The sequence below is a fragment of the Streptomyces jeddahensis genome, from assembly GCF_001642995.1.
GTDB classification, from domain to species: domain Bacteria; phylum Actinomycetota; class Actinomycetes; order Streptomycetales; family Streptomycetaceae; genus Streptomyces; species Streptomyces jeddahensis.
The window spans coordinates 1-56,303 of sequence record NZ_LOHS01000112.1; the positions used below are offsets into that span (position 1 = coordinate 1).

At 70.7% G+C, this 56,303-nt stretch carries 50 protein-coding genes, 1 other RNA gene and 3 pseudogenes (1 of these 54 running past the window's edge); 22 read left to right on the plus strand and 32 right to left on the minus strand.

Features of this window, described 5'->3' with window-relative positions; genetic code table 11:
* Positions 1-98: 98 nt before the first annotated feature.
* Together eda and yaaA are read right to left on the minus strand one after the other, a co-directional pair.
* Positions 99-743, minus strand: a complete 645-nt coding sequence (eda, locus tag STSP_RS26340) for a bifunctional 4-hydroxy-2-oxoglutarate aldolase/2-dehydro-3-deoxy-phosphogluconate aldolase (protein WP_067283035.1) — start codon at positions 741-743, stop codon at positions 99-101.
* A 99-nt stretch (positions 744-842) separates the two neighbouring features.
* Complete coding sequence (gene yaaA, locus STSP_RS26345; RefSeq protein ID WP_067283038.1) at positions 843-1,652, minus strand: peroxide stress protein YaaA; 810 nt, start codon at positions 1,650-1,652, stop codon at positions 843-845.
* A 300-nt stretch (positions 1,653-1,952) separates the two neighbouring features.
* Here yaaA and STSP_RS26350 point away from each other — a divergent pair, with 300 nt between their 5' ends.
* The gene (locus STSP_RS26350) at positions 1,953-3,413 is read left to right on the plus strand and encodes an RNB domain-containing ribonuclease (RefSeq protein ID WP_067283040.1); all 1,461 of its coding nucleotides are present in this window, start codon (positions 1,953-1,955) and stop codon (positions 3,411-3,413) included.
* An 11-nt stretch (positions 3,414-3,424) separates the two neighbouring features.
* Here STSP_RS26350 and STSP_RS26355 read toward each other — a convergent pair whose 3' ends face one another.
* Both STSP_RS26355 and STSP_RS26360 read right to left on the minus strand, forming a co-directional pair.
* Positions 3,425-4,084, minus strand: a complete 660-nt coding sequence (locus STSP_RS26355; protein ID WP_232789801.1) for a hypothetical protein — start codon at positions 4,082-4,084, stop codon at positions 3,425-3,427.
* A gap of 26 nt (positions 4,085-4,110) precedes the next feature.
* Positions 4,111-4,959 carry a MerR family transcriptional regulator gene (locus STSP_RS26360; protein ID WP_067283043.1) on the minus strand — a complete coding sequence of 283 codons (849 nt, stop codon included), beginning with the start codon at positions 4,957-4,959 and terminating at the stop codon, positions 4,111-4,113.
* Positions 4,960-5,131: 172 nt separating this feature from the next.
* Between STSP_RS26360 and STSP_RS26365 the strand changes: the two genes are divergently transcribed.
* The 3 genes from STSP_RS26365 to STSP_RS26375 all read left to right on the plus strand — a co-directional run bounded on the left by STSP_RS26365 (position 5,132) and on the right by STSP_RS26375 (position 8,070).
* Positions 5,132-5,710 (plus strand): Uma2 family endonuclease, encoded by a 579-nt coding sequence (locus STSP_RS26365; RefSeq protein ID WP_067283046.1) that lies wholly within the window; start codon positions 5,132-5,134, stop codon positions 5,708-5,710.
* Between the two features lie 107 nt (positions 5,711-5,817).
* Positions 5,818-6,240: RNase P RNA component class A (gene rnpB / locus STSP_RS26370), an RNA gene on the plus strand.
* A gap of 624 nt (positions 6,241-6,864) precedes the next feature.
* Positions 6,865-8,070 (plus strand): cytochrome P450, encoded by a 1,206-nt coding sequence (locus STSP_RS26375; RefSeq protein ID WP_157902903.1) that lies wholly within the window; start codon positions 6,865-6,867, stop codon positions 8,068-8,070.
* A gap of 30 nt (positions 8,071-8,100) precedes the next feature.
* On the opposite strand, the pseudogene dxr reads toward STSP_RS26375, so the two are convergent.
* The 6 genes and pseudogenes from dxr to STSP_RS26405 all read right to left on the minus strand — a co-directional run bounded on the left by dxr (position 8,101) and on the right by STSP_RS26405 (position 13,048).
* A pseudogene (gene dxr, locus STSP_RS26380) lies at positions 8,101-9,358 on the minus strand (1-deoxy-D-xylulose-5-phosphate reductoisomerase).
* Positions 9,355-9,675, minus strand: a complete 321-nt coding sequence (fdxA, locus tag STSP_RS26385; protein ID WP_067283047.1) for a ferredoxin — start codon at positions 9,673-9,675, stop codon at positions 9,355-9,357. The pseudogene dxr and the gene fdxA overlap by 4 nt, the downstream one beginning before the upstream one ends.
* Positions 9,672-10,295, minus strand: a pseudogene (locus STSP_RS26390) (2-oxoacid:ferredoxin oxidoreductase subunit beta); the annotation flags it as partial. The gene fdxA and the pseudogene STSP_RS26390, both read right to left, overlap by 4 nt.
* A 75-nt stretch (positions 10,296-10,370) precedes the next feature.
* Entirely contained in the window at positions 10,371-10,982 is a 612-nt protein-coding gene (gene cysC, locus STSP_RS26395) for an adenylyl-sulfate kinase (protein WP_067283049.1), read from the minus strand.
* Between the two features lie 27 nt (positions 10,983-11,009).
* A complete protein-coding gene (locus STSP_RS26400) occupies positions 11,010-12,035 on the minus strand; it encodes a sulfotransferase (RefSeq protein ID WP_067283052.1) in 1,026 nt (341 codons plus the stop codon).
* A complete protein-coding gene (locus tag STSP_RS26405; protein ID WP_067283055.1) occupies positions 12,032-13,048 on the minus strand; it encodes a UbiA family prenyltransferase in 1,017 nt (338 codons plus the stop codon). The genes STSP_RS26400 and STSP_RS26405 overlap by 4 nt, the downstream gene beginning before the upstream one ends.
* A 292-nt stretch (positions 13,049-13,340) precedes the next feature.
* Between STSP_RS26405 and STSP_RS26410 the strand changes: the two genes are divergently transcribed.
* The 5 genes from STSP_RS26410 (at position 13,341) to STSP_RS26430 (ending at position 19,787) form a co-directional block, all read left to right on the plus strand.
* Positions 13,341-14,387, plus strand: a complete 1,047-nt coding sequence (locus STSP_RS26410) for a polyprenyl synthetase family protein (RefSeq protein ID WP_078067525.1) — start codon at positions 13,341-13,343, stop codon at positions 14,385-14,387.
* A gap of 84 nt (positions 14,388-14,471) precedes the next feature.
* The gene (locus STSP_RS26415) at positions 14,472-15,791 is read left to right on the plus strand and encodes an FAD-dependent oxidoreductase (protein WP_067283059.1); all 1,320 of its coding nucleotides are present in this window, start codon (positions 14,472-14,474) and stop codon (positions 15,789-15,791) included.
* Positions 15,788-17,662 (plus strand): 1-deoxy-D-xylulose-5-phosphate synthase, encoded by a 1,875-nt coding sequence (locus STSP_RS26420; protein WP_067283063.1) that lies wholly within the window; start codon positions 15,788-15,790, stop codon positions 17,660-17,662. The genes STSP_RS26415 and STSP_RS26420 overlap by 4 nt, the downstream gene beginning before the upstream one ends.
* Positions 17,659-18,795, plus strand: a complete 1,137-nt coding sequence (gene ispG, locus STSP_RS26425; protein WP_067283066.1) for a flavodoxin-dependent (E)-4-hydroxy-3-methylbut-2-enyl-diphosphate synthase — start codon at positions 17,659-17,661, stop codon at positions 18,793-18,795. Before STSP_RS26420 ends, ispG begins: the two co-directional genes overlap by 4 nt.
* Positions 18,792-19,787: a 4-hydroxy-3-methylbut-2-enyl diphosphate reductase gene (locus STSP_RS26430; protein WP_067283068.1), complete on the plus strand. Its 996-nt coding sequence runs from the start codon at positions 18,792-18,794 to the stop codon at positions 19,785-19,787. Before ispG ends, STSP_RS26430 begins: the two co-directional genes overlap by 4 nt.
* Positions 19,788-20,090: 303 nt before the next feature.
* Here STSP_RS26430 and STSP_RS26435 read toward each other — a convergent pair whose 3' ends face one another.
* The 11 genes and pseudogenes from STSP_RS26435 to STSP_RS26485 form a co-directional block, all read right to left on the minus strand.
* Positions 20,091-20,717, minus strand: coding sequence for a helix-turn-helix transcriptional regulator (locus STSP_RS26435; protein WP_067283071.1), 627 nt, complete (start codon positions 20,715-20,717; stop codon positions 20,091-20,093).
* A gap of 323 nt (positions 20,718-21,040) precedes the next feature.
* Complete coding sequence (locus STSP_RS26440; RefSeq protein ID WP_067283074.1) at positions 21,041-21,847, minus strand: SDR family oxidoreductase; 807 nt, start codon at positions 21,845-21,847, stop codon at positions 21,041-21,043.
* Positions 21,848-21,918: 71 nt separating this feature from the next.
* Positions 21,919-22,113 (minus strand): ferredoxin, encoded by a 195-nt coding sequence (locus STSP_RS26445; protein ID WP_067283075.1) that lies wholly within the window; start codon positions 22,111-22,113, stop codon positions 21,919-21,921.
* Positions 22,114-22,143: 30 nt separating this feature from the next.
* A complete protein-coding gene (locus STSP_RS26450; protein WP_232789802.1) occupies positions 22,144-23,442 on the minus strand; it encodes a cytochrome P450 in 1,299 nt (432 codons plus the stop codon).
* A 40-nt stretch (positions 23,443-23,482) separates the two neighbouring features.
* Positions 23,483-24,709, minus strand: coding sequence for a cytochrome P450 (locus tag STSP_RS26455; protein WP_078067528.1), 1,227 nt, complete (start codon positions 24,707-24,709; stop codon positions 23,483-23,485).
* Positions 24,706-26,385, minus strand: coding sequence for a prenyltransferase/squalene oxidase repeat-containing protein (locus STSP_RS26460; protein WP_157902904.1), 1,680 nt, complete (start codon positions 26,383-26,385; stop codon positions 24,706-24,708). Before STSP_RS26460 ends, STSP_RS26455 begins: the two co-directional genes overlap by 4 nt.
* A 154-nt stretch (positions 26,386-26,539) precedes the next feature.
* Positions 26,540-27,085 (minus strand): hypothetical protein, encoded by a 546-nt coding sequence (locus STSP_RS26465; RefSeq protein WP_157902905.1) that lies wholly within the window; start codon positions 27,083-27,085, stop codon positions 26,540-26,542.
* Positions 27,086-27,268: 183 nt separating this feature from the next.
* Positions 27,269-27,955, minus strand: coding sequence for a response regulator (locus STSP_RS26470; RefSeq protein WP_067283083.1), 687 nt, complete (start codon positions 27,953-27,955; stop codon positions 27,269-27,271).
* Positions 27,952-29,130, minus strand: coding sequence for a sensor histidine kinase (locus tag STSP_RS26475; protein ID WP_067283085.1), 1,179 nt, complete (start codon positions 29,128-29,130; stop codon positions 27,952-27,954). Before STSP_RS26475 ends, STSP_RS26470 begins: the two co-directional genes overlap by 4 nt.
* Positions 29,127-30,110: a 4-(cytidine 5'-diphospho)-2-C-methyl-D-erythritol kinase gene (locus STSP_RS26480; protein ID WP_067283087.1), complete on the minus strand. Its 984-nt coding sequence runs from the start codon at positions 30,108-30,110 to the stop codon at positions 29,127-29,129. The genes STSP_RS26475 and STSP_RS26480 overlap by 4 nt, the downstream gene beginning before the upstream one ends.
* Before the next feature lie 155 nt (positions 30,111-30,265).
* Positions 30,266-30,726: pseudogene (locus tag STSP_RS26485) on the minus strand (LuxR C-terminal-related transcriptional regulator); the annotation flags it as partial.
* A gap of 285 nt (positions 30,727-31,011) precedes the next feature.
* Here STSP_RS26485 and STSP_RS37530 point away from each other — a divergent pair.
* Positions 31,012-31,164 carry a hypothetical protein gene (locus tag STSP_RS37530; protein WP_232789803.1) on the plus strand — a complete coding sequence of 51 codons (153 nt, stop codon included), beginning with the start codon at positions 31,012-31,014 and terminating at the stop codon, positions 31,162-31,164.
* A gap of 237 nt (positions 31,165-31,401) precedes the next feature.
* Here the strand turns inward: STSP_RS37530 and STSP_RS26490 are convergent, their stop codons facing one another.
* Entirely contained in the window at positions 31,402-34,458 is a 3,057-nt protein-coding gene (locus tag STSP_RS26490) for a glycoside hydrolase family 2 TIM barrel-domain containing protein (RefSeq protein WP_067283090.1), read from the minus strand.
* A 122-nt stretch (positions 34,459-34,580) separates the two neighbouring features.
* Between STSP_RS26490 and STSP_RS40815 the strand changes: the two genes are divergently transcribed.
* A complete protein-coding gene (locus STSP_RS40815; RefSeq protein ID WP_269801054.1) occupies positions 34,581-34,712 on the plus strand; it encodes a hypothetical protein in 132 nt (43 codons plus the stop codon).
* Between the two features lie 152 nt (positions 34,713-34,864).
* Here the strand turns inward: STSP_RS40815 and STSP_RS26500 are convergent, their stop codons facing one another.
* Positions 34,865-35,362 carry a GNAT family N-acetyltransferase gene (locus STSP_RS26500; protein ID WP_232789804.1) on the minus strand — a complete coding sequence of 166 codons (498 nt, stop codon included), beginning with the start codon at positions 35,360-35,362 and terminating at the stop codon, positions 34,865-34,867.
* Between the two features lie 232 nt (positions 35,363-35,594).
* Between STSP_RS26500 and STSP_RS26505 the strand changes: the two genes are divergently transcribed.
* The 4 genes from STSP_RS26505 to STSP_RS26520 all read left to right on the plus strand — a co-directional run bounded on the left by STSP_RS26505 (position 35,595) and on the right by STSP_RS26520 (position 40,719).
* Positions 35,595-36,569, plus strand: a complete 975-nt coding sequence (locus tag STSP_RS26505; protein WP_067283135.1) for an ATP-binding protein — start codon at positions 35,595-35,597, stop codon at positions 36,567-36,569.
* Between the two features lie 254 nt (positions 36,570-36,823).
* The gene (locus STSP_RS26510) at positions 36,824-37,423 is read left to right on the plus strand and encodes a DoxX family protein (protein WP_078067530.1); all 600 of its coding nucleotides are present in this window, start codon (positions 36,824-36,826) and stop codon (positions 37,421-37,423) included.
* Positions 37,424-37,561: 138 nt separating this feature from the next.
* Entirely contained in the window at positions 37,562-38,641 is a 1,080-nt protein-coding gene (locus STSP_RS26515) for an aldo/keto reductase (protein WP_078067531.1), read from the plus strand.
* 431 nt (positions 38,642-39,072) lie between these two features.
* Entirely contained in the window at positions 39,073-40,719 is a 1,647-nt protein-coding gene (locus STSP_RS26520) for an alkaline phosphatase D family protein (protein WP_067283095.1), read from the plus strand.
* Positions 40,720-40,749: 30 nt separating this feature from the next.
* Here STSP_RS26520 and STSP_RS26525 read toward each other — a convergent pair whose 3' ends face one another.
* Positions 40,750-41,772 (minus strand): Gfo/Idh/MocA family protein, encoded by a 1,023-nt coding sequence (locus tag STSP_RS26525; RefSeq protein ID WP_067283097.1) that lies wholly within the window; start codon positions 41,770-41,772, stop codon positions 40,750-40,752.
* A 104-nt stretch (positions 41,773-41,876) separates the two neighbouring features.
* Here STSP_RS26525 and STSP_RS26530 point away from each other — a divergent pair, with 104 nt between their 5' ends.
* Genes STSP_RS26530 through STSP_RS26540 form a run of 3 tightly spaced genes read left to right on the plus strand, consistent with a single transcriptional unit; the run spans position 41,877 to position 45,448 of the window.
* Positions 41,877-43,286 (plus strand): multidrug effflux MFS transporter, encoded by a 1,410-nt coding sequence (locus tag STSP_RS26530; RefSeq protein WP_078067533.1) that lies wholly within the window; start codon positions 41,877-41,879, stop codon positions 43,284-43,286.
* A 56-nt stretch (positions 43,287-43,342) separates the two neighbouring features.
* Positions 43,343-44,431: a serine hydrolase domain-containing protein gene (locus STSP_RS26535; protein WP_067283101.1), complete on the plus strand. Its 1,089-nt coding sequence runs from the start codon at positions 43,343-43,345 to the stop codon at positions 44,429-44,431.
* Positions 44,432-44,440: 9 nt separating this feature from the next.
* Positions 44,441-45,448 carry a small ribosomal subunit Rsm22 family protein gene (locus STSP_RS26540; protein WP_067283102.1) on the plus strand — a complete coding sequence of 336 codons (1,008 nt, stop codon included), beginning with the start codon at positions 44,441-44,443 and terminating at the stop codon, positions 45,446-45,448.
* 234 nt (positions 45,449-45,682) lie between these two features.
* Here STSP_RS26540 and STSP_RS26545 read toward each other — a convergent pair whose 3' ends face one another.
* Positions 45,683-46,522 (minus strand): glycerophosphodiester phosphodiesterase, encoded by an 840-nt coding sequence (locus tag STSP_RS26545; RefSeq protein ID WP_067283104.1) that lies wholly within the window; start codon positions 46,520-46,522, stop codon positions 45,683-45,685.
* A gap of 149 nt (positions 46,523-46,671) precedes the next feature.
* Here STSP_RS26545 and STSP_RS26550 point away from each other — a divergent pair, with 149 nt between their 5' ends.
* Positions 46,672-47,436: a bifunctional DNA primase/polymerase gene (locus STSP_RS26550; protein WP_067283139.1), complete on the plus strand. Its 765-nt coding sequence runs from the start codon at positions 46,672-46,674 to the stop codon at positions 47,434-47,436.
* Positions 47,437-47,768: 332 nt separating this feature from the next.
* Here STSP_RS26550 and STSP_RS26555 read toward each other — a convergent pair whose 3' ends face one another.
* Genes STSP_RS26555 through efeO form a run of 4 tightly spaced genes read right to left on the minus strand, consistent with a single transcriptional unit; the run spans position 47,769 to position 52,124 of the window.
* Positions 47,769-48,686, minus strand: coding sequence for a hypothetical protein (locus STSP_RS26555; protein WP_332835393.1), 918 nt, complete (start codon positions 48,684-48,686; stop codon positions 47,769-47,771).
* Positions 48,637-49,599: an iron uptake transporter permease EfeU gene (gene efeU, locus STSP_RS26560; RefSeq protein WP_078067534.1), complete on the minus strand. Its 963-nt coding sequence runs from the start codon at positions 49,597-49,599 to the stop codon at positions 48,637-48,639. Before efeU ends, STSP_RS26555 begins: the two co-directional genes overlap by 50 nt.
* A gap of 2 nt (positions 49,600-49,601) precedes the next feature.
* On the minus strand, positions 49,602-50,924 hold the full coding sequence (gene efeB, locus STSP_RS26565) for an iron uptake transporter deferrochelatase/peroxidase subunit (protein WP_078067535.1): 1,323 nt from the start codon (positions 50,922-50,924) through the stop codon (positions 49,602-49,604).
* A gap of 42 nt (positions 50,925-50,966) precedes the next feature.
* Complete coding sequence (gene efeO / locus STSP_RS26570; RefSeq protein WP_067283107.1) at positions 50,967-52,124, minus strand: iron uptake system protein EfeO; 1,158 nt, start codon at positions 52,122-52,124, stop codon at positions 50,967-50,969.
* A gap of 277 nt (positions 52,125-52,401) precedes the next feature.
* Here efeO and STSP_RS26575 point away from each other — a divergent pair, with 277 nt between their 5' ends.
* Entirely contained in the window at positions 52,402-53,049 is a 648-nt protein-coding gene (locus STSP_RS26575) for a PhzF family phenazine biosynthesis protein (RefSeq protein WP_067283109.1), read from the plus strand.
* A gap of 149 nt (positions 53,050-53,198) precedes the next feature.
* Here STSP_RS26575 and STSP_RS26580 read toward each other — a convergent pair whose 3' ends face one another.
* Positions 53,199-53,849: a biliverdin-producing heme oxygenase gene (locus STSP_RS26580; protein WP_067283110.1), complete on the minus strand. Its 651-nt coding sequence runs from the start codon at positions 53,847-53,849 to the stop codon at positions 53,199-53,201.
* Between the two features lie 218 nt (positions 53,850-54,067).
* Positions 54,068-54,925: a type I methionyl aminopeptidase gene (map, locus tag STSP_RS26585; RefSeq protein WP_067283112.1), complete on the minus strand. Its 858-nt coding sequence runs from the start codon at positions 54,923-54,925 to the stop codon at positions 54,068-54,070.
* 95 nt (positions 54,926-55,020) lie between these two features.
* Between map and STSP_RS26590 the strand changes: the two genes are divergently transcribed.
* Positions 55,021-55,251 (plus strand): hypothetical protein, encoded by a 231-nt coding sequence (locus STSP_RS26590; protein WP_067283114.1) that lies wholly within the window; start codon positions 55,021-55,023, stop codon positions 55,249-55,251.
* 134 nt (positions 55,252-55,385) lie between these two features.
* On the opposite strand, the gene STSP_RS26595 is transcribed toward STSP_RS26590, so the two are convergent.
* The gene (locus tag STSP_RS26595) at positions 55,386-55,988 is read right to left on the minus strand and encodes a hypothetical protein (RefSeq protein ID WP_067283115.1); all 603 of its coding nucleotides are present in this window, start codon (positions 55,986-55,988) and stop codon (positions 55,386-55,388) included.
* Between the two features lie 156 nt (positions 55,989-56,144).
* On the opposite strand from STSP_RS26595, the gene STSP_RS26600 reads away from it, so the two are divergent.
* Positions 56,145-56,303, plus strand: the 5' end (the start) of a protein-coding gene (locus STSP_RS26600) for a sialidase family protein (protein WP_107441405.1). It continues 927 nt past the right edge of the window; the window shows 159 of its 1,086 coding nt (coding positions 1-159); its start codon is at positions 56,145-56,147; its stop codon lies off the right edge, out of view.

The following is a 56,303-nucleotide window of genomic DNA, read 5'->3' on the forward strand; positions in this document are numbered from 1 at the left end:
GGGCGAAGCCCCCAGCCGGGGTCCAGGGGCGGAGCCCATGGTTACGGGAAGGGGCGGGGTGGGGGCTGATACGCCTGCACCACGCCGCCCCCGGAGGGCTACCGCAGCGCCGCCGCCTCCCGCGCCAGCGCCTCCACCCGCCCCCAGTCCCGCGCCTCCACCGCGTCCCCCGGCACGATCCAGCTGCCCCCCACGCACGCGACGTTCTTCAGGGCCAGATACGCCGCGGCGTTCCCGAGCCCGACGCCGCCCGTCGGACAGAACCGGGCCTGGGGAAGCGGCCCGGCGAGGGACTTCAGATACGCGGTGCCGCCGGCCGCCTCCGCGGGGAAGAACTTCATCTCGTGCACGCCGCGCTCCAGCAGGGCCACGACCTCCGACGTCGTCGAGACGCCCGGCAGGAACGGCACTCCGGACGCCTTCATCGCCTCCAGCAACCCGTCCGTCCAGCCCGGGCTGACCAGGAAGCGGGCGCCGGCGGCCAGCGAGTCGGCGATGTTCGCGGGGGAGATCACGGTGCCCGCGCCGACCACCGCGCCCGGCACCCCGTCCGCGATCGCCCGGATCGCGCCCAGCGCGGCGGGCGTGCGCAGGGTGACCTCGATGGCCGGCAGCCCGCCCGCGACCAGTGCCCGCGCCAGCGGCACGGCATCGGCGACGTCCTCCACGACGACGACGGGGAGAACGGGGGCGAGGTCCAGTACGGAGGAGGGCGGCGGGGACGAGGGCAGCGGCGTAGTCATGCGCTCATCCTGCCGCGTACTGTGCAGCATGCGCAAAGAGCGTTGCACGTGATGCAATAGGCGGGCAGCGGGCCGCGCGTGGGCGGGCGCCCGTGGCCCTCAGTGGATCTCCGTCACCACCACATCCAGCGCCCACGCCCGCCCGGCCTTCGCAGGCGGCGCCGCCTCCACCACATAGCCGAGGTCCCGCAGCGCCTCGACCAGCGCGGCCGGGTTCTCCGGCTCGGCGCCGGCCGACAGCAGCGCGCGTACGATCCGGCCCTTCGTCGCCTTGTTGAAGTGGCTCACGACGGACCGCTTCTCCACCCCGTCGACCACCTGCGCATGCAGCACCCGCACGGTGGCCGTGCGCTCGGCGACCTCGCCCTTCGGCTTCCATGCGGCCGCGTACGCCGACGACCGCAGGTCCAGCACGAGCCCGTCCCCGGCGGCCTCGGGCATGACCGAGGCCAGCGGCGTCCGCCAGTACGCTCCCAGTGCGCCGAGCGCTGGCAGCTTCACGCCCATCGAGCAGCGGTAGGACGGGATACGGTCGCCCACCTGGACCGCGCCCCAGAGCCCCGAGAACACCAGCAGTGAGCGCTTCGCCCGCCGTTTCGCGGCCGGGTCGAGGGAGGCGAGGTCCAGGGCGTCGTAGAGGACACCCGTGTAGATCTCCCCGGCGGGCCGCGTGCCCGCCGTCCGCAGCTCCGCGTTCTTGGCGATCTCGCCGCGCAGCCCCTCGCTCAGCCCGAGCACCTCGCGGGCCTTCTCGTTCTCGCCGGGGTCTCCCGCACACAGCTCGACGAGCTCGTCCAGCACCGCCTGCCGCGCCTCGGTCAGCCCCGGCAGCGACAGCGAGTCCAGCCTCAGCGGTGCGCCGCGCCTGGACGGGGCCTTGCCTTCGGACGGCGGCAGCAGCACGAGCACGGCGGATCTCCTCCAGGGCATGAGGGACGGAAGGGGGCGGGCGGGGTTCGGCCCTCGCGTCAGGGTACGGGGTGCCGCGTGGCCCGCCCGCCGCGAGGCAGGCCCGCCCCTACAACTGGGGCTCCGCCCCAGACCCCGGGATCGCCCTTCGGGCTCGTCCTCAAGCGCCGGACGGGCTGAAATACATCCCGCCCCTGGGGCTCGTCCTCAAGCGCCGGACGGGCTGAATACCACCGCAGATGCCACCGCAGCCGCCGGTCACCGCATGCCGTCGGCCCGCCCCCGGCCTACGCTCGGTCCATGCCCCGCCGTCATCTGAAGGTGACCGCCGCGGTCGACGCCCCGCTGCGGGCGGCGCTGCGCGGGCTGCGTGCGGAGCTGGCGGTGCCCGAGACGTTCCCGGCCGCCGTCCTCGACGAGGCCCAGCAGGTCGCGCAGGCGCCACGGCTGCCCGATCGCGACGCGACGGATCTGCCGCTCTTCAGCATCGACCCGGCCGCGTCCCAGGACCTCGACCAGGCCATGCACCTGGCCCGGCGCCCCAGAGGCGGCTTCCGGGTCCATTACGCGATCGCCGACGTCGCCGCCTTCGTCACCCCGGGACTGGCGCTCGACACCGAGGCCCACCGCCGGATCACCACGCTCTACTTCCCGGACAGAAAGGTCCCGCTGCACCCCGCCCTGCTCAGCGAGGGCGCCGCCAGCCTGCTTCCCGGCCAGGCGCGCCCGGCCGTCCTGTGGACCCTCGACCTCGACGCCGACGGCCGCACCGTCTCCACCGACGTACGCCGCGCCCTCGTCCGCAACCGCACCAGGTTCGACTACGCGAGCGCCCAGCGGCACATCGACGCGGGCACCGCAGAGGAACCGCTCGCCCTCCTCCAGACCGTCGGCACACTGCGCGAACAACGGGAGGCCGAACGCGGCGGCATCTCCCTCAACGTCCCGGAGCAGCAGATCATCGAGGTCCCGACGCCCGGGCGAGCCACCGGAACGTACGAACTCGCCTACCGCGTCCCCCTCCCCACCGACCGCTGGAACGCCCAGATCTCCCTGCTCACCGGCATGGCGGCCGCCGAGCTGATGATCGCCCACGGCACCGGCGTCCTGCGCACCCTCCCGGCCGCCCCCGACGGCGCCGTCGGCCGCCTCCGCCGTACCGCGAAGGCCCTCGGCATCGACTGGCCCCACCACGTCCCGTACGCGGAACTGGTCCGCTCGCTCGACCCGCACCAGCCCCGTCACGCGGCGTTCCTGCAGGAGTGCACGACCCTCCTGCGCGGCGCCGGATACACGGTCTTCAGCGGCGGCAAGGTCCCCGAGCTCACGCTCCACTCCGCTGTCGCCGCGCCCTACACCCACTGCACCGCGCCCCTGCGCCGCCTCGTCGACCGCTACACGTCCGAGATCTGCCTGGCCGCCGTCGCGGGCCGGGAGCCGCCCGAGTGGGTGCTCGCGGACCTCGACGCCCTGCCCGCGAAGATGGCGGACGGGGCGCGGCGCGCGGGCACGGTCGAGCGCGAGTGCCTCGACATCGTCGAGGCCGCGCTGCTCATGGACCGGATCGGCGAGGTCTTCGACGCCTGTGTGGTGGACGTGATGGAGCACGAACCGACCGTGGGAACCGTTCAGTTGGCCGACCCGGCGGTCGTCGCCCGCATCGAGGGCGGCACGGAGCCGCTCCCGCTGGGGGAGCGGCTACGGGTACGGCTCACGCGGGCGGATCCGGGGAGAGCGAAGGCGCTGTTCACCCCTGCGTGACGCCGCACGGTTCACTCCCGCATGACGCTGCCCCGCCTGCCGCTGCGCGCCATGATGTCCCGTATCTCCCTTACCAGCCGGTCGGGTTCGTCCGCGTGGAAGTGGATGGTACGCACGGTCCTGCTCCGGCCGAGCAGCGTCGTGTGGCGTACGGGCGCCGCCAGTTCCAGCGTGACGGAGGTCTGCGACCCCATGTCCAGACGCAGCTCTCCTTCGCCGGGCTTGTCCGCCGTGGCACGCAGCTCACGGCGGACCGCGGCGATGTCCGCCAGCGGTATGCGCAGGTCGACGAGCGCGCCCCGGCGCAACCGCAGCTCCGTGGGGCCCAGCACGTGCGGCCGGGTCACCCAGGCGGCGTACATCCCGATGACCAGCACCACGGTGTAGACGTCGAGGAACAGCACCGCCCGCTCGACGGCCGGCCAGTCCCGCAGCAGCACGGCCATGGCGAAGGTCTCGATGACGCACACGAAGGCGAACCCGTACATGACGGCTCCGTGCCCGCGCGCATATCCGTAACCCCGCTCGCCCGCCGCGACGCCGTGCGACCGTCGCGCGATCCACAGCCCCAGGCTCATCAGCACGCGCAGCTCGTGCCCGATCAGCCGCCGCACGGGAACGGGTACGACGGTGAGTGCCCGCCGGACGGCTGCTGCCCCGCGGCCTGCCATCCCGGGCCTCACCGAGATCCCGGGCTTCACTGGGCACCCCGCTGGGCGAGCATCCGCATCGCGCGGCGGACGGCCTCGGCCTGGGCGGGCGCGAAGTCCGCGAAGAAGGCGCTGAGGAAGGTGTCGTGGGGTGACGCCTCCGATGTGCCGCGGCCGCCGCCGGATGAACCCACCGAGGCGTCCGCGACCGCGGCCAGTTGCGCCGTCCCCACCTCCGCCACGAAGGCGTCCGGGATGAGGTCGGCCAGCGCCTGCGCCGCGTCGTCCACCCGCGGATCGGAGGGCTCGGCCTCGGCGAGCGCGTCGAGCAGCGCATACAGCTCGTACGCACGCTCCATCGCCCCGGGCTTCAGGGCCGCGTCCCGGAGCGTGGCGAGCAGCCGCTCACCGTCCTCGGGAGCGGCGGTGGTCTCGATCAGGGCGAGGATCTCGCGGTCCTTTGCCGCCATGGCCGGCTCCGGGCCCGGGAGCTGCGCGGACGCGTGCGCCATGTCCCCGAAGAGCGCGGCAAGGCCGGGCGATACGGGGCCTTCGGCGGGCAGCCGCCCGCGCTCGGCCTCGCTCAGCAGGGCCCGCAGCCTGGCGCGCCGATCCTTGATCGCGGCCTCCTGCCGCGCCAGGTCGTCGTCGAGCTCCGCCAGCACCTCGGCGAGATCGCGCCCGGCGTCGTCCGCGAGCACGTCCCGCACCTCGGCGAGCCCGAGCCCCAGCTCCGTCAGCCGCCGGATCCGGGCGAGTACGACGGCGTGCCGCAGCCCGTAGTCGCGGTAGCCGTTGGCCCGCCGCTCGGGCTCGGGCAGCAGCCCGAGCTGGTGATAGTGCCTGATGGTCCGCGTCGTCACCCCGACGACGGCGGCGATCTCTCCGATCCGCATGGGCCCAGTAGAAACGTTGACGTTGCGGCAGGGTCAAGCGAGCGGCTCGCGTCCGTGCGTCCCTGACGGCGGCCGTGATCGTGTGCCACGATCGAGGTAACGGTTCCCGATCTCACGGACAGGTGATCAGCCGATGTCCCAGTCTGGCGAGCGACAGAAGGAGGGGCGTGACATGACTGCCATGGCCCATGAGCCGCTCACGCAGGAAGAGGTCCTGCTGGAAGGCTTTCTCGCCCTGGACACGCCGGAGGGCTTCCGGGCCGAGCTGATCGAGGGGGAGATCGTTGTGACACCGCCGCCGGACGGGGATCACGAGGACTACATTGAGCTGATCGTGAACCAGGTGTACAGGCGGTCACGGACCGACATGCAGTTCTCCGGGAACAAGGGGCTGAAGCTGCAGAGCGGGGGCGGCTGCCCGAAGGACCACGTGATTCCGGACGGCACATTCGCTCCCAGGAAGCTGCGGCTCTACCGGGGCGCCGACTCCTGGATGCCCTGCGACGGCGTCGCCATGGTCCTGGAGGTGACGTCCACCAAGCCCAAGGCCGACCGCGAGGCCAAACGCCGCTGCTACGCCCGCGGCGGCATCCCGCTCTACTTGCTCGTCGATCGCGAGGCCTCGTCGGTCACGCTGTTCAGCGACCCGGAGAAGGACGACTACCGCGAGCACTGCACCCGCCCCCTCGGCAAACCGCTCGCCCTCCCGGAGCCGTTCGCCTTCGAACTGGACACGACGGACTTCCTCTGACGCTGTCGGCGGGGGCAGAGAAGCGGAGGTGGGCTCGGTGCTCGTGACAGCGGCCGCCGCCCGGACTGAGGGGGAGCGAACGCCCGGTACCATGGTCGAACGGCAGACGAGCCGGGCGGACGGCCGCGTGAAGATCCCCTGCGGGATCTTCCCGAGGAACGTCCGGGCTCCACAGGGCAGGGTGGTGGCTAACGGCCACCCGGGGTGACCCGCGGGACAGTGCCACAGAAAACAGACCGCCGGGGCTGTGCTCTTTTACAGAGGGCGGTCCTCGGTAAGGGTGAAACGGTGGTGTAAGAGACCACCAGCGCCTGGGGTGACCCAGGCGGCTCGGTAAACCCCACCTGGAGCAAGGTCAAGAGGGGCCGCCGTAAAGGCGGCCCTGCGCGGATGTTCGAGGGCGGCCCGCCCGAGTCCGCGGGTAGACCGCACGAGGCCGGCGGCAACGCCGGTCCTAGATGGATGGCCGTCGCCTCCGGGCCCGCGAGGACCCGGGGGAACAGAACCCGGCGTACAGCCCGACTCGTCTGCCCCCACCTGCGGTTTCGCCTCGGAGAGGGCCCCTGACCTGCGTCGGAGGCCCTTTCCGGTCTTTCGGGGGCTTGTCGCGTTAGGCGGCGGAAAGTCCCTCGGAAGTCCCTCGGACAGAGCTGAAAGTCCCTGAAAAGTCCCTGGGGCGGAGGGGCGGGTGAGGCCCCTGAGCAGGGCGTTCGCGCCAGCCACCGGAGCATAGCGCTGGAGTCGCGCACCACGGGATGGTCTTGGACCAGCGGGATTACGCGGGATTACAGGGAATGGACAACCCTCGCCCGCCACTCATCCTGGCCTGCTCGCTGATCGCGCGGGCACGCCCCACGGCACTGCACCGCCCCCAAGGAGCGGCGCAGGCGACCGCCGGTGCCGCGCTCCCGGACTGCCGGGCGGGAAGGCGTTCGCCCCAGTCCACAACCTCCCCGGACAGAACACCTAGGACACTCCCTGGGCGCTCAAACCGCGGGTGGAGAGGAGGAGGTGCGGAGGGTTGCGGCGTCAACCCTGGGCTCGATGACGGCGTGTGCGGCCGGACCTAGGCTGCATCCGTCGTCCAGCCGATGATCAGAGGTGCACGGGTGTCGGTGCCGGTCTGATGTCGGGTCCGTAGAGGGGAACCTGTCTTGGAACCAGCCGCTGCACCTGTCGTCGACCTTCCCGCCATACCGTTGCCGCAGCCGGACATCCTGCAAGCTCCTCCGCTGGCCGGGGAGTTGCGCGAGAAGTGCCCGTTCGCCAAGGTACGCACGCCCGCCGGCGACGAGGCCTGGCTGGTCACCGGGTACGAGGCCATCAAACAGGTCTACTCCGACGACCGCTTCGGTGTCTCGCACCGCGATCCCGAGCACGCTCCCCGGCTCGGCGCCTCCACCCTCATCGGCGGACCGGGCGGAAACTTCGACACGGAGCCCGAGGACCGCATGCGGCTTCGTGCGCGGCTCTCGCCCTTCTTCTCACCCAAGAGAATGGAGGCCTTCCGGCCCCGTATGGACGCTCTCGTGGAGGAGGTCCTGGACGACATCGTCGCGCAGGGCCCGCCCGCCGACCTGCACAGCGAGCTCGCCGTCCGGCTGCCCGTCAATGTCATCTGCGAGCTGCTGGGTGTGCCGCGCGAGGGTCGTCTCCCGTTCCGTGAATGGACGCAGGGCATCGCCGGTGTACGGGACGAGGCGCTGTCCCGCGACTGCATGGCCAAGCTGATGAGCTACACCGGGGACCTGGTCCGGGAGAAGCGCCGCAACCCCGGCGATGACGTCCTCTCCAGCCTCTGCGCCGCCGACGGCGGTGGCCTGGACGACCGCCATGTCTCCTTCCTGGCCGCGATGCTGCTCTTCGCCGGCCACGAGACCACCGTCGCCCGCCTCGACCTCGGGGTCCTGCTGATGCTTGCCCACCCCGAGCAGCGGGAGATCCTCGAAAGGAACCCGGACCGCATCGGCAGTGCTGTCGAGGAGATCCTGCGGTTGGTGGTGCACGGCGGCGCCAAGGAGACCTTCCGGTACGCCCGGGAGGACGCCGAGTTCGACGGCGTCAAGATCAAGGCCGGTGAACTCCTCGTGCTCTACAGCGCGGCCGGGAACCGCGACACGTGCGCATTCGCCGATCCCGAATCCTTCGATGTACTGCGCTCGCCGAAGCCGAACCTCACCCTCGGCTTCGGGCGCCACTACTGCCTGGGCGCGCCCCTGGTCCGCATGGAGCTCGCCGCCGTCTTCTCCCGCATCTTCGACAAGCTCCCAGGGCTGCGACTGACCAAGCCCATCGGAGTGTTGGGGGTCAACAGCGGCTCGCTGCACGGCGGGATCACGGAGCTGCCCGTCACCTGGTGAGGCCGATTGCTCGCTACGAGGCCGCCGCCGTCAGGAGATGACGGCGGCGGCCTTCTGTGTGGCGGCGGCCAGTTCCCGGGCGCGGGTGCGGGCCCAGGTTTCCGCTTGCAGGACGTCCGGGAAGGTCAGCTGGGTTCCCGAGGTGGGCCGGCCGTTTTCGGCCACGACCTCGGCGACGGTGTCGACGATGGCGTTGAAGGGGAGGGTGCCGGCGAGGAAGGCGTCGACGCATTCCTCGTTGGCGGCGTTGAACACGGCGGGGGCGGTGGAGCCGAGGGTGCCGACGTGGCGGGCGAGTTGCACAGCCGGGAAGGCCTCGTTGTCCAGCGGGAGGAACTCCCAGCTGGAGGCCTTGGTCCAGTCGAAGGCGGGGGCGGCGTCCGGGACCCGCTCGGGCCAGCCCAGGCCGATGGCGACGGGGCCGCGCATGTCGGGCGGGGTGGCCTGGGCGAGGGTGGAGCCGTCGGTGAACTCGACCATGGAGTGGACGTAGGACTGGGGGTGGACCACGACCTCGATCCGGTGGATGTCGTAGAGCAGGTGGGCCTCGATCACTTCCAGGCCCTTGTTCACCAGGGTGGCCGAATTGATGGTGATCACCGGGCCCATCGCCCAGGTGGGATGGTTCAGCGCGTCGGCGGGGGGTGACCTGCTTCAGGTCGGCCCGTGTGCGGCCGCGGAAGGGGCCGCCGGAGGCGATGACGACGAGTTTGCGGACATCGGCTCGGCTGCCAGCGGCCAGGGCCTGGAAGAGGGCGGCGTGCTCGGAGTCGACGGGGATGATCTGCCCGGGGTTGGCGAGGGCCTTGACCAGGGGGCCGCCGACGATCAGTGATTCCTTGTTGGCCAGGGCGAGGGTGCGGCCGGCCTTGAGGGCGGCGAGCGTGGGGGCCAGGCCGATGGAGCCGGTGATGCCGTTCAGCACGGTGTGGCAGGGGGCGGCGGCGAGCTGGGTGGCGGCGTCCGGGCCGGACAGGATCTCGGGGATCGGCCGGCTGCCGTAGTGGGCGGCGAGCGCCTCGCGCAGTGCGGGGACAGCGTCGGCGCGGGCGATGGCGACGGTGTCAACGCGCAGCCGCCTGGCCTGCTCGGCGAGCAGGGCGACCCGGGTGCCGGCGGCGAGGCCTGTGACCCGGAACCGATCGGGGTTGCGCTGGATGAGGTCGATGGCCTGGGTGCCGATCGAACCGGTGCAGCCGAGGATCACGATATCCCGGCGGCCTTGGGCCGCGTCGAAGACCAGATGCGGATCGGCGAGAGGGGCCGCGACCCCGGCGGCGCCCCTCACGGTGTCCCGGCGGGCAGCGCCGCGACGATCGGGTGGTCGCGCTCGATCAGGCCGAACTTGGAGGCACCACCGGGCGAGCCCAGCTCGTCGAAGAACTCGACGTTCGCCTTGTAGTAGTCCTTCCACTCCTCGGGGACGTCGTCCTCGTAGAAGACGGCCTCGACCGGGCAGACCGGCTCACAGGCTCCGCAGTCGACGCATTCGTCCGGGTGGATGTACAAGGACCGGGAGCCCTCGTAGATGCAGTCGACCGGGCACTCCTCGATGCACGCCTTGTCCTTGACGTCGATGCAGGGCTGGGCGATCACATAGGTCACTGCGGTCTCCTTGAGTGAGGTACGCGATGTGAGGGGGCGGTCCAGGTGTCGTTGCCGGTGAGGAGGGTGGTGAGGTCGCCCTTGCCGTTGTTTTCGATGGCGGTGTCGAGTTGGTCGGCCATGAGGGTGTCGTAGACGGGCCGGTCGATGTTGCGGAAGACACCGATGGGGGTGTGGTGCAGGGTGTCCGGGTCGGCGAGCCGGGACAGAGCGAACGCGGTGGTGGGCGATGCCGTGTGCGCGTTGTGGACGAGGACCTGACCCTCGTTCTCCGGCGTGACACGGACGACCTTCAGGTCACCAGTGGTCGCGTCCCTTACGACACCCTTGGCGGCTTCGGTGCCGAAGCGGATCGGCTGGCCGTGTTCGAGGCGGATGACTGCCTCGGCGGCCTGCTGCTTGTCCTTGAGGAGTTCGAAGGCGCCGTCGTTGAAGATGTTGCAGTTCTGGTAGATCTCGATCAGGGCCGTGCCGGAGTGGCCGGCGGCCGCGCGTAGCACCTCGGTGAGGTGCTTGCGGTCGGAGTCGATGGTGCGGGCGACGAAGGAGGCCTCCGCGCCGAGCGCCAGCGACACCGGGTTGAACGGCGCGTCCAGCGAACCCATCGGCGTGGACTTGGTGAAAGATGTGCACCGCCTCGGACTCCAGCACGTCCAGATGCGTGAGCGCCGCCACCGGGACCGGCAGAGTCGTCGTCATGCCGACCACGCCCCACTGTCCGCGTCCCAGCCCAACAGCCCCCGCGCCACAAGCAGTCGGTGTACGGCCGCCGCGCTCTCCTGCACCGTGCGACCCTGCGTCTCCAGCCGCAGATCCGGCTTGTCCGGTGCCTCGTACGGGTCGTCGACGCCGGTCAGCCCCGATATCTCGCCGGCCGCCTGCTTGGCGTACAGCCCCTTCACATCGCGTACGGAGCAGACCTCCACCGGCGTGGCGACATGCACCTCCACATAAGGGACGGCGCCCAGCTCGTGCCGCAGCCGCACCAGATCGCGGCTGTCCGCGTATGGCGCGATCACCGGGACCAGCGTGATGACGCCGTTGCGGGCCAGGACCTCCGCCACCATGCCGATCCGCTGCACATTGGTGTGCCGGTCCTCCCGGCTGAAACCGAGTCCGGCCGAGAGGAATCGGCGGATCTCGTCGCCGTCGAGCACCTCCACCCGATGGCCGTCAGCCCGCAGCCGGCCCGCCAGCTCAAGCGCGATGGTGGTCTTGCCGGAGCTGGGCAGCCCCGTCAGCCAGACGGTGGCGCCCGCGGCCGCCGGCGGTCTGTCCCACCCGGCGGCGAACGCAATGCTCTTCACGCAACCCCCACTCGGATAAGGCGCCGGTCAACCGGCCAGCCGGGACATGGCGTCCTGGCAGGCGGCCTCGAGTCGCTGACGCTGCTCGTCCGGGAGCGAACGCCACCCCGAGGGCCGGTCGGAGACCAGCCCGGCGGCCTTCCGCAGCCAGGACTCGGAGGCGTCCACCGGGCCGATGAAAGCGGCCAATTCGGTGAGAGTGCCCGCGGTGTCCTCGACCAGCCGGTCATAGCTGAACTGCAGCAGCCGCCCGGGCTCCACCTCGCGCAGTCCTTCGAGCCCGGTGGTGATCTGGTCCGACCAGGCGTGCCCGAAGTCCTCCACCGGCAGCTCGACCGACTCGAAGGCGGACAGCTCGAAGGTGTCCGGCATCAGCGGCACCAGGTCCGCGGGGATCGACACCCCCGGCGGTACGTCCTCGACGTAGGGGTTGACGCCCAGCTCCTGCTGGAGCCGCATCGACACCGCGCCGAGCCGGAACGCGCCGCTACGGCTCATCGAGTACGCGCACTCGCGGCCGTCGCGGTAGAGATGCACGAACCGCGCGTCGGGGAACAGCCTGACGAGCTCCGGCACATGGCGCAGGGAGAATCCGGACCGCTCCGCCCACACCTTCGCGCCGAAGCGGTCCCGCAGCCAGCCGAAGAGCCGCCGGTGCTGCTCGGCGACCTCGGCCGTACCGAGGCTCCGTACGAACTCCTCGACCTCCGCATACAGGGCCTCTGGCCGGTCGGTGAGATGCGGCAGCGAGGTCACCAGGATCGGCGGAATGCCGGTCGAGGCATTGAACGGGCGGCTGGGCGAGGCCTCGTACAGGAACTCCTCGACCGGCGCGCCCACCCGATATGCGGAGGTGACGAACGGGTGCGGAGTGCTGAGCAGACTCCAGTACTCGGCGGCCGTCAGCTCACCGGCGGGGAAGGGACCGGTGAGGAGCAGCCCGAAGAACTCCGACAGGCTGAGTACCTCCGGGTTGAGCCGGAGCATTTCGGACAGCAGGGTCGATCCGCAGCGTCCGGTCGACACCACGAAGACGGGGGGCAACTGGCTCATGAGTACTCCCTGAGATTCATCGGTACGACGCTGGGACCGGCGTCGGCGGCTTGTCCGTGGAGGCCGAACTCATGGCGGGAACGCAAGATCCGCTGGGCGGTCCAGGTGATCAGCAGGGCAGGCAGCACGGTGGCCGCGGCCGGCGGAACACCGGCACCCCAGGCGATCAGGGCGCCCGCCAGCACCACCCGTTCCAGGCAGATCACCTCGTGCATGTGCAGGGCGTACCGGCGGGAGGGAACCCCGGCCCGGAGCAGCAGCACCACCACCGTCCAGAAGGCGCCGACCGCCGCGATCAGCAGCATTACCCAGCCGACGTTCACCGGCCGGTGCAGGAACAGGGGGGCGGTCGCGGCCAGTACGGTCCACACCGCCGCCAGTCCGGTGATCACCCGCACCGTGGTACGGACACCCTTGCGCACCGGCAGCGTCAGATAGCCGCCCTCTTTGTCGCCGTCCATGTCCCGCAGGGTGCCGACCAGGTTGGATGCGCTGTCGTGGAAGCAGAACACGGCGGACACAGCGATCAGCTCAGGACCGATGTGTCCGCCTCCAAGCAGGACCCCGAACAGGAAGGCGAAGGAGGTGAGCGAGCCGCGCACCAGATTGCCGCTGAGGCCGCGGGCCTTGAAGAACGCGTTGTACGACACCCCCACCACGGTCGCCAGGCCCACCAGGGCCACCGCATGCCAGTTGAGCAGCAGCGTCCACGCGGCGCCTGCGGCGATCAGGCCGATCATCGCGGCGAGTGCGGTGGAGGCGCGCAGCCGGCCCGAGGGGATCGGCCGCTGCGGCTTGGCGATCGCGTCCAGCTCACGGTCGAAGTAGTCGCCGCCGTACAGGCCGGCCAGCCAGCCGAGGGTCGGGATCGCCCAGGCCGCGAAGAGCCGGGCGCCACTGGTGGAGTCGGCGGCCAGGGCGGCACCGGCCAGGCCGACCAGGCCGACATAGCAGCTGGTGTACGGCCGCCAGGTTTCCACATGAGCGGAAAGGCTGCGCTTCAAACCGGTCATGAACCTCGGGTCCTTTGGAATTCCGGAATATCCGCTTGGGTGTCACGCTGACCGCCATCCTGGGGTTTCCGGCGGGATCCGGAAAGGCATATGGGGGAGTGGATTCGGGTAGCCCGAGCGGGTGCGCCGAACGGGGAGTGCCCGATCGGTGCACGCTCTGAAGAGGGAAGATGACAGTCCGTCGGACTGCCCGATCGGCTACCCCAAACGGAATTGACACCCACTCAAGCCCTCCCCCAGCATTTCTGGCGTGATGTCTAGCCGGTTTCCGTGCCGATCTGGATGGTGAGCCATGAGCGCAGGAATTCAGACCGATGTAATAGATTTCCCCGCGGATTCCGCCTTCTCCGCGGAGCGGGCCGACGAGGAACCCGGTATGCGGGAGCTGTACGAGCGGCTCAGCACCCGGTGGGACGCCGAGGACAGCCTGCTCGGCGACATGTGCCGGCACGCCCAGGTCCCCATGGGCAAGCTGTTCCGCCCCGTACTGCTCCTGGAGTCGGCGCTGGCCGTCGGAGGTGACATCGCCCATGTGCTGCCCGCGGCGGTCGGCACCGAGAGCGGCCATGTCGCCAGCCTTGTGCACGACGACATCATCGACAACGATCTGATGCGCCGCGGCAGACCGGCCGTGCACGCCAAGTTCGGCGCGGACAACGCCATCGTGGCCGGCGACGCCATGCTGTTCGACCTGTTCCGCTGCCTCGCCGAGTGCCGGCAGGCGGGCGCGCAGGACAGCCGGATCGTCAGCGCCCTCGAGGTGGTCGCCAAGGCAGGCCTCGAACTGTGCCGCGGCCAGAGCCTGGAGTACGAGATCACTCAGGGCTCGAGCCGCGATGTGGACCGCTACATCCTGATGATCAAGCTGAAGACCGGGGCGCTGTTCCGCGGCGCCTGCCAGGCCGGCGCGCTGCTCGGCGGCGGTGGCCGGCAGGAGATCGAGGCGCTCGGGACGTACGGCGACGAGCTCGGCATCGCCTTCCAGATGTGCGACGACCTCTTCGCGTACACCGGTGACGACGACACGGCGATCGGCAAGTCGCTGCTCAGTGACATCCGCAACAAGCGGATGACGCTGCCGGTGCTGCTCGCCTACCAGCAGGCCGACCGGGACGGCGAGAGGCTGCTCGACGCGGCCTTCGACCCCGAGCTCGACCCGGCCGAGGCCCTCGCCATGGTGGGCACGGTCATCCGCCGGACCGGCGCAGTGGAGGCCTCCCGGGCCATGGCCCTGCGCCACGCGAGCGCCGCCGAGCGGGCCCTGGACGCACTGGTTCCGACGCCCAGCAGACACCGGATGGCGCACCACGCCCGGATGGCGGTGAGCCGCGTCAGCTAGCCCTCACTGCCCGGCCCGTCAGCAGCCATTGGTCAGCCGTCCGTCACCAGCCGCAAGCGTCAGTCAGAGAGGGGAGTACGTCCGGTGGCACAGCACTCCGAACCTGCCGAGGACACCGCCTACGATGTGGTGATCTGCGGTGCCGGCGTGGGCGGTCTGACCCTGGCCGCGGTGCTCGGCCGACAGGGCCGTCGGGTCCTGCTGGTCGAGAAGCAGCGCCGGTTCCGCATGATGCACAAGGGCGAGCTCATCCAGCCCAGCTCCCTCGCCATCCTCGACGAACTGGGGCTGCTGCCGCATCTGTACGCGGCCGGCGCGCTCAAGGTCAACGCCCTGGCCTGCCGCACCGCGGACGGCGCCGACCTGGTCACCCTCGACTACGGGCTGATCACCGGTGCGTACCGGCACGGCCTGGTGCAGAGCTACAAGGACATGCTCGACACCCTCGCGGACCGGCTCGGCCCGACCGTCACCTTCTGGCGGGGCACCCGCGTCGAGGATCTGATCCGGGACGACACCGGACGGATCACCGGGGTGTCGCTGAACCGCGAGGGCACCCCCTGCCGGGTGGCGGCCGCGCTGACCGTCGCCTGCGACGGCCATGCCTCCAGGCTCCGGGATGCGGCCGGCATCCAGGTGGCCATGCACCGCTACGACCACCAACTGGTCGGTTTCGAGATAGAGAAGGCCCCGCCGCTCGGCCCCGACATGAACGCCCACCTCACCCGCCACGGACTACGGGCGCTCTTCGAACTCCCCAGTGACCGGGCCCGGTTGTACGTGCAGATCCCGGTCGGCTCCTTCCGCGAGGTGGGCCGGGCGGGAGTGGCCGGGTGGACCGAAGGCATCCTCCGTACGATGCCGGCCTTCGACGCGATCGCCGAACCGCTGAAGGACTGCCTGGACACCGTCCAGGTGCTGTCCGCCTGGCGGTTCGTCGCCCCCTGTTGGTCACGGCCGGGCTTCGCACTGCTCGGGGACGCGGCGCACTGCGTCCACCCCATGGTCGGGCAGGGCATGAACTCCGCGATCGGAGATGCCTGGTCGCTGGGGAGCGAGCTGGCCGAGGAGCCGGCCGGGGGGCACCCCCTCGGGCCCGCCGAGGTCGATGACGCCCTGCGGCGCTACGAGGCCGTGCGGCGCCCCCGGCTCGAGTTCGTCTCCCGGCTCAGTCACAACCTGGCCACCCTGCTCACCACCACCTCGCGGACGGGGCGTCTGTTGCGGCCCTCGCTGCTGCGCCGCAACCAGTCCAATGTCCGGCTGCGTCGGCACATCACCCAGAACGTCGCGGGACTGACGGCGCAGCCGTTCCGCGCCCGGGACTGGATCAGTGCGTCCGGTCTGCTGCCCCGTCCCTCCGGCAGGCCGCTTCCTGCTCGAGCCGAGGAGATCCACCCATGACCCCACCCACCGCAGTCAGCGCAGTGAACCTCCTGAGAACCGCCTCCGAATCCCGCGCCCTGCGCGCCATGACAGCACCGCAACTCGCCGCACTCGCCCAGGAGATGCGGGACCTGATGCTGGACGTGGTGGCGCGCACCGGTGGCCATCTGGGCTCCAACCTCGGGGTGGTGGAGCTCACCATCGCACTGCACCGCGTCTACACCTCACCGTACGACCGGCTGCTGTTCGACACCGGCCACCAGGTCTACCCGCACAAACTGCTCACCGGCCGCTGGAACCGATTCGCGGAGCTCCGCAAGAGCGGTGGCCTCTCCGGCTATGCCAGCCAGGCCGAGTCCGAGCACGACGTGATCGAGAACTCGCACGCCTCCACCGTGCTGTCGTACGCCGACGGGCTGGCCAAGGCCTACCGGCTGACCGGGCAGGACGACCGCCAGGTGGTCGCGGTCATCGGGGACGGCGCGCTCACCGGCGGCATGGCCTGGGAGGCGCTCAACAACATCGCGGCCGCCAAGGACCGCCGGGTGACCGTAGTGCTCAACGACAACGGCCGCTCCTACTCTCCGACCATCGGCGGCATCGCCGAGCACCTGGCGGCCAGCCGCGAGGGCACCGGCGAGCAGCCGCCCGGTGAGCTCTTCCGCTCGCTCGGCCTCGGCTATCTCGGACCGGTCGACGGACACGACATCACCGCGCTCGAAGCCGCCCTTACCGAGGCCAGGACGCTCGGCCCCACCGTGGTGCACGTGGTGACCCGCAAGGGCTTCGGCTATCCGCCGGCCGAGGCGGACGACGACGAGAAGTTCCACGCCCCGGGCCTCTTCGACCCGGCCACCGGCCGCAAGCTGCCTTCCACCGGCACCTCCTGGACCGGGGTGTTCGGCAAGGAGATGGTGCGCATCGGCGCCGAGCGGCCAGACGTGGTGGCCCTGACCGCGGCCATGATGGGCCCCACCGGCCTCGCCGGATTCTGCGACGCGTACCCCGAGCGCACCTTCGACGTCGGCATCGCAGAGCAGCACGCGATGGGCTCGGCCGCGGGACTCGCGCTCGGCGGGCTGCGACCGGTCCTCGCGGTGTACGCAACCTTCCTCAATCGGGCCTTCGACCAACTGCTGATGGACGCCGCGCTGCATCGGCTCGGCCTCACCGTCGTACTCGACCGGGCCGGTGTCACCGGCGACGACGGGCCGAGCCACAACGGCATGTGGGACCTGTCGATCCTGCAGGTGGTGCCGGGTTTGCGGATCGCCGCACCGCGCGACGCGGCCCGGCTGCGCTCGCTGCTCAGGGCCGGTATCGACATCCCGGACGGTCCGACCGTGGTGCGCTTTCCCAAGGGCGCCGTGCCCGAGGACCTCCCGGCGATCGGCCGGATCGGCGAGCTGGACGTACTCAGCGCCACCGGCGCGCAGGACGTCCTCGTCGTCGCCGTGGGCCCGCTGGCCCGGGCCGGCATCGAGACCGCCGCGCTGCTCAGGGCGCAGGGCTTGGGCGCCACCGTGGTGGATCCGCGCTGGGTCAAGCCGCTGGACCCGGCGCTGGCCGCGCTCGCAAGGCGGCACCGGCTGGTGCTGGTCGCCGAGGATAGCTGCCGCAGTGGCGGCGTCGGAGACGCGGTGGCCCGCCTGCTGCGGGACGCCGATGTGGACACTCCGGTCCGCACCTTCGGGATCCCCGCTGCCTTCCTGGAGCACGCGGGCCGCGCCCAGATCCTCGATGAGATCGGGCTGACGTCACGTCATATGGCTCGCTCTGCCACGGAGTTCCTGGCCAGGCGCAGCCCGATGCGCTGGCCGCTGCCCGTCTCGCTGGGTGGCCCGCATCCGTTGAGCTCCACGACGGCCACCAGGGAGACCGCCTCATGACCGACCTCGCCACGCCCGCCTTTCCGCCGCCCGCACTGGCGGCCCGTCGGTCCACCCGCCAGTTGAAGGTGGGGCCCGTCGGGGTGGGGAGCGCCCATCCGGTCTCCGTGCAGTCCATGACCACCACACTCACCGCCGATGTCAACGCGACTTTGCAGCAGATCGCCCAACTCACCGCGGCGGGCTGCGACATCGTGCGCGTGGCCTGCCCGAGCGCGGACGACGCGGAGGCGTTGCCCGCCATCGCCGGCAAGTCGCAGATCCCGGTGATCGCCGACATCCACTTCCAGCCGAAGTACGTCTTCGCGGCGATCGACGCGGGCTGCGCAGCGGTCCGTGTGAACCCGGGCAACATCCGCAAGTTCGACGACCAGGTCAAGGAGATCGCCAAGGCGGCCCGCGACCGGGGTACCCCGATCCGGATCGGGGTCAACGCCGGCTCCCTGGATGCGAGGCTGCTCAAGAAGTACGGCAAGGCCACCCCGGAGGCGCTGGCCGAATCCGCGCTGTGGGAGGCCGGGCTCTTCGCCGAGCACGGCTTCCACGATCTGAAGATCTCCGTCAAGCACAACGACCCGGTCGTGATGATCAGGGCGTACGAGATCCTCGCCGAGCAGTGCGACTACCCGCTGCACCTCGGGGTCACCGAGGCCGGACCCGCCTTCCAGGGCACGGTCAAGTCCGCCGTCGCGTTCGGCGCACTGCTGCGCCAGGGGATCGGCGACACCATCCGGGTCTCGCTCTCCGCCCCTCCGGTGGAGGAGGTCAAGGTCGGGGTGCAGATCCTGCAGTCGCTCGGGCTGCGGCCGCGCAAGCTGGAGATCGTCTCCTGTCCGTCCTGCGGCCGCGCCCAGGTCGACGTCTACAAGCTGGCGGAGCAGGTCACCGCGGCGCTGGAAGGCATGGAGATCCCGCTGCGGGTCGCGGTCATGGGCTGCGTGGTGAACGGGCCGGGCGAGGCGCGGGAGGCGGACCTCGGGGTGGCCTCGGGCAATGGGAAGGGCCAGATCTTCGTCCGCGGCGAGGTCGTCAAGACGGTGCCGGAGCGGCTGATCGTGGAGACCCTCATTGAGGAGGCACTGCGGCTGGCCGAAGAGTCCGGCGCCGGCGCGGGCACGGAGGAGCAGTCGTGACCGGCCAGCAGAGCGGACAGCAGAGTGGTCCGCGCAGCGGGCGGCGCCTCCTGCTGGCGAAGCCGCGCGGCTACTGCGCGGGTGTGGACCGCGCGGTGCGCACGGTCGAGCTGGCCCTGGAGCAGCACGGCGCCCCTGTCTACGTACGCAAGCAGATCGTGCACAACATCCATGTGGTCAGGACCCTGGAGCGGCGCGGGGCCGTGTTCGTGGAGGAGACCGGGGAGGTGCCCGAGGGCGCCGTGGTGGTGTTCTCCGCGCACGGTGTCGCGCCCTCGGTGCACGAGGGCGCCGCGGCCCGCGGGCTGCACGCCATCGACGCGACCTGCCCGCTGGTGACCAAGGTGCACAACGAGGCCCGGCGGTTCGCCGCTGAGGACTACGACATTCTGCTGATCGGGCACTACGGGCACGAGGAGGTCATCGGGACCGCGGGCGAGGCACCCGAGCACATCCAACTCGTCGACGGTCCCGAAGACATCGGACGAATCTCGGTGCGGGACCCGGAGCGGGTCGCCTGGCTGTCCCAGACCACTCTCTCGGTCTCCGAGACCCAGGAGACGGTGGCGGCGCTGCGCGACAGGTTCCCGGCGCTGGCCGGGCCGCCCTCGGACGACATCTACTACGCGACCCAGAACCGGCAGACCTCGGTACGGCAGATCGCCGCCGAGGCGGAACTGGTCATCGTGGTGGGTTCGGCCAACTCCTCCAATTCCAAGCGGCTGGTAGAGGTGGCGCTGGAAGCCGGCGCCCGGGCGGCCCACCTGGTGGACTACGCGGCAGAGCTGGACCCCGACTGGCTGGAGAACGTGCACACCGTCGGGGTTACCAGTGGTGCCTCGGTGCCCGAGGTGCTCGTACAGGATCTGCTGGAGACACTGGCCGACCATGGTTTCGACGACCTGCTGGAAATCGAGTCCGTACCGGAGCGGATGCAATTCGCATTGCCCAGAGAAGTGCGGGCGGAACGGATGAGGATGACACCCGAGTAACCCGAAAGGTAAGTCCGAGCCGATCAATGCGATGGGAGCGGCGCAATGGAATGGGTTACGCAAATCTCCCTGGCGTTGTTGCGGATTTCGGCACATCTGCCGTCCGGTATGAGGCTTCAATTGAAGCAGACGGGGCTTGTTCGGGGCGTCAACCCGAGGGTTGACGCCCCGAAGTGCGGGGGCTGCCGAGTCGGCGACTCTGTCAACCCGGGGTTCGATGTGCGGTGGCCGGAAATGAAGTGGCTGAAATTAGTGGGCCGAAAGGCGGCGAGCCGGAGGGCCGGGCGGCGGACGGGGAAGCGGCTACATTGCGGGGGTCAGCCGTGACTCCGCCAGCAGGCCCCGCTGGAGGGCGAGGCACACGGCCTGGGTGCGGTTCGAGCAGTTGAGCTTGGCCAGCACGTTGGCCACATGGCGCTTGACTCCGTGCTCGGAGATGCCGATCCGTGGCGCGATCTGTTTGTTGCTGTACCCCTGGGAGAGCAGGGTCAGCACGTCCAGCTCGCGCTGGGTGAGCAACTGCCGGCTCTGGTGCGGGCCGTTGCGCAAGGCCCTGGGGCGCTGCAGCAGTTGGCCTGCGACGCGGACCGGGAGCATGACCTCCTCTCGGCGCTCCAGCCGTTTCAGGGCGCCACTCATGTGCTCTGTGGTGATGTCATCGAGCAGGACCAGACCGTGCGCGAAGCGCTGCGAGTACTCGACGAAGGACGGGTCGTCGAGGCTGTGCAGGATCAGTAGTGTGCGCATGTGGTCCTGGGCGGCCCGGACTTCGAGGGATCTGATCTCGTCGATTCCGATATTGGAGGACATGGCCAGGATGCCGGCGCGACCGGGTCGCTGGCGTCGCTCCTCGAGGGCGGTGTCGAGACTTGGAGTGGTTTCGCAGCCGGTGACACTTGTCACCGTTTCGATGGAGCGGAACACAGCCATGAGTCCGAGCCGTATGACTTCATTCGGCTCTATGAGTAGTACTGAGTTGCCGCCGGGACAGTAATCCCCGATGGAAGACTGCTCGACTTCGGCAATATTGGGCATACCTGACATACTCCCCATTGTTCGTCAGTGATGCGGGCTCCCATCGCATGGCCGATTATGGCACTTCGTGCACCGATGCTGCCAGGAAAAGTGTTTTTCTTTGCCTGTCGGACATTGTCCTCTCGTTGCCACTTGATTTGCCCCGGGTGCGCAAGAGCCCCCCGATTCCCGAATTTAGGGAATCATAGGGGGCTCTTTGTCGTTGCTTGGGCTTACTCTTATCCGGCGTGGTCGGCGGCGGCCGTACGGGCCCGAGGGCCCTCGGCGCGGCGAGCCACCGCTCCCATCCGGCTGGTCACCCGCAGCGGCAGAAGCCGCAGCCCCACGCCGAGCACACTCCAGGGCCAGGCCGGCACACAGGCCCTGGCCGGCTCGCGCTCGATGGCGGCGGCCAGCCGGCGGCAGCCGGTCTCTGTGTCGACCACCAACCTCCGCTGGCCTTCATGGGTGTTGGACTCAGATCGGATGTATCCGGGCAGCATGGTGCTGACCTTCACCTGGGTTCCCATCACATCCGCGCGGATGCCCTCGGCCAGCGTCAGCACCCCGGCCTTGCCTGCCGCGTACGCGGTGAGCGCGCCGGGGAAGCCCTTCAGCGCACTCATGGAGGAGATCACCACCAGATGGCCCGAATGCTGCTCCCGGAACACCTCCATGGCCGCCTCGCACTGGGCGAGGGCGGCGGTGAAATTGGTGTTCACCGCGCGAAGGTTTCGCTCGAAGCCACCCGTGCCCACCGGACTTCCCTCGCCCGTACCGGCGTTGACGACCACCCGGTCCAGCGAGCCGAGCTCCGCGCGGAAAGAGTGGAACACCTCGAACACCGCTGCGTGGTCGGTCACATCGAGCTCGCGCACGGCCACGGTGATCGAGGGATGCGCCGCGAGCAGCTCGTCTCGCAGCTCCTTCAGCCGGTCGCCGCGCCGCGCACACAGCGCGAGATGGCGGCCGCGCCGGGCGAACTCCCAGGCCATACCGCGACCGAGACCGCCACTCGCGCCCGTGATCAGGATGTTCTTCCGCATGCCCCACTCCCTCTTCCGACTTCCGGCTCCTCGGCGTGACAAGGCCGCGCGACAGGGCCGCGCGACAAGGCCTACTCGACCAGCCGGATCGCCGACGTCGGGCAGCCCGAGACGGCGCTCCGGACGACCGCTTGCCGCTCGGCGGACGGCTGGGTGCGGAGCACTTGGACCACGCCGTCCTCCTCGCTCTGGTCGAAGGTCTCGGGATCGGTCAGCACACACATGCCGCTGCCGCAGCACAGCTCGCGGTCAACCTCGATACGCATGACGCTCCTTCGCTGGGCCGGGCCCGATGGTCACCACTCCACCGGGACTTCCTCGAATCCGACGACGATCAGCCCCTGCTTGACCCGGAGCTCCCGGCGGTCGATCGCCAGCCGCAGCGTGGGCAGCCGACGAGCCAAGGTGCCGAGCACCACTTGCAGTTCGGCCCTGGCCAGCGGTTGCCCGAGGCAGAAATGGGGGCCGGCGCCGAACGAAAGGTGCTGGTTGTTGGTGCGCCGCAGATCCATCCGCTCCGGCTCGGGGAAGCGCCGCGGATCGCGGTTGGCGATCGCGGGGCTGACGATGACCGTGGAGCCCGCTCCGATCTCCGCGCCACCCACCGCGATGTCCTCGCTCACATAGCGCGGCACCCCGATGCTGGGATTGGTGTCAAAGCGCAGCACCTCGTCGACGGCGCTCGGCACGATCGACGGATCGGCCACCACCGTCTCGAAGCGGCTGCGGTCGGCGAGCAGCATCGCCGTCATCTTCCCGATCATGTTGGCGGTGGTCTCGTGTCCTGCCACCAGGATCGCCATGGCCGTGACGATCAGCTCCACCATGTCGAGCCGGCCGTCCTCGCTGTCCGTGATGTTGATCAGCTCGCTGAGCAGATCGTCCCCGGGCTCGGCCCGTTTCGCCTCGATCAGCTTGGCCAGATAGATACCGAAGTCCTGCCGGGCCGCGTCCACTTCGGCCTTGCTGTGCCGGGTGAGCGTCAGGATCGCGTCCGACCAGGTAGCGAACCGGTGCAGATCCTCGGTCGGCACTCCCAGCAGATCGCCGATCACCCGGACCGGCAGGATCGCGCCGATGTCCCGGGCGATGTCCGCCCGGGGGCCGGCCGCGACCATCTTGTCGACCAGTTCGTCCGCGAGCGCCTGGATCCGCGGCCGCATGCTCTCCACCCGCTTGATGGTGAAGGCCTTCGCCATCAAGCGGCGCCAGCGCAGATGCCCTTCGCCCTCGAAGATCTTCAGCCCGCTGGTCGCCTGCCGGCTGAACACCCCGCCGTCCTCGCTCGCCCCGATCCGGGACTCGGCGTTGACCGGTATCTGCCGGGTGAAGCGCGGATCCGCGAGCAGCGCCCTGGCCTCCTCGTAGCGGGTGACCAGATGCGCCTCGTCGCCGCTGGGCAGCCGCACGGCGACCACCGGGCACTGCTCCCGCACCTGCTCCCACTCCACCGGCGGATCCAGCGGTACGGCGCCGCTGAACGGGTAGTTGAGCAGGTCCCGCCCTGCCGCGGCAGGTTGGGTCCCGTGCATCACCGGGCACGTCTGCGCCGGGCCCGGCGCCGCTTCGGTCAGCGGCGGTTCGGTCGTGGTCATGCGAGGGCTCCCTTGTCGGTGATCATGGATGGGGTCGGCCTCACCAGGTGACCGGAAGGTCGATCAGGCCGCGCATGAACGCACCCTCGCGCCACCGCAGTTCCTCGTCGGGGACGGCGAGTTGCAGCCTCGGGAAGCGCCGCAGCAGGGTGCCAAGGGCCACCTGGAGCTCCATCCGGGCCAGCTGCGCCCCGATGCAGTAGTGCGGCCCGTGTCCGAAGGCCAGGTGCGGGACGGCGGCCCGCTGGAAGTCGATCTCGTCGGCGCGGTCGAACACCGCGGCGTCCCGGTTGCCCGAGGTCTTGGCGAGGAGCACCGAGTCGCCCTTGCGGATCAGCACATTCGCCAGCGGCACGTCCTCGGCCGTCCACAGCGGCAGTCCGGCGAAGCCCAGCGGCAGATAGCGCAGCAGCTCCTCGATCGCCTCGGGCAGCCGCTCCGGGTGCGCCAGCAGCTCCTGCCACAGGTCGGGCCGGGTGAGCAGAGTGTAGGTGAAGTTGGTGATCTGGTTCTGGGTGGACTCGTGGCCGGCCACGAACAGCAGCATCACTATGGAGTGCAGCTCGTCCATGCTGAGCCGGTCGCCCTCCTCCTGCACCTGGATCAGCTGGGTGATGAGGTCGTCGTCGGGGGTGCGCCTGCGCTCCTCGAGTACCTCGGCCATATAAGCCTTGAACTCCGCGGTGGCGTGCGCGACCTCCTCGGGCGTGTGGTCGCTGATCGAGAGCATCGCGCGCACCCAGGAGTGCACCTTGCGCTGGTCCGGTGTGGGCACGCCGAGCAGCTGGGCGATGATGGTGATCGGCATCGGCAGACACAGCGCGGCGACCAGGTCCGCGGGGCCGCCGCTTGCCTCCATCGCATCCAGCAGCTCATCGGCGGTGGCCTGCACCCGGGGCCGCAGCTCCTCGATCCGGCGCACCGTGAAGGCCTTGGTGACCAGCCGTCGGATCTGGGTGTGCTCCGGTGGGTCGGTCATCGGCAGGATCGCCGAGCGGGCCTTGCCGATGTCCTTGGTGGCGGCTGTGACCGCACGCCCTTCCATCGGAGCCCGCCGGAATCGGGAATCGGTCAGTACGGACTTGATGTCCTCGTACCGCGTTACCAGCCAGGCGTCGCCGCCGTGCGGCATCCGGACCTTGCTCACCGGCTCGTCCACCCGCAACTTGGCGTAGCGCGGGTCGTGTTCGAGGCGTACATCCTGGGCGAAGGGGCAGACCGGCGGCTCCACCGTGTCGGAGCCGACCACTTCCGTTTCGTTGATCATGTCAATGCCTTCCAGTACCGGCCCAGTGCCTGCAGGGCGTACCCGCTGGCGAGGAGATCGTCGGAGTACCACAGATCGAGGAAGTACACGCCGAGCAGCGTCGGCTCCCACAGCGCTTCGGAGGTCTGCTCGTGCAGCAGCCGGCGCACCCCGCCCTGGACGGCCTCCTCCCGCGGGTCGGCGCCCGCGCCGAGCAGACCCATCACGGCCCAGGCGGTCTCCTCCACCGAGGAGGGCGCGCCCTCGCCGTCACCCCAACCACCGTCCGGCTGCTGGGTGCGCAACAGCCAGGTGCGGGCCCGGCGCGCCGTGTCACTGCCACCCAGCCCCAAACCGCCCAGCGCGTCCAGGACTTGACCGGTGCCGGCGGTGCTGCCGCGATACCAGAGGCAGGGCAGCGAGCCGTCCGGACGCTGGGTCTTGGCGAACCAGCGCACCGCCTTCGCCAGCGGAGGGGCGTCCGCGCCGAGCCCGCCGGCCAGCCGCAGCGCCGCCACCGCGTGGGAGGTGATCACCGCGCAGGGGGCGTCGAGGGCGACATGGTTGTCGCGGCAGAAGCAGCTCCAGGAGCCGTCCCTGTTCTGCATGGCCAGCAGCCAGTCGAGGCCCGCCCTGACCCGTGGATCGGTGGGCCCGCAGCCCGCGCCGGCCAGCGCCAGCAGCGCATCGGCCGTGTCGTCGCAGTTCGGCCAGCCCGACTCCACCGACCAGGCCCAGCCGCCCGGCGGGCAGCCGGTCGCCATGAAGCCGGCGTCCCACTGGCAGTTCCGAATCCAGTCGATCGTCGAACTCAGCCGCGGATCGTCGGCGAATCCGCACTCCTGCAGACCGGCCGCGAGGAAGGTGGTGACCGAGAACTCCAGGTCCCGATTGACCGCCCAGGAGCCGTCCGGCCGCGCCGTCAGCCGCAGATAGCCCGCCATCCGCTCGACCAGATCGGGCCGCACCCCCGCGCGGGCGAAGGCGAAGCACACCATGGAGACGAGCAGCGGCGACTCCTGCATGCCGCCTTCCTTGCCCTGGCTGAGCAGCAGCTCGTCGAAGTACGCGTACGCGCGCGGCTCGGCGAGCCGGGACACCGCCCGCAGGATCCGCCCCTGCGGCCAGGTGCGCCGCTGCATCACCGCCCAGGACAGGGTGACCGGCACGACGAACGACACCTTCTGGCGCAGCTTCCGGGGGAGCAGCGCCACCGCGGCCGGCATCCGGCGGATCCGCCGCTCGTCGTACAGGCCGGCCAGGGCCAGGAACTGCAGGCAGAGCACATGCAGGGCGCAGCGGTCGGGGTCGGCGACTGCGGCCATCCCGCCGCGGCTCTCGATCCAGTCGAGCCCGCGCCGCACATCCTCCCGTGATTCCTCGGCGGCGAGCAGCCGCAGCGCGGCCACCGCGAACGCGGAGGCTGGCAGTGTGGCCGGAGTGCCGGGGCCGTCGCCCCAGCCACCGGTGGGGAGTTGGTTCGCGCGGAGCCAGTCGAGCGCGCTGCGGATCAGCTCGGCCGAGCCCTCCGGGTCGGCGAAGTGCAGGGCGACCGCGGAGGTGGCGGTGGAGATGGCGGCGGAGGGCAGGTGGTCCTGCCAGGAGCCGTCCGGGCGGCGCACGGCGAACAGCTGCTGGGCGGCCGAGTCGATGGCCCTCCGCACCTGGGCAGGCGGCCGTGCTCCTGATGCGATCACGTTCACTCCGGATACGGGGTAGGGAAAGGCCTGCAAGGGCGGGACTCTTCGGGGACCGGGAAGGGGAGAGACGGGCAGGGTCCCCCGACGATCGCAGGGCGGTGGCGGTGGCGTCGACAGCGTTCGGACAGTCCGGTCGGGGTGCCCCGATCGGCTACCCCACCGGATGGCTGGGTGCCTTCTGGAGGACACCGTGCGCGGCGTCGGCCTCGCGCGCCACCCGTCTGCCGCCGAAATAGATGACGCCGACCCGGGCCAGCATCGTGGCGATGTTCAGGAAGATGAACGCGGCCCGCATGGCGTCCGGGCTGATGGCGTTCTCGTACATCCAGGTGCCGAGCGCCCGGCCGAACCAGTGCGTGGATCCGTACGAGAACGACAGCTTGGCCACGGTGATGGCCACCCAGGCGGCAACGAAGGCCACTCCGGTACGGGAGAAAGCCCGTTGCCTTCCTGCGTCGTACTCGAATCGCATGAACGAGGAGGCGGCGAGTCCGAGAAGCGCGCCGAGCAGGGCCGCGCCTCCTTCGAGTAGCAATCCGTTCTCGGAGGTGTCCATTCCGCGGAAGAAGACAGGGACCAGCACGAGGGCACTGACCAGGGGACGGAGGATTCTGAACGCACCGACTCTGCGCCGCCCGATATCGCTTTCCAAAGCAATGGCAAATACGATGAGGTTGAGCCAATACGCACTGTTCATTGGTCCTCCGGCCAACGGAAGCAATTCCGATTTCAGGCTAGGGACGGCACCGACAGATGTAATCGAACCCCGGGTTGATCTCTGCCGTAGGCATTGTTGTGACGATTCAACCCTGGGGTGGAGCAGGGTGGAGGGCCCTTGGGCGGAGCAGAGTGGAGGGCGCGATACATGACGCCCGGCAGGTCATGAATCGCTGATTGAGGCCAGCCCGTTGCGGTAGGCGTAGCGCACCGCCTGTGCACGGTCGCGCACCTGGGCCTTGGCGAAGATTCGGTTGATGTGCGTCTTCACGGTCGCCTCGCTGACCTGCAGCAGCTCCACCATCTCCCGGTTGGATCGGCCGGCGGCGATCAGGCGCAGCACATCGCACTCACGAGGCGTCAGCCCGTCCGGTATGTCCTGCTCGGCGGTCGCCGGTGCCGCCTCGCCGGTGTCGAGCGCGTGCTGTGCGCCCCGGGACACCAGGCCACGGCCTTCGGCGGCCGCCACCAGCGCCTCGCAGATCTCCTGCCGGCCCGCGTCCTTGGTGAGAAAGCCCAGCGCTCCGGCGCGGAAGGCCTCGGTGACCTCAGCGTCGTCGACATAGGTGGTCAGCACCACGAAGCGGATGCCCGGGTCCACGGCCCTGATCCGGCGAATCGCGCCTACCCCCGACAGCAGCGGCATCCGCAGATCGATGAGGACCACGTCGGGCCGGGCGTCCAGAACCACGGACACCGCCTCCTCGCCGTCGGCGGCCTGCCCCACGACGACGATGTCGGGCTGAAGTCCGAGCAGGACGGCAAGGCCGTCCCGTACCACGGGATGGTCGTCCGCGACGACCACGCGAACGGGCGATCTGCGCCGGCGGGACGGGTCGGTCGTGGTCATAGCGGAATCCTCAGGTGTACGCGCCAACTGTCTTTGTGTGGACCCGCGTCGAGCAGGCCACCGACCGCCTCGGCCCGTTCACGCATCCCCGCCAGACCGTACCCCGTGCCGCACTCCGCCAACCCGGCGACGCCTTGGTCGCCGCCCGCCGGGGCGCCGACGCGCTCCGGCACCCGATTGACGACCGTCAGCTCCACCTCGCCCGGCCGGTACCGCAGTTCGGTCTCCACCCGGCTGCCCGGAGCGTGCTTGCGGACATTGGTGAGCGCTTCCTGGGCGGTGCGGTAGAGCGTCATCGCGATGTCGGCCGGCAGCTCTACGGGGTCGCCGACGGCACGGAACTCGGCCGCCGCACCGTCCTGTTCGCGGTAGACGCCGAGGATGCCGACCAGCAGCTGCTCCAGCGGCAGGGTCTCGCCGCGCAGCGCGAGGATGGCGCGCCGGGTCTCCACGATGCCCTCGTTGGTGAGCTGTTCGGCGCGGCCGACCCAGGGCCGGATCCGGTCGGCGCCCGCGCCGTCCTCCACCAGGGCGTCGATCGCCTTCAACTGGACGGAGAGAGCGGCGAGTGAATGGGCCAGGATGTCGTGGATCTCCCGCGCTATCCGGGTGCGCTCCGCGAGGGTGGCGGCCCTGGCGTGCTCCTGGGCGGCGTACTCGGCATTGCTGAGCAGGAGTTCGGACTGCTCGGCGCGCTGCACGTACTGCCAGCGGAGGGTGCCGAGCAGTGCGCAGGCGAACAGCAGCAGCAGGTGCGGTACGGCGAACCTCCAACCGGCGGCCAGATGTCCCGCCAGGACGCCTGCCGTGCAGGCGACGCCCAGGGCGAACGTGCGACGGTGTGCGAGCCGTGCGCCAGCGTCGGTGAGGGCGACGGCGGGGAAGGCGATGGCGCCGCTGTGCGGGCTGAGGCCGGCGAGGACTCCGCCGGGGACTCCGATGAGCACCCAGGCGATGGTGACGGCGTACCGGGGGAGCCAGTCGGAGGCGAGCCAGAGCTGCCAGCCGGCGGTGGCCAGGGACAGCGTGATGACGACCGCGAGGCCCTGGCCCTGCCAGCCCGGCCGGGGGGCGACCCGGGCGATGTTGACGAGGAGCACGATGAGTCCGAGCAGTCGGACGGTACGCAGCGGCCAGCTGAGCTGCTGTTGGAAGGGCGCGCCCAGAATGATCACGCCCGGTCGGCCTCCGACCCGGGTGCGGTTGCCGGCTTCGGTGCGTACCGTACGAGCGGCCCCTCTCCGGAGGAGGTCGCTGCTGTTGCCGAGGTGCAGGTGCCGGAGGCCGACAGGCCCTCCGCCACCAGGGCGGCGCTCCGGGCGTCCGGCACCAGGAAGACACAGGTGGGGCCGGAACCGGAGACGAACCCGGTCAGGGCGCCCAGCGTGCGGCCGACCCGAAGCGTGTCATGGAGCTTCGGCCGCAGTGAAAGAGCCGCCGGCTGAAGGTCGTTCGCGTGTCCCTCGCCAGGTGGCGCGGACGCGTACTCGTCGAGGGCCCGGGCGAGTGCCGGCGCATCCCCCGCCGCCAAGGCCTTGAGGACGGGCGGGAAAGGAAGCGGATCGGGTATTCCGGCCGCGCCCCGCAGCCGGTCGCACTCCCGGTACACCGCCGGGGTCGAGAGTCCGCCCGCCGCGACCGCCACCACCCAGTGCAGGGGGCCGCCGAGCGGCAGCGCGGTGAGCCGCTCGCCGCGACCCAGCCCCAGCGCGGCCCCACCCGTCAGACAGAACGGTACGTCGCTGCCCAAGTCTGCGCCGATCCCGAGAAGTTCGGGAAGGGCGAGGTCGGCCTCCCACAGTCGGGCACAGCCGAGCAGCGCTGCCGCCGCGTCGGCGCTGCCGCCCGCCATGCCACCGGCCACAGGGATGCCCTTGGCGATGTGCACGGCCACCGAGGGCCGGACGCCGAGCCGTTCGGCCAGCGCCGTGGTCGCCCGCGCCGCCAGATTGCTGCCGTCCGTCGGCACCAGGTCCGAGTCCGGGCCGGAGACGGTGATCCGCAAGGTGTCCGCCGGGGTGACCGTCACCTCGTCGTAGAGACCGACTGTGAGGAAGACGGTGGCCAGTTCATGGAAGCCGGCCGGCTCGGGACCACCGACCGACAACTGGACGTTGATCTTGGCGGGTACCTGGATGGTGACGCCAGGAATCACGGGTGGGCGTTCCCTTCTGCGGGGGCGGCGGACCGATTCGCGTTCGCGCTGGTGTTCCGGGGCAGCGTACTGGCCGACCCCGATGTGCGGGGGCTGTTCCCCGGGGCCGAAGGCCACCGACTACCTTGCGTACCCCTCAGCCCCCCCCCCGCACGCGGCACGACCAGCTCCGACTCGTACGCCGTCACCACCGCCTGCGTCCGGTCGCGCAGCCCCAACTTCGCCAGCACCCGGCTGACATGGGTCTTCACCGTCTCATCGCTGACATGCAGCCGTCCCGCGACGTCCGGATTGGACGAACCCTCCGTGATCAGCCGCAGCACCTCCGTCTCGCGTGGGGTCAGCAGCTTCACTACAGTACTGGGCTCCGCTGCTGCGGTGGGCGCAGGCGGGCGAACTCGGCGATCAGGCGGCGGGTCACCGTCGGCGCCAGCAGCGCCTCGCCGGAAGCGATGACCCGTACCGCGTCGAAGAGGCGCTCCGCGGTCACGTCCTTGAGGAGGAAGCCGCTGGCACCGGCGGCGAGGGCGTCGTACACATGCTCATCCAGGTCGGAGGTGGTCAGGATGAGGATGCGCGGGCCGCCGTGCTTGGCCTGGAGTCTCGCGAACAGCTCGCGCAACTTGGGTTCGGTGTTGGGCAGGCGCTTGTTGACGCCTTCTTCCCGGCCGGGGTGACAGCGGTGGCGTGGTGTTCGTCCTTGCCGACGTCCAGGCCGATGAAGACGCCGACGTCGCTGGTGTCGATCACGTGCAGGCCACCAGAGCGCGGAAGCCCGCGCTCGCGACAGTGGGGCACCCCGCCGCGGCCCAAGCGACAGCCGGGCGAGAAGCCGTCTCGTGTATGGGAGCCGAGCCGCGAGCGCGGCTTCCACGTCTTGCGCCACACGTACGCCTCGGTGATGCTCGAAGCCGGTGAGTCGATCGTCTCGCTTGCGAAGTGGCTCGGCCACTCCGACCCGGCGTTCACGCTCCGGACGTACACGCACTTCATACCGCAGGCCGGCGCGCGGAGACTGTCCGCCATCGAGGCGTGGTTCACGGACCTCGGCTGAAAGTCCCTGAGAAGTCCCAGAGGGCGGAGTTGCCCGTAAAGATGTAGGTCAGAGCGTGATCGCTTCCCAAGCGTAATACCCGGCGTACAGCCCGACTCGTCTGCCGCTCCCTATTTTCGCAGGTCAGAGGGCATGTATTCTGGCTGAACAAACTCCCCGGGGAGGAGCACGGAGCGGCCCCTGTCTCTTATACACCGCCGCACCAGGAACTCTGGTGCGGCGGGCCGCTCGGTGGTCTCAGCTCTGCTGCAGGGGAGTCAGGATGAACGCGAAGTCCGCCGATGCGAGTTCGAGCCGGTACTGAGGCAGGACACCGGGTCCCACAGCGGCGCTGCCGAGGCCCTGGACGGCGTGGTCGGTGTGGAGGTGGATCACCGGGCCGGGGACGAGGTCGCTGTGGTGCCGTGCGGCGTCGAGCTGTTGGTCGGTCCAGCGGCGGGCGGCGAAATGGAACGGCTCTTCGCCCGCGACGCGCAGTCCGTTCCCGGCTCCGTCGGTGAAGGTGGCCCAGCGGGTGTCCGCACGGTTGCCGTTCTCCTGGGGGCGCACATAGGGCGTCTGCAGCTCGTCCACGGTCGCGTGGAAACGTCCGACGCGAACTGCCTGACGTGAGTCGGGGTAGGCCTCGCCCGGGCCCGCGCCGAACCACTCCACCTGGGACCAGACGGCGGGAATCTCCCAGTCGAGTCCGATGCGGGCCAGTGAGCGGGACTTGTCCCTGCGGACCAGCTCCTGGTACTCCTCCGGCGGGAGTTCCGGGTCCACCATGGTGTCGGGGAAGTCGTCGCCTCGCTCCGGCCAGTGGCCGACGGGTTCGGCATGCACTCGCAGGCGCAGGCTGTCACCGTCGCTGTCCCAGCGGTAGGTGGTGAGGTAGCCGGAGCTGCCCGCGGCGGGGGCGCTGCGGACGACGACGGTCATGCCCTCTGCGTCAGGGGTGACGGAGACGGTGCGGTACCGCAGTCGGTCCAGTCCGCGAGCATTCCAGTAGGCAGCGTCGCGCTGGGGCCAGCCGCGGTCGTTGTCGGTAGGGGCGCGCCACAGGTTCAGCTTCGGTCCGTGGAGGGGGAGTTCGCCGATGGAGAGCAGAGCTCCGGTGGTCCGGTCGAAGCGGCCAGGGCCGAGCAGAATGTGCTCGCCCTCGCTGCGGGCCGGGCTCGGCAGGCCGATCGGTTGCCGGCGGCCGGTCGCGGAGAGCTGGAGCTGTCCCCAGGCGACCACGTGACCTTCGGGAGCCCAGTCGGCGGGCTTGGCCAGCTCCGCCTGGACGGTGAGCCAGAGCTCGCCTCCGCCGTCCTCCCCGCCCTGGGGGCACCTCCCAGCGGTAGCTGGGGGAGGGTCCAGCCGAGGCAGCGGCAGCCGGCCGTGCTCCCCGGCCGCGAGCTGCGGCGTGGGCAGCACGCCGTGGTCCAGCTCGACCCCCTCGCGAGCCAGCGACCAGGTGAACCGCAGATGGGACAGGTCCAGCACCTCGTAGCGGTTCTCCACCGCGAGGGTGTCCGCCTCCGGGCCGGGGCCGATTCGGACGGGGGCGATCACCTTCGCGTACTCCAGGAGACCGGGGGAGGGGGTGCGGTCGGGGAGGACCAGGCCGTCGCAGATGAAGTTGCCGTCGTGCAGGTCCTCGCCGAAGTCGCCGCCGTAGCCGAAGAACTCGCGCCCCTGGGCGTCGCGGGTGCGCAGTCCCTGGTCCATCCACTCCCAGACATAGCCACCCTGGAGGCGCGGGTACTCGTCCCACAGCTGCACGTATTCGGCGAGCCCGCCGGGCCCGTTTCCCATGGCGTGGGCGAACTCGGTGAGCAGGAAGGGCATGCGGTTGCGCGGGTCGTCCGAAGGGTCGCCGGAGCCCGCGCGGGGCGGGTAGTTGACCTCGCCCGGCAGCAGCTGTCCGCGGCCGATCCGGGCGACGGCGGCCGGCGTGCCGTACATCTGGGCGTGGACGTCGGTGTACTCGCCGAGCCGGTCGCCCTCGTAATGGATCGGGCGGGACGGGTCGCGCCGCCGAACCCACTCGGACATGGCCCGAAGGTTGCGGCCGTCCCCTGCCTCGTTGCCGAGCGACCACAGGATGACGCTCGGGTGGTTCTTGTCCCGTTCCACGATCCGCTCGATGCGGTCCAGGTAGGCGTCGTGCCAGCGGGGGTCGTCGGAGGGGTTGCGCTGCCAGCGCTCCGGGTCGGGGTACTCGAAGCCGTGGGTCTCGAGGTCGCATTCGACCATGACCCACAGACCGAGCTCGTCGCACAGGTCGAGAAACGCGGGGTGCGGCGGGTAGTGCGCGGTGCGCACGGCGTTGATGTTGTGCTGCTTCATCAACTCCACGTCGCGGCGCATGGCTTCGATCGAGAGCGTACGGCCGTGATCGGGGTCGAACTCGTGCCGGTTCACGCCGCGCAGCACCACCCGACGGCCGTTGACCCGGAGCACTCCGGCCTCGTCGACGGCCACGCTGCGGAACCCGATCCGGATCCGGACCCGCTCGCTGCCAGTGGCCAGGTACGCCTCGTAGAGCTGCGGATCCTCCGCGCTCCAGGGCCGTACCGCCGCGAAGGCGAACTCGCCCTCGGCCGGCTGGTCGTGGATCCCGAGGGCCGGGATGTCGATCCGCACCGGCGCGTCCGCGTCGGCCTCCACCCGGAGCCGGCCCGCGCCCGTGTCCGCGTCGTAGTCGGCGTGCACGAAGACGTCCCGGATGCCGCCCGCGGGGCGGGCCAGCAGGGACACGTCGCGGAAGATGCCCGACAGGCGCCAGGTGTCCTGGTCCTCGAGGTAGGTGCCCGCGGAGAACTGGTGCACCCGGACCGCCAGCACGTTGCGACCGGGCCGCAGCAGCTCGGTCACGTCGAACTCGCTCGCCAGGCGGCTGCCGTAGGTGACGCCCAGCTCGCGGCCGTTGAGCCAGACCCGGGCGCAGGAGTCCACGCCCTCGAAGCGCAGCACGGCCGGCGTGCCCGCCCAGTCGGCGGGCAGGTCGAAGGTCCGGCGGTAGTCCCCGGTCTCGTTCTCGTCCGGGACGAAGGGTGGGTCGACCGGTATCGGGTAGGCGATGTTGACGTAGATGGGCCGGCCGTAGCCGTTCAGCTGCCAGTGCGAGGGGACGCGAAGGGCATCCCAGGAACTGTCGTCGAAGTCCGGGGCTTCGAATCCATCCGGTTCCGGGCGCAGGGCCGGTGAGAACCGGAACGCCCACTCCCCGTTGAGGTCGATTCTGGGGGCGTCGGAGTCCAGGGCCGCGCGCGGCGCGGCCCTGCCGTGGCCTGGTGTGTAGTCCTCGAAATAGCGTGCGGACATGCGGAATCCTCCGGCGGGCGCAGGTGACGCGCGCGACCGTACTATCGAAGGCGTCTTGCGGGAAGCGCCGCCAGGACGGCCGTCTCTCCCGGTACCAGCACCTGCCGGCGATCAAGGCGGACTTGCTGCGCCGCCTCGGCCGTACGGACGAGGCGGCGGCCGCGTACCGGCAGGCGCTGGAGCTGACGGGCAACGAGGCCGAGCGGGCGTTCCTCACCGCGCGCCTCACCGACGAGGAGACCAGCCCCGCGTAAGGGATCGACGTCCGGCTCACGCCATGCCATCGACGAACAGTTCCGGGTTGTACGAGCGGCCGTCGCCGTCGAGAAGCTGCGCAGTGAAGAGCGACGCGGCCGTGTCGTCCGTCTTCCCCACGTTCTTCACCGTCAAGTCGACGACGCAACTCCTACAAGGTGCGCCGATAACGGACTTCGGATAGGGATACTCCGTCATAGTCATCAGCCTGGACGGCACCGTCAGCGGCATAACCTGCCCGCTCGTAGAAGCGACGCGCCGTGGTGTTGTCGGTGAGGACCCACAACAGCACCAGGTCGAAGCCATCCGCATGAGCCTGGGCGTGCACGGCTTCGAGGAGCGTGCGACCGATTCCGGATCCGATGAGTGAAGGCTGGACGTACAGAGCGTAAAGCTCACCCGCATTCGTAATCGTTCCGTCGCCGCGAAAGGGCCCGAGGCAAGCCCAACCCACGACTCGTCCATGGGTGTCGACCGCTACCAGGTTGGTTATGCCCTCACTCGACCTTTTGAAGTGATGGCATCGCTGCTGGGTTTCTGCCTCGACCGTCATGCCATCGAGGAAGGACTGGGGCACGATCCCGGCATACGCGGCCTTCCAGCCGGTCACTCGTATCGCTGATACAGCGGGAACATCGGTTTCCGTCATGGCTCGTACAGTCAACATCTCGGCACCGTACGAGACCGTCACCGCGACTGCCTGGCAATTACGGTCGGGTTTGCCGCGCCGGTTGAGCTCCTCGTCGACCCGGTCGCTGCTCCTCCCCACTCCCCAACCTGCCTTCAACGGAAGGAAGTTGAGCCTGTCCCGATTTGACAGGCTCTCGGCCGCCTCGCTAGATCTAGCCACATGACAGTCATTTTCAACTTGGGGGTCAGTGGTGCGTGCCGCGTTCGTCGGTAAAGGTGGCAGTGGCAAGACCACGCTGTCGGCCCTCTTCTCGCGCCACCTGGCGCGTTCCGGGGCGCCGGTCGTCGCCATCGACGGCGACATCAACCAGCATCTCGCCCACGCCCTGGGGCTCGACGACGGCGAGGCCTTCGCCGCGCCGCCCCTCGGCTCGCGGCTCGCGGAGATCAAGGACCATCTCCGTGGCGACAACCCCCGTATCACTTCGAGCGCGGCCATGATCAAGACCACTCCGCCGGGCCGGGGCTCGCGTCTGCTACGGCTGCTCGGGGACGATCCGGTGCACTCTCACCACGTCCAGAGGGTGGGCGGGGTGCCGCTGATGGTCACCGGTGAGTTCGACGAGAGCGATCTCGGTGTGGCCTGCTACCACTCCAAGCTCGGCGCTGTGGAGCTGTACCTCAACCATCTCGTCGACGGGCCCGGCGAGTACGTCGTCGTCGACATGACCGCCGGCGCGGACGCCTTCGCCTCGGGGCTGTTCACCCGGTTCGACATGACGTTCCTGGTCGCCGAACCCACCCGCAAGGGTGTCTCCGTCTACCGCCAGTACCGCGACCATGCCGAGGAGTTCGGGATCCCGATCGCGGTCGTCGGCAACAAGGTGACCGGCGAGGACGACCTGCTGTTCCTCAAGGAGCACGTCGGCGACCATCTGCTGACGTACTTCGAGCAGTCCTCCTGGGTCCGCTCCCAGGAGCGGGGGCGTCCTCAGGGTGAGCTGGAGCCGCACAACGTCCATGCCCTGCGCCTGCTGCAGACCGCCCTCGACGAGCGGACCAAGGACTGGGAGGCATTCCAGGAGCACGCCGTCGAATTCCACCTCCGCAACGCAGCGGCCTGGGCCGGCAAGGCCACCGGAAGCGATCTCTCCGCCCAGGTCGACCCCGGCTTCCGGCACGGCCCGGCCGCCCTCACCGCCCTCAACTCCTCACTGAGCGAGTGAGCGGGCCGTGACGCGGGCGAGGTGGCGGCGAACACCTCGCGTGCGTCTCGGGACTGCTTCCACTCGAACGGCCGCATGCGCCGGGTGTCCCGCCCGGTGTGATGCGACGGTGGAGAGGGCACTCGCGCAAGCCGGCACCCGCGAAAGCCCGGCACTCGCGAAGCCATGGGTGCCCTGGGCCCGTACGCCCCATGCCCTGGGCCCGTACGCCCCATGCCCTACACCCCCATGTCGTAGGACTCCGAGGAGATGCCGTGACCTTCATCGACCGACGTGACCTGGGCCTTCTGCTGCTCCGCCTCGGAACCGGCGGGGTGCTCGCCGCCCACGGTACCCAGAAGCTCTTCGGGTGGTTCGGCGGCGGCGGAATCGAGGGCACCGGCGCCTTCATGGAGTCCGTCGGCTACAAGCCCGGCAAGGCGAACGCCATGGCCGCCGGGCTCGTCGAAACGGGCGGCGGCGCGCTGCTCGCCCTCGGTCTCGCGACGCCCGCGGCGGGGGCGGCCGCGGCCGGCGGGATGGCGGGGGCGGCGGCCGTGCATGCGCCCAGCGGTTTCTTCGCCCAGAGCGGCGGATACGAGTACGCGGCGTTCCTCGGCCTCGTCCCTGCCTGCCTTGCCGTCACCGGTCCGGGCCGTCTCTCCCTCGACCACGTTCTCGGCCACATCGTCAACCGCGACTGGATGGTCCCGGTGGCGTTCGCCGCCACGGCCATCGGCACCATGGCCGTCATCACGGCACGCAACAGGCACGTACGGCTGGCGCAGGCGGCGCCCTCCGAACAGGAGGTGAAGGAGGGGCCGTTCGGCGCGGAGGCGGCCCCGGGCGGGGGCAGCACGGCGCAAGGGGCATGAGGTCCCGGCCTTTCCGACTTCCCTGCCTTCCCGACTTCCCGGCCTTCCCGGCCTTCCCGGCTTTCCTGAGGATCTCAGGTGCCGGTCCGCTCTGGAGGATTGCCTTCGCGTGCACTCCAACGCCTAGCGTCCACAGGCATGGAGACCACCAACGCGACGACCGCCCCGGCTGCTGACGGCACGACGCCGGACGACGGCACGCACACCCGGCACACCCCCTACGCAAGAACCCTCGGCCGCAGCGGAATCGAGGTGAGCGCCCTCGGGTTCGGCTGCTGGGCCATCGGCGGCGAGTGGCAGGCCGCGGACGGGAGCCCCCTCGGCTGGGGCAAGGTCGACGACGAGGAGTCGGTGCGCGCCGTCCGCCGGGCGATGGACCTCGGCGTGACCTTCTTCGACACCGCCGACGTCTACGGGGCCGGGCACAGCGAGCGGGTCCTGGGAAGGGCCCTCGGCAGTCGCAGGGCGGACGTCGTGGTGGCCACCAAGTGGGGCAACCTCTTCGACGAGGCGGGCAAGGCCCTCACGGGCAGCGACGACTCACCGGCGTACGTACGGCGTGCGCTGACCGCCTCCCTCGCCCGGCTCGGCACCGACTACGTGGACCTCTACCAGCTGCACCTGTCCGACGCGGACCCCGAACGGGCCGCCCTCCTGCGGGACGCCTGCGAGGACCTCGTACGCGAGGGGCTCATCCGCGCGTACGCATGGAGCACCGACGACCCGGCACGCGCGGCCGTCTTCGCCGCGGGCCCGCACTGCGCCGCCGTCCAGCACCGCTGCAACATCCTGCAGGATGCGCCCGAACTGCTCGCCCTCTGCGAGGAGTCGGACCTCGCGAGCATCAACCGCAGCCCGCTCGCGATGGGTTTGCTGACCGGGAAGTACGTGCCGGGGAGCACGCTCGCCGCCGGTGACATCCGCAGTGCGCCGCCCGCCTGGCTGCCCGGGTTCGCAGCGGGCGGCGGCGCCGACCCGGAGTGGCTGGCGCGCGTCGACGCCGTCCGGTCCGTCCTCACGAGCCGCGGGCGCACCCTCACCCAGGGCGCGCTGGCCTGGCTGTGGGCGCGCAGCCCGCGCACGGTGCCGATCCCCGGTTTCCGTACGGTCGCGCAGGCCGAGGAGAACGCGGGCGCGCTGGCGTACGGGCCGCTGGCCGAGGAGGAGATGGCGGAGATCGAGCGCGTACTGGGGGCTCGGCGCTCCACGGAGGCGTGAAGCAGGACAACCGCTCCGCGGCCCAGGTCGTTCCCGCGGTCCCAATCGCGGGCCCCCCTTTGGTCGCCTGGCAGCCGCGGAGCGGTTGTCCACCCCCTCAATGTGGTCTTGTGCGCCTACGCCTGTGCGCTTGTGTGCCCGGTCGGGGTGGCCGAGGTGGCCACTGCCCGCGCCTTGGAACGTATGCGCAACGTGTGCTCTAAATGTGAAGGACTGATGGAGAGAAGTTGAGCATAGGGGGGCCACTTGCCCCAAAGGGGCGGTGGATCATATTCCGTTTGTGCAGATTCTTCATGGGTGTGCGGCTGCGGGTGTGAGCGGCGGTCATGCGGAACTCATCCCTCCGACATGAATTTGTTGTGCACGTGACAGGTCTCCGTCGTCCCCCGCACATTCAATGCCCCTGACAACAACCGTCAGGGGAGGGCCAGATGACACCCGCACGTCCGACGCCACCTTCGCAGCACGCCCCCGAACTCCGCGCCGCCGCCCGCCAGATCGGCCGCCGCCGCTTCCTCACCGTCACCGGCGCCGCCGCAGCGCTCGCCTTCGCCACCAACCTGCCCGCCGCGGGCTCCGCGAGCGCCGCCGAACTCGACGCGGCCCGGATCACCGAGAACCCGTTCACGCTCGGCGTCGCCTCCGGCGACCCGCTCCCCGGCTCCGTGATCCTGTGGACGCGGCTCGCCCCTGCGCCGTACGAGCCGGACAGCGGTCTGCCGCAGGAGCGCGTCACCGTCCACTGGGAGCTCGCCCACGACGAGCGCTTCCGCCGGATCGCCAGACGCGGCACGGCCACCGCGCACCCCGAGTTCCACCACTCCGTCCACGTCGAGGTCTCCCACCTCGAGGCCGGACGCGTCTACTACTACCGCTTCCGCGTCGGGAGTTGGGTCAGCGAGACCGGCCGCACCCGCACGGCGCCCGAAGCGGGCAGCCGGCCCGGGGCGCTCACGCTCGCCGCGGTCTCCTGCCAGGCGTACCACGACGGGTACTACACCGCGTACCAGCACCTCGCCCAGGACGACGTCGACATCGTCTTCCACCTCGGCGACTACCTCTACGAGTACGCCGTCAACTCCGTCGGCGGCGCCCGCACCTACACCGACCGCACCCTGCCCGCGCTCTTCAACCGCGAGACGCTGACGCTGGAGGACTACCGGCTGCGGTACGCCCTCTACAAGAGCGACCCTGACCTGCGGGCCGCGCACGCCGCCCACCCCTTCGTCGTCACCTGGGACGACCACGAGACCGAGAACAACTACGCGGACGACACCCCCGAGAACTCCGTACCGCCGGAGGAGTTCCTGCTGCGCAGGGCCGCCGCCTACCGCGCCTACTGGGAGAACCAGCCGCTGCGCCGCCCGCAGCAGCCCGAGGGCCCGGACATGCAGCTCTACCGCCGTCTCCACTGGGGCCGGCTCGCGCAGTTCGACATCCTCGACACCCGGCAGTACCGCTCCAACCAGGCGTACGGGGACGGCTGGCAGTACTCGGGCCCCGAGTCCGAGGACCCCTCGCGCACGCTGACCGGCGAGACCCAGGAGCGGTGGCTGCTCGATGGGTGGCGGGAGTCGCGGGCACTGTGGAACGTCGTGCCGCAGCAGGTCACGTTCTCCCGCCGCCACAACACCACGACCCTGCCGTCGAAGGTGTCCATGGACGCCTGGGACGGCTACCCGGCCTCGCGTGAACGGGTGCTCGCCGGCGCCGAGTCGGCGGGTATCGACAACCTGATGGTGCTGACGGGCGACGTGCACGTGGGCTACGCCTTCGATATCAAGCGGGACTTCGACGACCAGGCGTCGAAGACCGTCGGCACCGAGATCGTCGCGACGTCCATATCGAGCGGCAAGGACGGCGCGGACAAGCCCGCCAACTGGGACACCTACATGGCGGCCAACCCGCACATGAAGTTCTACAACGGGCGGCGCGGCTATGTGACGGTCCAGCTGGGCGCCGAGGCAGCGCGCGCCGACTTCAAGACGGTGAGCGCGGTGACGACGCCGGGGGCGCCGATCACCACGGCTGCGTCGTTCGTGACGGAGGCGGGGAACCCGGGGCTGAAGCCCGCCTGACGCCATCGCGGAGGCGGGCGCGGAACCGGCTCAGGCCGTCGCGACCTGAGCCTGTTCCGCCTCGCCGGGATAGCGGACGCCGATGCGGTCCCGTACCGCGTCGAGCGTCCGCATCACCGCGAGCGAGCCGTCGAGCGGCACGAGCGGGGACTCGGTCTCGCCCGCGCGCAGGCAGCGCATGACCTCCACGGCCTCGTGCTTGAGGCTGGCGCCCGTGCCGGCGGCCGGGTCCGCCGTGAACTCCTCCGGGTCACGGCCGTCGCGGTGCAGCACGAAACGGTCGGGGTGGAAGAAGCCGTACGGGATGTCGATGCGGCCCCGGGAGCCGGTGACCGACGCCATGATGGGGGTGCCGCCGATGATGGAGCAGTGCACCAGAGCGTGAGCACCGCTCTCCCACGAGAGCAGCATTCCGGTCTGGAGATCGACGCCCTCGTCCGAGAGCACCGCTCTCGCCGTGATGTCCGACGGCTCACCCAGCAGCAGCTGCGCGAACGACACCGGATAGACGCCCAGATCGAGCAGCGCGCCACCGCCCTGCGCTGGATCCCGCAGCCGGTGCGCGGCGGGGAACGGACCCGAGAGCCCGAAGTCGGCCTGCACGGTGCGCACCTCGCCGATCGCGCCGTCGTCCACCAGGGCCTTGAGCCGCCGTATCAGCGGGTTGCAGTACATCCACATGGCCTCCATCAGGAAGAGGCCGCGCTCCCTGGCCAGGCCCACCAGCTCCTCGGCCTCGCGCGCGTTGAGCGTGAACGCCTTCTCGCACAGCACGTTCCGGCCCGCCTCCAGACACAGGCCCGCCGCCTCGCGGTGCGCCGAGTGCGGCGTCGCCACATAGACGACGTCCACCTCCGCGTCCTCCGCCAGGGCGCCCCAACTGCCGTACGCACGCGGGATGCCGAAGCGCTCCGCGAACGCCTTCGCCGAGGCGTCCGTCCGCGAGGCCACCGCGACGACCTCCGCATCCGGAAGGTCCAGCAGATCCGCCGTGAACGTGGCGGCGATCCCGCCGGTCGCCAGGATCCCCCACCGCACCGGTTGCGTCGTCACGCGCTTCCCTCCCTGTTGCCGTCTGCTGTTCGCCGTCCGGCGGTCTCGACCACCGCGACGAGCTGAGAGCATATGTGGCGGAATCCAGGACCGGGAGGGGGGCCATGCGCGAGCGCGGCCGAAGGACATCAGCAGACGCCGGGGCGGACGGCCCCATAGAGAAGGGGTCCATAGAGACGGACTCCACAGCCGAGGGGGGTTCCAGAGGGCCCCGAGGACAGGGCGAGGCCGCCGGGTCCGTCGCCGCCCGCCGCACCGGACTCCTCGTCACCCTGGTGCTCGGCGGGCTCACCGCCGTACCGCCGCTGTCCATGGACATGTACCTCCCGGCGCTCCCGGAGGTCACCGACGCGCTCCACGCCCCCGCGGCGACCGTTCAGCTGACGCTGACCGCCTGCCTCGCGGGCATGGCGCTCGGGCAGCTCGTCGTCGGGCCCATGAGCGACAAGTGGGGCCGCAGGCGCCCGCTCCTCGCCGGGTTGCTCGTGTACATCGTCGCCACCGCGGTGTGCGCCTTCGCGCCCACCGTGGAACTGCTCATCGCGTTCCGGCTGGCCCAGGGCCTGGCGGGCGCCGCGGGCATCGTGATCGCCCGGGCGATCGTCCGCGACTTGTACGACGGCGTGGAGATGGCCCGGTTCTTCTCCACCCTCATGCTGATCTCCGGCGTGGCCCCGATCATCGCGCCGCTCATCGGCGGGCAGGTGATGCGGGTCACCGACTGGCGGGGCGTCTTCGTCGTCCTCACCGTGATCGGCGCCGTCCTCACCGCGGTCGTCTGGCGCGCGCTTCCCGAGACGCTCGCGCCCGGCAGAAGGCACGGCGGCGGCACGGCCGAGGCGCTGCGCACCATGCGTGACCTGCTCGCCGACCGCGTCTTCACCGGCTACATGCTCGCCGGCGGCTTCGCCTTCGCCGCGCTCTTCGCGTACGTGAGCGCGTCGCCGTTCGTCATCCAGGAGATCTACGGCGCGTCCCCGCAGACCTTCAGCCTCCTGTTCGGCATCAACTCGGTCGGCCTGATCGCCACCGGCCAGATCAACGGCAAGCTGCTCGTCGACCGGATCAGCCTCGACAAGACCCTCGGCTTCGGCCTCGCCGTCATCACCGCCGCCGCCACGGCACTGCTGCTCCTGACGACCGGCGTCTTCGGCGACCCAGGGCTCGTCCCGGTCGCCGCCGGGCTGTTCGTCCTGATGTCCGCGATGGGTCTCGCCCTGCCCAACACCAACGCGCTCGCCCTCCTGCGCACCCCGCACGCCGCGGGCTCCGCCTCCGCGCTCCTCGGCACGTCCTCGTTCCTCATCGGCGCGATCGCCTCGCCGCTCGTGGGCATCGCGGGCGAGACCACCGCCGTCCCGATGGCCGTCGTCCAACTGGCCTGCGCACTGGTGGCCGTGGCCTGCTTCGTGGCACTGTGCCGTCCCTGGCAGCCGCGCACGCAGGAGACGAGCCTGCGCGCCGGAGGAGGGACCCCGCAGCCGAGTGGAGCCCGGGAGGAGGCCCAGCACTGAGCGCACCACGACTGCGCACCGGCACCCCGGAGCGCGCCGGTCTCGACCCGGGCGAGATGCGGCGGCTCCTGGCGGAGGTGCGGGCGCTGCCCCTCGGGGAGCAGCCGTGGTGCGCGGGCGTGGTCGTGCTCGCCGGGCGCGGCCCGGTGGTCGCCGTCGAGGAGGCGTACGGCTGGGCGCTGCGGTACGCGGCATACGACCCCGAGAGCGACGCGGGCGTCGAGCTGCCGCGCGAGAAGTGGGTGCCGATGCGCACCGACACCCCTTTCGACCTGGCGTCGCTCACCAAACTCTGCACCGCAGTCGCCGCGGTGCAGCAGCTGGAACGCGGCACCCTCGGCATCGACGCGCGCGTGGCCGCGTACCTCCCCGAGTTCCGGGCCGCCGCCGAGCACGGCATCACCGTGCGGCAGCTGCTCACGCACACCTCCGGGCTGCGGCCCGAACTCCCGCTGTACGACTGCCCGGACCACGCGGCACGCCTCGCCGCGCTGCAGGCCGAGGCGCCGGTCACCGAGCCCGGCACGTACTGCTACTCGGACCTCAACATGCTGCTGCTCCAGCACGTCCTCGAGCGCATCACGCGGCGCCCGCTGGACGTCCTCGTACGGGACGGGATCACCCGGCCGCTCGGCATGACGGCCACCGGCTTCGGCCCCTGCCCCGGCGCGGCGGCCACCGAGGACCAGCGCAGGCCCTGGGCCAAGGCCGACCGCGGGATGCTGCGGGGCGTGGTGCACGACGAGAACGCCTGGGCGCTCGGCGGTGTCGCGGGCCACGCCGGGCTCTTCTCGACCGCGCGCGACCTCGCGGTGCTGTGCCGGACCCTGCTGGCGGGCGGCTCGTACGGTACGGCCCGCATCCTCGGCCCCGACTTCGTGGAGCTGATGCTGACGGCTCCGGGACTGGGTTTCCGTATCGACCAGCCGTGGTTCATGGGGGAGCTGGCGGGGCGGGGTGGCGGCGGCCGGGGTGCGGCGGGGCACACCGGGTTCACGGGCACGTCGTTGGTCCTGGATCCGGTGACGGACACGTTTCTGGTGCTGCTGGCCAACACGGTGCACCCGCGGAGGCGGGACGCGGACAGCCGGCCGCGGGCAGCGGCGGGCACTCGGCTCGCCCGTGCCGTGCGGCGGCGACCGTAGAATCGCTGGGTGAACGTCCCCGTTACCCCGTTTGCCCCAGCCGAGACCCTGCGCGCGGCCCTCGCCGGCCTCCTTGACGGCCTGCCGCCGAGGCAGGCCGCGCAGGCCGTGGACCGGCTGATCGCCAACTACAGGGGGCGCACTCCCACGGACGCCCCGGTGCTGCGCGACCGCTCGGATGTCGTCGCGTACGCCGCGTACCGGATGCCCGCGACCTTCGAGGCGGTCCGCTCCGCGCTGGACGCGCTCGCGGAGGCAGCGCCGGCCGGGTGGGCGCCGGACAGCCATGTGGACGTGGGCGGCGGGACGGGCGCGGCGACGTGGGCCGTGGCCGCGACCTGGGAGGGGGAGCGGCCGGTCACGGTGCTGGACTGGGCGGAGCCGGCGCTGGCGCTGGGCCGGGAACTGGCCGCGTCGTACGAGCCGCTGAGGTCCGTGGCGTGGCAGCGCTCTCGTATCGGATCGGCGCTCACCATCGAGAGCACTGATCTCGTCACGGTGTCGTATGTGCTGGGCGAGCTGACCGAGGACGGCCGGCGCGCGGTGATGGACGCCGCGGCGAGCGCCGCCCGGTCGGCCGTCGTGATCGTCGAGCCAGGCACGCCGGACGGCTACGCGCGCGTGATCGAGGCCCGGGACCGGCTGATCGCCGCCGGGTTCAGGATCGCGGCGCCGTGCCCCCACAGCGCCGCCTGCCCCATCGCCCCCGGCACGGACTGGTGCCACTTCTCGGCCCGCGTGAGCCGGTCGTCCCTGCACCGCCAGGTGAAGGGCGGCTCACTGGCGTACGAGGACGAGAAGTTCAGCTACGTGGCGGCGGTACGGTTCCCGGCCGTCCCGGCCCCGGCCCGCGTCGTCCGGCGCCCGCAGATCCGCAAGGGCCAGGTCCTGCTCGACCTGTGCGCGGCGGACGAGACCCTGCACCGCGAGACGGTGACCAAGCGGCACGGCACGCTGTACCGGGCGGCGCGCGACGCCGACTGGGGGGACGCGTGGCCCCCGTCGTCGCCGGACTGACGGGCCGCCCCCGCCCCGGCCACGCGCGACGGACTGACGCGCCGCCCGGCGTCCACGGCTCTGCGCGGCGGGCTGACGGGCCGCCCGCAGTGGACGGTCACGGGCTGCGGACTGGCGCGCCGCCCGCCGTCCGCGGCCCGGCGCGGCGGACTGACGCGCCGCCCGCCGTCCACGGGACGCCCCGCCGGGGTCCGCCGGGGGCCCGCCGTCCACGACCGCGCGCGGCCGACCGGCTCACGTCCGGTGTCCGCGCCCCTTTCCGGCCCGCGCGAGCAGCGCCGGCGCATCGGTGATCACGCCGTTGCAGCCGAGGCGCAGCACGCGGTCGCGCTGCTTCCGGGTGTTCACCGTGTGGGCCCACACCCGGGGAATGCCCGAGCGCACGGCCCGTACGAGATCGGAGTCACGCGCCTTGTAGTCGACGTCCAGTACGTCCACGAAGGACGCCCAGCGCTCCGGCCGGTCCGTGCGCATCTGCTTCTTCGAGCGCCACAGCTGGGACATCAGGCCCAAGCGGTGGGCGCGGAGGGCGACTTCGGGGTGGTTGGAGTTGACCAGCACCGAGCGGGTCAGGCCCCGGGCGCGGATCATCCTGGCGAGCGTGTCGAGGCTGTCCGGATCCTTGGCCTCCAGCATCAGCACGACGCGGCCGCCGAGACGGTCGAGCACCTCGGCGACGGTCGGCGGCCGCTCGGCACGCCAGTGGCCCGGCAGCTTCGAGTCCGGCCGCAGCCGTACGCGCTGCCAGTCCGCGAGGGTGAGCCCGCGCACCGGGCCCTTTGCGCGTGTCGTGCGGTCCAGGGTGGCGTCGTGCATCGCCACGACGGTGCCGTCGCGCAGTATCCGCGTGTCGACGTCGAGGACGTCGGCCGTGCCCCGCCGGTACGTCGTCATCAGCCCCGACATGCTGTTCTCCGGCACCTCCAGGGCGCCGCCGCGGTGTGCGGTGTACACGACGCGGGGGAGCGCGTCGATCGTGAGGGGGCCGGCGCCCCATTCCAGGGGGGCGAGGCCCGTGGCCGTTCCCGCGACGGTCAGTGTCGCCAGGCCGGCCAGCACCGTCCTTGTGACCATGGCGACCACCGTAGGCGGAGATATGTACTGAATGTCCGCAATGACACCCGGGGGTTGGCATCGCCCCACGTACCCCGGATGTGGACTGTGGTCACCCGCGGCGCAGGATGGTGGCACCATGGACGGTACGACGGGAGATGAGGGGATACATGGGCAAGGGCGCAGGGTTCGGCCTCCCCCAGTGCCTTAAGGGCCTGGGAGGTGCCCCCACCGGCGGGCAGGGCAGGATTTCCCAGTGGCTGCGCGCTCGTCGTCCGAAGGACGTGGGCGATGACGGCGGTCGCGAGGCCCTGTTGCTGGCCGTTGCCGCGGCGGGACTGCCGCTCGCGCCTGCCGCGCACCCCTCGGGGTACGGGTGTTCCTGCGACCGGATCGGCTGTCCCACGCCCGGTCGGCACCCCGTCTCCTTCGCCTGGCAGACCCAGTCCACGACCGACCGCGGCCAGATCGAGCGGTGGGCGCGGCATCAGCCGCAGGCGAACTTCATCACTGCGACCGGCATGGTCCACGACGTGCTAGACGTGCCCCGCGAGGCCGGACTCGAGGCGCTGGAGCGGCTCCTCGCGGAGGGGATCGACGTCGGGCCCGTCGCCGAGTCGGGTGGTGACCGTGTGCTCTTCTTCACTGCGACGCGCGGTACGCCCGAGGACGAGGACGAGTGGTGGCCCTGCGAGCTGGACTGCCACCCCGAGACCATGGACGAGCACCCGGGTCTGCGGTGGCACTGCCGCGGCTCGTACGTCCTGGTGCCGCCGGCCCAACTGCCCGGCGACGCGGGTGTGACATGGCTGCGCGGGCCTGAGCACGCGCTTCCGGACCCGCTGACGCTGCTCGAGACCCTCACCGACGCGTGCGCCCGCTTCGCGGGCACCGAGTCGGAACACGAGACTTCCGCCTGGCCCCTCCGCCGCTGAACGCTCGCCGGGGTTCCCGACGAGCTACGGCGACCACGACGGTGCCGTCGTCGCCGTCATGTCGCTGGCAACCACCGCGCGTCGCCCGCGCCTGCGGTCGGCCGCGGTGCCGGTGCCGCGCCACCGCCGCCGGGTCGGCAGCGGCTCCTCCACCGCGGCCCGGAACGGTGCTCGGCTGCGCCCGCGTTACGGTGAGTCGGGGCACCGCCGGGCTGCGCCGCGGGGGGTTATCGCCGCGGCGGCGGGAAGAGAATGCCGGCTTCGCCGGCTCCGATTCCGGGGCCACCCTGGCCACCCCACCCGTACCCGCCTCTGGGCGAGTAGCCCCCCGGCTACTCGCCCTTCGCCCCAGTAAGCCCCTGGATCCGGTTCAAGAACTCAACCCGCGGCTCGGTGGAACCCTTCGCGGGGTCCAGGACCGCCTGGTTGGAGACGCGTTCCAGGGTGATCGACTGCTTGGCCTCGCCCGTCATCAGGGCCTTGACCTCCGCGCTGACCTGGAGGTTGAGGCCCGAGGCCGCGGTCTGCTTCTCGTAGTGGTGGGTCGCGAAGAAGACGAGCGCGCCGCCGTCCTTCGTGCGCAGGCCCACCGGGGCGTACGGGCCGGACGTCAGCGGCTCGTCGATGTACTGCGTGGACAGCCCGGGCCGGGTCTCGTTCTTCTTGCGCAGCGCGCGCCACGCGGACGTGTGCGTGCCGGCCGCGAAGACGTCGCCGCCGTCCTGGAGGTACGTGGCGTACTCCTGGCTCAGGTTCTTCGGCACGACGGCGAGCGACGTGGCGTTCGCCTCGACCGGCTGGGCCCAGCCGTCCTTGTCCGTCGTGAACTCGGGGACGTCGTCCGTCGAGACCACCGACAGGAACCCGGCCTTCCAGACGTCGTCGACACCGCCCCGCAGGAAGACCAGCAGCCAGCGGTTGTCCCGCTGTGGGTCGTCGTCCTGGTCCCGGTTGCTGTCGGTGTCGGCCAGGAAGAACTTCGGCCAGCCCGCCTGCTCGGGAATGGTGAACTTGGCGTCCGTCAGCTTCAGCGGCACGTGGTCCGGATTGCCGTTCGGCTCACTGGCGCGCTTCGCCTTCAGTCCCGCCTGGTTGATGGCCCCGAGCGCGCCGGTGACCCGGTCCTCGTCGAGGGCCGGGTCGTACGCCTTGTCGGCCTTGTTGTACGCGGAGGTGAACTCCTCGAGCGCGCGGGCCGCTTCAGCCTTCGTCGCCGACGGGATGATCTCCCGTTCCCCGTGCACCGTCACGCACCCGCTCGCCGTCACGGACAGCGCCGCCGTCGCCGCCGCTGCCGTGGCGAACCGGCTCAGCCTGCGAAGCCTTTTCATCGGGTCCCTTCACCTTCCCCTTCCCGGGGCCGAACCCTACCGGGGAGAGGAACAGCGCGAGCGTCGGGATCAAGTACAGCGTCCACACCGTGACCTGAAGCACGGTCGGGTCGGGCTGGAAGTTGAACACGCCCTTCAGCAGCGTCCCGTACCAGCTGTCCGGCGGGATGGTGTCGCTGACGTCGAAGGCCTTGTTCGTCAGGCCCGGCAGGATGTCGGCCTCCTGCAGGTCGTGGAAGCCGTACGCCAGCACGCCCGCCGCCACGACGACCAGCATGCCGCCCGTCCAGGTGAAGAACTTCGCCAGGTTGATGCGCAGCGCACCGCGGTAGAAGAGCCAGCCGAGCAGGACGGCCGTGGCGAGGCCCAGCAGGACGCCGGCCAGCGGGCCGTACGTCCCGTCGTTCGAGGCGCGGACCGACGCCCACACGAACAGCGCGGTCTCCAGACCCTCACGGCCGACCGCGAGGAAGGCCGTGGCGACCAGCGCGCCCGTGCCCATCTGCAGCGCCGCGTCCAGCTTCCCGTGCAGCTCCGACCTCAGATGGCGTGCGGTGCGGCGCATCCAGAAGACCATCCACGTCACCAGGCACACGGCGATGATCGACAGCGAGCCGCCGAGCGTCTCCTGCGCCTCGAACGTCAGCTCCTGGGAGCCGAACTCCAGTGCGCAGCCGAAGCCGAGCGCCAGCGCGACCGCGACCCCGATGCCGGTCCAGATGGGCCGCAGCGCGTCGCGCCGTTCCGTCTTCACCAGGTACGCGATGAGGATGCAGACGACGAGGCTCGCCTCGAGCCCCTCGCGCAGGCCGATCAGATAGTTGGCGAACATGCTCACGCCTTCCCGGAGAACAGGGTCCGGCCCCACCAGTCGTCCTGGTCGCGGACGCCCGGCGGGATCGCGAAGATCGCGGAACCCACGTGCTGGATGTACTCGTTGAGGGCGTCAGCGCGTGCCAGGCTCTGCTGCACCGGGATGAAGCCCTTGCGGACGTCGCGCTGGTACGCGAGGAAGAACAGACCGGCGTCGAGGCGGCCGAGACCGTCCGTGCCGTCCGTGAAGGAGTAGCCGCGCCTGAGGATCTTCGCCCCGTTGTTGGAGTCCGGGTGCGCGAGCCGCACGTGCGCGTCCGGCTTCATCGCCTTCAGGAACGGCTCGTCGTGCTCCTTCGCCTTGCCGACCGGCGCCCCTTCGCCCTTGTCCCGGCCGAAGACGTCCTCCTGCTCCTGCAGCGAGGTCCGGTCCCACGTCTCGATGTTCATGCGGATGCGGCGCGCGACGAGATACGAGCCGCCGGCCATCCACTCGGGGCCGTCGGAGGCGGACACCCACACGTGCTTGGCCAGCTCGGCCGTGTCCGTGCCCGCGATGTTGCGCGTACCGTCCTTGAAGCCCATCAGATTGCGCGGCGTCTGCTCCTCGGGAGTCGTCGAGGACGTCTTGCCGAAACCGAGCTGCGACCAGCGGACGGCGACCTTGCCGAAGCCGATGCGTGCGAGGTTGCGGATCGCGTGCACCGCCACCTGCGGGTCGTCCGCGCAGGCCTGGATGCACAGATCGCCGTCGCTGCGCGCCTTGTCGAGGTTGTCGCCGGGGAACTTCGGCAGGTCGAGCAGGGCCTCGGGCCGCTGCTCCCGCAGCCCGAACCTGTCGAACAGGGACGGCCCGAACCCGATCGTCAGCGTCAGCCGCGAGGGCTTGAGCCCCAGCGCCTCACCGGTGTCGTCCGGGGGCGCCTCGGGAAGACCGCCGTACGCGCCCTCGCCCACCGCGTGCCCCGCGGTCATCCGGGCCGCCGCCGTCGTCCAGTCCTTCAGCAGCTGTACGAACGCGGCACGGTCGTCCGTCTTCACGTCGAACGCCGCGAAGTGCAGCCGGTCCTGGACCGGAGTCGCGATGCCCGCCTGGTGGGCGCCGTGGAACGCCACAGCGGCGCCGGACTCGGCCGCGGGCTCGGCGGAGTCCCCGGACCGCGCCATCGCCACGGCGCCGCCCGCCGCGGCGGCACCGAGCGCGAGCCCGGCACCGCCCCAGCCGAGCAGCGAACGCCGCGACGGGGCGGGGGAGTCGACCGCCGGGGCCTCGGCGGCCACTGCCGGCTGTCCGGGCTGATCGGACTGTTCCTGCTGATCCTGCGCTACGGGCTGTTCCGCCATGGGTTTCCCTGCCTGACGTCCCTGGACCTGCTGTGCTGCCGGCTACTTGACGACGACCGCGGCCGCGAGCTTGGACAGCGGCTCCGCAAGCGCGTTCACCGCGTCCTGCAGCTCCTTGCGGTCGTCCTCGCCGACCTTGTCGTAGGAGGTGAAGTCGTAGGAGTTCTTGTCCACGCGGTACTTGTCGAGGAGCGTGTCGATCGCCGCGAACTGCTTGTCGAGCTCCTTCGCCAGCGCGGCGTCGTTCTCGGACGCGACCGGCTTGAGCAGCTCGTACGACTTCTCGGCGCCCTCGACGTTCGCCTTGAAGTCGACCAGGTCGGTGTGCGAGTAGCGCTCCTCCTCGCCGGTGACCTTGCCGGTGGCGACCTCGTCGAGGAGCTCCTTGGCGCCGTTGGCCATCGAGGTCGGGGTGATCTCGGCCTTCCCGACGCGCCCCTGCCAGTCGGTCAGATCCTTCACGAGCTGGTCGGCGAGCTCCTTCTCGCGGTCGCCGATCTTCTTGTCCTGCCAGAGGGCCTTCTCCAGGCGGTGCCAGCCGGTCCAGTCCGTCTCGGGGTCCTGGCCGTCCTCCAGTCCGTCCTCGCGGACGTCGACCTTCGGGTCGATGTCGCCGAAGGACTCGGCGACCGGCTCGGTGCGCTCCCAGCCGATGCGCGAGTCGGCGTACGCCTTCTTCGCCGCCTCGATGTCACCGGCCTTGACGGCGTCCGTGAAGACCTTCACCTTCGGCAGGGTCTCGTCGGCCTGCTGCTGCACGTACTTGCGGTACGCGGCGACGGCCGCGTCGAGGCGCGGGTCGCGCTTGGCGGTCGTGCCGCCGCCGGTCGCCTTCACGTTCTGGCGGATGCCGTCGCCCTTCATGCCGGGCTTGCAGGTGATCCGGTAGTCGCCCGCCTTCACCTCGGCGGTGACCTTCTGCTGGGTGCCCGGGCCGATGTTCTCGCGCTCGGTGACGACACGGTCGTCCGGGAAGAGGATGTAGACCTCGGTGACCTTGGAGCCCTTGTTCTCGATGGCGAGCTCGATGTGCCCGGCCGGGAACTCCTTCTTGGAGACCTCGCACTTGGTGTCGGTGGCGGTCACCTCGATGACGCGGTCGCCACCCTGGGCACTGCCTTTCTCGGTGCAGCCCGTGACAGCGGTCAGAGCGGCCGCGGTGGCGGCGGCGGTGACAACGGAGAGTCGGACGGCTCGCATACGGGCTCCAAAACGATGGGCTGACGGCTCACAGGTCGGGTGAGGCCGCCCTAACTTATCTGAGGCTTACCTCAGTCAACTCCGGCCGTCTAGTGATTCACGTCTCAAATCCCATGCCCGCGTACCGGTGGATAACGGACGAGTTGCGGGCGCCTCATGACGGATCAACGGGACGGTCAAGCAACGGTCAATTGCCGCTTCGCCGTCGGGCTCCGGCCGTGCAGCCGTCCGGCTCCGGCCGTGCCCGGCTGTCGGCGGCTGATGCTTCAATGCCGGGGTGACTGACTACGACGTGCTCCGCGTCTTCTGCGGCCCGGGCGGCCGGTACGGCAACGAACTCGGCGTCGTACGAGACGGGTCGGCCATGCCCGCGCAGGAGGACCGCCAGGCCTTCGCCGCGAAGCTCGGATTCAGCGAGACGGTGTTCGTCGACGACCCCGAGCGCGGGGTCATCGACATCTACACACCGACACTGCGGCTGCCCTTCGCCGGGCATCCCTGCGTCGGCACGGCCTGGCTGCTCGACGTGCCCGAACTGGTCACGCCCGCCGGGGTGGTGGGCGCGCGGCTCGACGGCGAGTTCACCTGGATCGAGGCCCGGGCGGAGTGGGCGCCGCCGCGGACGTTGCGGCGGTATGGCTCGGCGGCCGAGGTAGAGGCGCTGGCGGTGCCGCCGCCGGGGGAGTGGGTGTACGCGTGGGCGTGGGAGGACGAGGCGGCGGGACGGGTTCGGGCTCGCGCCTTCCCCGGGCGGGACGACGGTATCGAGGAGGACGAGGCGACGGGGGCGGCGGCGTTGCTGCTCACGCATGAGCTGGGCCGTGCGCTGAACATCGTCCAGGGGGAGGGGTCCCAGATTCTTACGGCGCCCGGGCCGGACGGGTTGATCGAGGTGGGCGGGCGGGTGCGGCTCCTGCGGGGCTGAGGCCGGGATTTCCCCCACCCCGCCCCTTCCCGTAACCAGGGGCGCTGCCCCTGGACCCCCTGATCGCCCTTCGGGCTCGTCCTCAAGCTCCCCCAGCTAACGCTGGGAGGTGCCCCCAGACGGGCTGAATTTTTCGGCGGGGTGGGGGATCAAGCACTCAACGGGAACTCCCCCTCAAGCGCCCTGAACACCCCGACGTTCAGGGCGTACGCCCGCTTGCACTCCGCCACGATCCGCTGCTTCTCCACCTCGTCCGCCCGCACCCCGTCCAGCAGCTCCCGATAACGCCGCTTGAACGCCGCCGGGTTGGGAATCCCCTCGAAGACGTAGAACCGCACGCCGTCGCCCCTGCGTGCGAAGCCCCACATCTTCTCCGCCCTGTCACGGACGATCTGGCCGCCGGAGAGGTCGCCGAGGTAGCGCGTGTAGTGGTGGGCGACGTATCCGGCGGGCCAGGTGCGGGCGCACTCCTCGATGCGTGCGGCGTACGCGGCGGTCGCGGGCAGCGCCGTCAGGCCCGACCGCCACCCGGGTCCCCGCAGATGCGCCAGGTCACCCTCCAGCTCTGCGAGGCGCATCAGCTCGGGCCGGATGAACGGTCCGGCGACCGGATCGTCCCGCAGGGCGTGCGCACCGTCCTCCAGTGCTCGGTAGACGAACCAGAGCTGCTCGGTGTAGCGCGTGAACGCGTCGACGCAGAGCCGGCCGCCGAGCAGATCGCTCATGAACGTCGAGGTCTCCACCTCGGTGTGCGCATCGCGCGACGCGGCGCGGAGGAGCGTCGAGAACGGCGTGTCCATGGAGACCTCCGATGGGCCGAGCGGATGGAACGGGAAACGGGGGATCCGAGGGCGATCGTGCGATCGTTTCAACTTAGGCTGCCCTAAGTCATCTCTGCGTTCATGCTTCCCGACATCCTGTCGGTAAAACCAGCCTACCTCGCAACGGGCTCGCGCGTCCGGAAACAGCAGACCCCCGGCCGCCGGAGCGGCCAGGGGTCTCGGCTGGTCGGGCGGGGCTACGGCAGCGTGAGAATCTCCGCCCCGGTGTCGGTGACGACCAGCGTGTGCTCGAACTGCGCGGTCCGCCGCCGGTCCTTCGTCACGACGGTCCACCCGTCGTCCCACATGTCGTACTCGTGCGTGCCGAGGGTCAGCATCGGCTCGATCGTGAACGTCATGCCGGGCTGCATCACGGTCGTCGCGCGCGGGGTGTCGTAGTGCGGGATGATCAGGCCGGAGTGGAACGACGAGTTGATCCCGTGGCCGGTGAAGTCCCGGACGACGCCGTAGCCGAACCGCTTGGCGTACGACTCGATGACGCGGCCGATGACGTTGATCTGACGGCCCGGCCGGACCGCCTTGATCGCGCGGTTCAGCGACTCGCGGGTCCGCTCGACGAGCAGACGCGACTCCTCGTCCACGTCCCCGACCAGGTACGTCGCGTTGTTGTCCCCGTGCACGCCGCCGATGTACGCCGTCACGTCCAGGTTGATGATGTCGCCGTCACGCAGGACCGTGGAGTCGGGGATGCCGTGGCAGATGACCTCGTTGACCGAGGTGCACAGCGACTTCGGGAAGCCGCGGTAGCCCAGCGTGGACGGGTAGGCGCCGTGGTCGCACAGATACTCGTGCGCGACACGGTCCAGCTCGTCCGTGGTCACGCCGGGCGCGATGATCTTCGCGGCCTCCTCCATCGCCTGCGCCGCGAGGCGGCCCGCGATCCGCATGGCCTCGATCGTCTCGGCGCTCTGCACCTCGGGGCCGGTGTACGGCGTGGGGCCGGGCTTGCCCACGTACTCCGGGCGCCTGATGTTTCCCGGGACGGAGCGGGTGGGAGAGAGCTCCCCTGGTACGAGCAGTGACTGGCCAGACATATCAAGGAGTGTATCCAGCGGCCATGGGGCACCATGGCGGCGTACTCGAGGATCCACGAGGACTCAGAGGACTCAGGCGATGAGGAGCCGGTGCGATGGCCCTGTTCAAGAAGCGGACGGTCGGGAAGCCGGGCGAGTGGTACTACTGCCTGGAGCACAAGAAGGTCGAGGAGGGGCCGGAGTGTCCGGCGAAGGACCGCTTCGGGCCGTACGCCAGCCCGGCCGAGGCACAGCGGGCGCTGGACATCGCGGCCGAGCGGAACCTCCAGTGGGAGAACGACCCCCGGTGGCATGACGCCACCGCGCGGAGCGAAGACGACGACTGAGCGAGTCGTCCTCACGCGGACGGGCTGAAGATTCAGCCCGTCCGGGGGCACCTCCCAGTGTTAGCTGGGGGAGCTTGAGGACGAGCCCGAAGGGCGATCCGGGGTCCGGGGCGGAGCCCGGTGGCACCGAGACGTCACCAGCGTGACGGCGGCGGGGCCGTCAGCTGGTCCGCCAGGCGGGACAGGCGGTCGCGGAAGCGGTTGCGGCCCCGCGTCTGGGGCAGGGTGTTCTCGCCGGCCGCCGCGCTGACCAGGTGCTGCACGGTGTCCAGGTCGAGCTCGGGGCTCTCCGGTACGGAGAGGGACTCGTGCGCCATGGCCTGCAGGTCGCGGTCGCCGGAGTCCAGTGCGAACACCGTGGCCCCGGCCCGGCGTGCGTCGTGTACCCGCTCGAGCAGCGGCGCCTCCGGTGCGTCCGGTGCCACCACGAGCAGCGTCTCGCCCCGCTGCGCCGCCTCGATCCTGCCGAGCCCGACCGAGAGGTGCGCCGGGTCGCCGGGGCGCACCCGGTGCCGTACGAGCGTCGGGGACAGCGCGGGCGTGCCCGACCAGGCGGCCTCGTCCACGAGGTGCGCGGCCAGATGCCATGGCTCGTAGCCCTCCGTGCCCACCAGCAGCAGACCGCCGCCGTGCGGGACGACGGAGGACCGCAGCGCGGCCGCGAAGTGGCGCGTCGCGCCGATCCACTCGGTTCCGGCGAGCACTTCGCGCAGCAGCGCGACCCGTACGGCGTCCATGCATCCGCATCCTGCCGCAACCTGCCAGTCGTCAGGCCGAGTTCACCTTGAATTCGCTCAAGGTGGGCACGGGGCGGCGAGACTGGGCGGCTGATCGTTCTGCTGCGTGGGATCAGTGCGGGCGACCGGGTGGTCGCAGAGATGGGGGAGGCCGTCATGGCGGTCGAGGTGTCCGTGCCGTTCCGGGCCGGGAGTGAGGGGTATGCGAGCTTCCGGATCCCGGCCGTGGTCCTCACCAAGGAGGGCACGGTCCTCGCGTTCTGCGAAGGGCGCGTCGATTCCCGCGAGGACCACGGGAACATCGACATCGTCCTG

Excerpts from the sequence above, each read along its gene's own strand:
- efeO (WP_067283107.1), bottom strand. The coding sequence starts at position 52,124 with ATGCGAGCCGTCCGACTCTCCGTTGTCACCGCCGCCGCCACCGCGGCC.
- map (WP_067283112.1), bottom strand. The coding sequence starts at position 54,925 with ATGTCTGGCCAGTCACTGCTCGTACCAGGGGAGCTCTCTCCCACCCGC.
- STSP_RS26530 (WP_078067533.1), top strand. The coding sequence starts at position 41,877 with ATGCGCGAGCGCGGCCGAAGGACATCAGCAGACGCCGGGGCGGACGGC.
- STSP_RS26515 (WP_078067531.1), top strand. The coding sequence starts at position 37,562 with ATGGAGACCACCAACGCGACGACCGCCCCGGCTGCTGACGGCACGACG.
- STSP_RS26360 (WP_067283043.1), bottom strand. The coding sequence starts at position 4,959 with ATGCGGATCGGAGAGATCGCCGCCGTCGTCGGGGTGACGACGCGGACC.
- STSP_RS26410 (WP_078067525.1), top strand. The coding sequence starts at position 13,341 with ATGAGCGCAGGAATTCAGACCGATGTAATAGATTTCCCCGCGGATTCC.
- ispG (WP_067283066.1), top strand. The coding sequence starts at position 17,659 with ATGACCGACCTCGCCACGCCCGCCTTTCCGCCGCCCGCACTGGCGGCC.
- STSP_RS26435 (WP_067283071.1), bottom strand. The coding sequence starts at position 20,717 with ATGGCTGTGTTCCGCTCCATCGAAACGGTGACAAGTGTCACCGGCTGC.
- STSP_RS26590 (WP_067283114.1), top strand. The coding sequence starts at position 55,021 with ATGGCCCTGTTCAAGAAGCGGACGGTCGGGAAGCCGGGCGAGTGGTAC.
- STSP_RS26470 (WP_067283083.1), bottom strand. The coding sequence starts at position 27,955 with ATGACCACGACCGACCCGTCCCGCCGGCGCAGATCGCCCGTTCGCGTG.
- STSP_RS26580 (WP_067283110.1), bottom strand. The coding sequence starts at position 53,849 with ATGGACACGCCGTTCTCGACGCTCCTCCGCGCCGCGTCGCGCGATGCG.
- STSP_RS26440 (WP_067283074.1), bottom strand. The coding sequence starts at position 21,847 with ATGCGGAAGAACATCCTGATCACGGGCGCGAGTGGCGGTCTCGGTCGC.
- STSP_RS26465 (WP_157902905.1), bottom strand. The coding sequence starts at position 27,085 with ATGAACAGTGCGTATTGGCTCAACCTCATCGTATTTGCCATTGCTTTG.
- STSP_RS26520 (WP_067283095.1), top strand. The coding sequence starts at position 39,073 with ATGACACCCGCACGTCCGACGCCACCTTCGCAGCACGCCCCCGAACTC.
- STSP_RS37530 (WP_232789803.1), top strand. The coding sequence starts at position 31,012 with ATGCTCGAAGCCGGTGAGTCGATCGTCTCGCTTGCGAAGTGGCTCGGC.
- STSP_RS26500 (WP_232789804.1), bottom strand. The coding sequence starts at position 35,362 with ATGACGGAAACCGATGTTCCCGCTGTATCAGCGATACGAGTGACCGGC.
- STSP_RS26535 (WP_067283101.1), top strand. The coding sequence starts at position 43,343 with ATGCGGCGGCTCCTGGCGGAGGTGCGGGCGCTGCCCCTCGGGGAGCAG.
- STSP_RS26355 (WP_232789801.1), bottom strand. The coding sequence starts at position 4,084 with ATGGCAGGCCGCGGGGCAGCAGCCGTCCGGCGGGCACTCACCGTCGTA.
- STSP_RS26365 (WP_067283046.1), top strand. The coding sequence starts at position 5,132 with ATGACTGCCATGGCCCATGAGCCGCTCACGCAGGAAGAGGTCCTGCTG.
- STSP_RS26450 (WP_232789802.1), bottom strand. The coding sequence starts at position 23,442 with ATGACCACGACCGAACCGCCGCTGACCGAAGCGGCGCCGGGCCCGGCG.
- STSP_RS26455 (WP_078067528.1), bottom strand. The coding sequence starts at position 24,709 with ATGATCAACGAAACGGAAGTGGTCGGCTCCGACACGGTGGAGCCGCCG.
- STSP_RS26405 (WP_067283055.1), bottom strand. The coding sequence starts at position 13,048 with ATGACCGGTTTGAAGCGCAGCCTTTCCGCTCATGTGGAAACCTGGCGG.
- STSP_RS26595 (WP_067283115.1), bottom strand. The coding sequence starts at position 55,988 with ATGGACGCCGTACGGGTCGCGCTGCTGCGCGAAGTGCTCGCCGGAACC.
- efeU (WP_078067534.1), bottom strand. The coding sequence starts at position 49,599 with ATGTTCGCCAACTATCTGATCGGCCTGCGCGAGGGGCTCGAGGCGAGC.
- STSP_RS26400 (WP_067283052.1), bottom strand. The coding sequence starts at position 12,035 with ATGAGCCAGTTGCCCCCCGTCTTCGTGGTGTCGACCGGACGCTGCGGA.
- STSP_RS26420 (WP_067283063.1), top strand. The coding sequence starts at position 15,788 with ATGACCCCACCCACCGCAGTCAGCGCAGTGAACCTCCTGAGAACCGCC.
- efeB (WP_078067535.1), bottom strand. The coding sequence starts at position 50,924 with ATGGCGGAACAGCCCGTAGCGCAGGATCAGCAGGAACAGTCCGATCAG.
- STSP_RS26445 (WP_067283075.1), bottom strand. The coding sequence starts at position 22,113 with ATGCGTATCGAGGTTGACCGCGAGCTGTGCTGCGGCAGCGGCATGTGT.
- eda (WP_067283035.1), bottom strand. The coding sequence starts at position 743 with ATGACTACGCCGCTGCCCTCGTCCCCGCCGCCCTCCTCCGTACTGGAC.
- STSP_RS26545 (WP_067283104.1), bottom strand. The coding sequence starts at position 46,522 with ATGGTCACAAGGACGGTGCTGGCCGGCCTGGCGACACTGACCGTCGCG.
- STSP_RS26490 (WP_067283090.1), bottom strand. The coding sequence starts at position 34,458 with ATGTCCGCACGCTATTTCGAGGACTACACACCAGGCCACGGCAGGGCC.
- STSP_RS26350 (WP_067283040.1), top strand. The coding sequence starts at position 1,953 with ATGCCCCGCCGTCATCTGAAGGTGACCGCCGCGGTCGACGCCCCGCTG.
- STSP_RS26550 (WP_067283139.1), top strand. The coding sequence starts at position 46,672 with ATGGGCAAGGGCGCAGGGTTCGGCCTCCCCCAGTGCCTTAAGGGCCTG.